This window comes from Sphingobium xenophagum (assembly GCF_002288285.1).
GTDB classification, from domain to species: Bacteria; Pseudomonadota; Alphaproteobacteria; order Sphingomonadales; family Sphingomonadaceae; genus Sphingobium; species Sphingobium xenophagum.
This window is the reverse complement of sequence record NZ_CP022746.1, coordinates 171774-227216: the sequence shown is the minus strand read 5'-3', so window position 1 is coordinate 227216 and position 55443 is coordinate 171774. Positions and strand designations below refer to the sequence as shown.

Sequence of the window (55443 nt, the reverse complement as noted above, 5' to 3'; positions counted from 1 at the left end):
CCTTTCGGACGGTGCCCAGGTTACCGGCATATTGGATGTGGAAATCGGTCATCTAGGCGATCCCATGCGCGATCTCGCGTGCTTCCGGGGGCGCCACCCGATTGAGAATATGGGCGACGTCGCCGCTCTGTTTCGTCACTATGAAACGGCGATTGGCGTACCGCTCTATTTTGACGCGATCGCCTATCACACCGTGTCCTTCCTCGCCGAAGCCATTTACGGCCCCTGTTCGGGATGCACGAAAAGGGGCGCGGCGGCGATTGGGTCGAGGCGGCGGTACAGGTGTCGATGATCGGACGGCGGTGCATGGAGGCGTTGGCCGAGATATTGGGCGTGACGCTCGACGACATTGCGCTTCCGCCGCCCGCCGCCGTCGACCAGAATGATCTGGCACTTGATAAATTGCAGGCGGAGATCGAACGTCTGCCGGAAAGCGGATCGCTACAGGGCTGGCAACGTAATATCCTTGCCTCGATCCCTCACTATCTGCGGAACCAGCTGCGCTATCGCGATTGGCTGCGGGAAGAGGATGGCAAGGACATCGAGGCGCTGCTGGGTACGGGCTATGCGGATGCCGCCGCGGGTGAGGCCGCATTGATGCGCTTCATCGAAAAGAGCACGCCTGCCGACTATGCCGCCCTGACGCGTTTCTTTCATCGGCGGATGCTGCGACAATGCCTAGTGATCGCAGGTCCCGATGCGCCTGCCGATCATCTTGTTCTGGTGCCCATGGAACCCTTGTCCCGGGGGGAAGTGCGTGGGCCTCTGGGTTAGGATACCTATCCGACGGTATGTGTCTTCTGCGTATGAAACGATAAAATTCAGAGGGTGGAATAACCGGTGACGGCCAAACAGGAAGTCACTTAACATACTGCCTGATATCGCACTGATCCTAGTTTTCAAGATCAGCTTTGCGGCCTTGGATCGGTGATGTAATATAATTATATAATATTTCTTTCTTGTTGCCTTAATATAAATGCATAAAAATAATAATAAATACCGTAATTGAATCCCGTTATTTAATAATATTAATAGTGGAGGGGATGAAATGGTTAAAATGTTCCGCGCAATTCTGATGGCCGGCACGGTTATGGGTGTGGGTGGTGCAGGCGTGAGCCACGCGGCAGAAGTGGTCGAGCAAAGTGCGAGCGGTGATGACAATAGCGGTGTGCGCGACATCATCGTGACGGCTCGCCGCACGTCGGAAAATCTTCAGACAGTTCCCGTTGCCGTCACGGCGCTCGATCCGACTGCGCTGCTTGAACGGCAGATTGTTGAAGTGGCGGATGTGGGCCGGGCGGCGCCGGGTTTGTCGGTGCAATCCGGTGGCACCGGCAACGCATCGCTCATATATCTCGCCATCCGTGGCAACGCGCAGAATAGCCCTAACTCATTTTCCGATCCGGCGGTCGGCATCTATGTCGATGGCGTCTATTATGGGCGGCCAATCGCCGGGAATCTCGGGCTTCTTGACCTGGCTTCGGTCGAAGTCTTGCGCGGAACCCAGGGAACCTTGTTCGGACGCAACACGACGGGTGGCGCCCTCAACATGACAACTGTGCAGCCGGACGGAAATTTTGGCGGCTACGTCACCGGACGTATCGGTAACTATGAAAGCTGGTCCATTGAATCCGCGCTGACCTTGCCGATTTCGGGCGATGAATTGTCCTTGCGCCTGGCTGGCCGCTATGGCGAGAGGGGCAAGGGTTTTGGGAACAACCCGATAAGAGGGGTCGATGCGGCCCGTATCGATCACGACATCGCGGGCCGTGCCACGCTGAACTGGGAACCGGCTGCGATCCCGATGACCGTCTCTCTGTCGGCCGACTATGCCAATATCAGGGATACGTACAATAATGTCGCTCTGCGCGGTATCAACCCGACCGGACCGGCGCTGGCGCTATATTCCCGCCAGTTCGACATTGCCAGCTTCCTCCAGACCAAGAGTCAATTCTACAGAACATATAATGATCCAAACACGGGCAACGCCAACATCGATACGCCATATAATTATAACAAGACGTGGGGTGTCCGTGCGACCATCGAATATGATCTGGGCGACGTTAAGATCAAATCGATAACGGCCTATCGCGCGGCCGATACCGGGGATGGTACTGATCTTGACGGTACGCCTGCCAAGATCGCATCTTATGCGAGCGACTATTCGCAAAAGCAGCGTAGCCAGGAACTGCAATTTTCCGGTAACCTGGGGAAACTGGAATTCATTCTCGGCGCTTTCTATTTTAAGGAAACGGGCGATGAGCAGTCCCAGTCGCTCGTGTTCCAGGATACCGACTTCGGTTTCAACCTGGCCCCGGCCAATACCAACCTTGCCACATACAAGTCGGAATCGAAGGCCTTGTTTGCCCAAGTCAACTACAGCCTGACCGAACGGCTGCGCGTGACCGGCGGTTTCCGCTATACCTGGGACAAGCGTTCGATTAATCGCATGGGCTATATTGGAGGGATCCCGGGCTTTTCCGGTTCGTTCGTCTCCAACGGCCGGCTGATCACGCTGCCCCCTACGGGGCTATGCGCCGTGGGTGCCAATGCAAATCTGGTCGCCCCCGGTCCGGATTGCACGGATCCGGTGACGGCCAAATTTGATTATCCCGCCTGGCTCGCCAGCATCGACTACGAGCTGGGAGACGGTAAGCTCATCTATGTAAAGACCGGGGGCGCCGCACTGGCGGGCGGTCTCAATTCGCGTCCGACCCCGCCCGATGCGAGTTCCTTTGCTCCGGAAAAGGTGAAGGATGCCGAGATCGGCTTCAAGGGCGACTTTTTCGATCGGCATCTGCGGACTAATTTCGCTGGATTCTACATTTGGCGCAACGGCGCCCAGAATGTCGTCAATGCCTTGGTCGGCGGTAATCTGACCCAGTTCGTTCAGAACGCAGGCGATGTGAAAGCCTATGGTCTGGAATTTGAAGGCACGCTCATTCCGTGGCAGGGCATGGAATTAAGCGGCGCCCTGTCCTGGCTTAAGGCGAAATATGCTGCGGGATCATTCACTGCGGCGGGCCTGGGCGGTACGGTGGATCGTAGCGGGGAGGTCGTTCCGCGCGCGCCGCGCTGGACCTGGAACATCGGCGCGACGCAGCGCTTCCCGGTCAAAGGGGGCGAAATTGCGCTGCATGCCGACTATGCCTACACTTCCGCCGTTTACCAGGACTATGCCACTGCGGATTTGACGACACCGGCGCTCAATGATGGCGTGAACGATGCGGCGGAGCGTGCGGCGGCTATCAGCTTCATCAATACGCAGAACAGCTTCAGTCGGCTCAAGGCCTATGGGGTGCTGAACGGAAGCCTGAATTTCAAGCTCGACGGCGGAATGGAGTTCACCCTTTGGGGCCGCAACCTGACGCAGGCAAAATATTATAACGCCATATTCAACGGTTATGGCACCTTCGGCACCGCGATCGGCTTTACCGCAGCGCCGCGCACATGGGGCGCAACGGTTTCCTATCGCTTCTGACATAGGGGCATGGGTGATGTGGCGTCGTCCACTTCACCCATGGATCTGATCGGCCTGCGTGGCGCGACTGTGCCAAGCGGCGGCCCGCAGATCGACATGGCGGGCGCGCGGACTGCGATCATCGTAAATCCCCCTTTGCCTGTGTTTCGCGCAATATCCGGGGAACCGACGGGGAGCCATATGGGAAGGAATATGTCTCCGGCGCGACATCTGTCGTCCCGGCGATGGTCGTGGCGCAGGCATAGGGTGCGGTGTTGGCATAACCTTCATTACAGTCGATAAAGATGAAATAGGATGAGTGATGCGCAATCCGTCAATGGTGGATGCAGGTCCGCAACCGATGGCGGAAAACGCATCGCTTTCCGCCGGCAGGCGATCACTGTTATCGTGGACAATTGTGGCGCTGTTTCTGCTCAATTGCCTCAATTATATTGATCGACTGCTCTTCTCGGTCGCCCAGGAAATGATCAAGGTCGACCTCCATCTCAGCGATTTTCAGCTGGGCCTGATTGGCGGACCCGCCTTCGCCATACTCTACACGGTCTTCAGTTTCCCGATCGCGCGCGCGGCTGACCGCGGTCGCCGGGTCGGGATCATCGCCATGTCGCTGACATTCTGGAGTGCAATGACGGCCTTTTGCGGAATTGCGGCCAATTTCGTCCAGATGCTCGTCGGGCGCGCCGCCGTCAGCATTGGCGAAGCGGGATGCACGCCGACCTCGCATTCTCTGATCTCTGACGCATTCCCCGCGCAACGGCGAACGACCGCCATCGCCATCTTCGCGGTCGCTGGCCCCTTCGGCGCCATCGTCGCAGCGGTGGGCGGGGGCGCTCTGATCGCCGCTTATGGGTGGCGCACGGCTTTCCTCATCTGCGGGATGGCAGGCATCGTCATGGCTCTACTGTTCCGCGCCACCGTACCGGAACCGCCGCGGAGCGAGCCCCGACCGCACCATAGCGCGTCATTCATCGACACCGGCCGCCAGCTGCTGGCCCGGCGCAGCTTCGCCCTGGTGGCCGTCGCGGGGGGCGTCGCCGGGATCGGCAGCTATGCCAATCAACAATATATGGTATCCTTTCTGATGCGCGGACATGGTCTGTCCCTGGCCAATGCTTCGGCATTGATGGGGTTGGTGATCGGTGGCGTCGGCATCGTCTTCACGCTGCTGGGCGGTCCGATGATGGACCTGGGCGCGCGTCGCTACCCGCGAATCAAGGCCTGGCTGCCCTCCTTCGGCTTGCTCTGGTGTGGGGCGCTATATGCCTTCGCTTTTCAGATTCCGACAGTCGGCCTTGCGGTGGCGTTGATGGTGCTCGGATCCATGGGGCAGCATTTCTACATGCCTGCCATGTATGCGCACGGGCAGGATGTGGCGCCCCCGCATATGCGCGCCATGGCCTCCGCCGTGATTATCGCCACAAGTTCCCTATTAGGCTATGGATTGGGTCCGCCGCTGATCGGCCTTGCCAGCGACATATTTGGGGAAAGCGCGCGGGTGTCGGCAGGCATCAGCCTTGCCGAGTGCGCCAAGCAGGCAGTCGCGGCCTGCGAGGCGGCAAGCGCGCAGGGGCTGCGCCTGTCGCTCAGCCTGGGATCCTGCTTCTTCATACTGGCCGCCGGTCTGTTTGCATGGGCGAGCCGATGGGTAGTCGCGGACGTGCACGATCATGATCGGCACTGACTTGCCATTCGCGATCGACAGGGAAATAATGGTCCTGCGCTTCAGGATCGAGCCAAGATTTGATCGATGGCGAGGAGGTTGAGGATGCGACATGAAGCCGATCTTGGTCTGCCGCTTTGTGCCCCGCACACTGCGTCGCATTTCCATGTGGAACGGCGGTTCCATGCGAATGGCATTTTCGCCGATATCCGTCACTTCGGATGGACCCAGAGCAGCCGATCGGTTTTTCAACCCGATTCTTACTATCTGGATTTTTCCATCGGGCCGCGCTGCCCCACTGCTCGTTTCTTCAACAGCGAACGCGAACTGGCAGACCCGCCAGGCGATGTAGTCTTCCTGCCCAAGGGTGGCGCATTTGCGACCCTCAGCGAACCGGGCGAACACAGCCTGCTGTGTCTGACATTTGAAAACGACCGGGCGATGCAACTGTTCGAGGATGACAGCGTCGCCGATCTGGCTGCATGTCAGGATGTTAAGATCGGTCGGGTGCGTCAGGGGCTTGCCCGTTTGGTGGAGGAATTGCGCAACCCGGGCTTTGGGCAGGATATATTGCTCGAAAGTATGGCGCTGATGCTCGTCGTCGAACTGTGCCGGCATTTTGGCCAAGCCCCATATGATGATCGTAGCGCACATGGACAGATGCCCGGCTGGCGTTTGCGTCGCATCAAGGATAAGATAGAGGCCGATCTGGCCGAGATGCTTTCGGTAGCCGATCTGGCCGCCGAAATTCGTACCAGCCCGCGCCACTTGATTCGGACTTTCCGGGCCACCACCGGCATAACCCTGACCGATTATATCGCCAGCCGCCGGATCGCGCGTGCGCAAGACCTGCTTGTCCGCGACGAGGCGATGATCAAGGTAATCGCCGGCAAATGCGGCTTCCAGAGCGCCGCCGCTTTCTCGGCAGCCTTCCGCAAGGCGACCGGCATGACGCCACGCGAATATCGCGAAGACCGTGGCGCATCGCGTTGAGCCCGCCTCTCAACTAATACTCCATCCTCAACCCATCTGTTGCATCATGTCCCCTTGGCGATGTTTGGGCGCTCCGGCGGTAGGCATCGGCATTGCGGGGAGCGCCCCGCCGTCGCCACAATCCGTCCCCGACAGAAAGGCGGATTTTCTCCATGACCAGCTATCTCGATCGACTGATCGCCGATCCCACCAGTTTCCATGACGCGCCCTATGCGCAGGCTTTCACGCTCAGCCGCGAGGAGATCGACAGGCTGCATTTGGAAGGCGCGCGCAAGCGCTTTGCCGAATTGCGGCCGGGCCTGTCGGTGCTGGACAAGCTGGCGCGGGAGCAGGGCATCGAGACCATCGAGACGATCGACGATCTGGCGCCGCTTCTGTTTCCGCACACCGTCTACAAATCCTATCCGATCAGCTATCTGGAGCGCAGCCGCTTCGACAAGCTCACCAAATGGCTCGCTGGCCTGACGACCAGCGACATTTCTCATGTCGATGCCAGCGGTATCGAGACGATCGACGACTGGATCGACCTGCTCGACGCGGAAACAGACCTGACCATCCAGCATACGTCGGGCACCACAGGTAAGCTGAGCTTCGTCCCCCGCAGCAAGAAGCAGTGGCGCGAGACGATCGTCCATTCCGGGGTCATCATCCGCGACTGGTGGCCGGACCGGGGTCGGGACATTGTGAAGGACGGGATGCCGATCATCATTCCGGGCTATCGTTATGGCGCGGCCGCGATGCAGCGCGGCAACGGCATCCAGGTCGATCTCTATGCCAAGGGCGAGGAAAACACCTTGTTCCTCTATCCCAATGCCCGGTTCAGCGCCGACATCGCGTCACTGGGCGGCCGTCTTCGCGCGGCAGAGGCGCGGGGTGAGGCGGGCATGATCGACATTCCGCCGGTCCTGCTGGAACGGCGGGAGGCGCTGCTGGAGCTGGAGCGGCGTCGGCCCGACGATCTCAAGCATTTCTTCAGCGAGGCGCAGCGACGCTTCGGTGGGCGCGACGTCTATGTGACGGCGATGTGGGCGATCCTCTACGACTGGGCGGAGGAGGGGCTGAAGCGCGGCCTCAAGAACGTCTTCGGCAAGGGCAGCGTGCTCCTGACCGGCGGTGGCAAGAAGGGCAAGGAACTGCCCGACGACTGGCGCGAGCGCGTGCTCGAGTTTCTGGGTTTCGATACCATCTATGAAATGTACGCCACATCCGAACAGATGGGTCTGTCGATGATGTGCGAGCATGGCCATTATCACATCCCGCCGATCCAGATCCCGTTCCTCCTCGACCCGGCGACGGGCAAGCCCTTGCCCCGCAAGGACGGCCTGACCGGCCGCTTCGCCTCGTTCGACCTGATGCCCAACACCTATTGGGCCGGGCTGGTGACGGGGGATGAGATTACGCTGGCGGGCTGGGAAAAGCCCTGCGCCTGCGGCCGCACCGGGCCGCACGTCATTCCGCCGGTACGCCGCTACAGCGAGAAGGAAGGCGGCGACGACCGCATCGTCTGCGCCGGCGCTCCCGAAGCGCACGACCGCGCTATCGAATTTCTTGCCGAACTGTCGATGTGAGTAGAGCCATGACTGATCCATTCCGCGTGCCCCTGATCATCCGAGGCCAGATTATCGATGATGCCGACATCGATTATGGCGGCCGCCGGGGCGGTGTCAGCTTTTCGGCGCCGGACATCGCCAGGCATGTCGCGCACCTGCCCTTGCGCACGCCTTCGGCCATGGCCGATCTCTATGCACTGAGCTTTGAGGAGATACTCGATTTCCTCGTTGCTTTGGGACAGCGGCTCGATTTCGGTCAGAACCGGCATTTGCAGGAGGCGTTTCGCCTGTCCTGCCTGACCTCCGGTCTGTCGGAGAGCATATTGCGCGTCCATTTCCAACATATCGGCGCGGCTTTCGATCGGACCGAAATGCGGCGGATGATGGAACGCTCCTGCGGCGTCGAATATCTGGAAGGCTGGGTGGATCAGGGGGCTGGCAGATTTTCCGGCCTCACCGCCCGCACGCGCGCCTTCGGTGCGCGGACCGTGCATGTCATCGCCGGCAATGCACCGATCGTGTCGATCCTGACGGTGATCCGCAATGCGCTGACCCGGTCCGATGCGATCATCAAGCTGCCATCCAACGATCCGCTGACGGCCTCTGCGCTCGTGCGCACCATGGTCGAGATGGACCCCGACCATCCGCTGTCGAAACATGTCTCCGTCGCCTATTGGAAAGGCGGCGACGATCAGGTGGAGTCGGCGATCTACGATCCGCGCGGCGTCGAGAAGATCGTTGCCTGGGGCGGGTTCGATTCGGTCAAGCATATCACGCGCTATCTGCAACCAGGCATCGACCTCATCACCCAGGATCCCAAGCTGTCGGGAACGATCATTGGTCGCGAAGCCTTCGCCGATGAGGAGACGCTGGGGCAAGTGGCGCGCCGTCTGGCGCTCGACATCGGCGCGCAAAATCAGGAAGGCTGCGTGTCCGCGCGCGTCATCTATGTCGAATGCGGCACGGACGAGGCCGGGCTGGAGCGTGCCAATCGGCTGGGGCAAATGACCTTCGACGCGCTCCAGCGCCTGCCCGATCATCTGAGCACGCCGCACAAGGCGTTTGACGGTGCGCTCAAGGCCGAGATCGACGGCATCCGCCTCAACGACGAGGATTATCGCATCTTCGGCGGCCGCGCCAACGAAGGCGCGGTGATCGTGAGCCAGGAAGAATATCCGGTCGATTTTTCCCGCACGCTCGCATGCCGGGTGGGCAATATCGTGCCGATCGACAGCCGGGAAACGGCCGTCAGCGCGGTCAACGCCTATACCCAGACGATCGGCATCTTTCCCGAAAGTCTCAAGGACGAGCTGCGCGACCGCCTCGCCTTTCAGGGCGCGCAGCGGATCGTATCGCTGGGCGGGGCTGCGACTATGCAGCATAATATGGAAAGGCAGGACGCGATCGAGCCGGTCCGCCGCATGGTGAAGTGGGTCACGGAAGAGCAGGCATCGGGCGAGATGCTGGCTGCGCTGGCAGGCTGAGAGGAGCGACGGACATGGTGAAAGCTGATCTGGTGATCCGGGGCGGCACGATCGTCGACGGGCAGGGCGGCGATCCGTTCGAGGCGGACATCGCCATCGTTGATGGACGTATCGCGAGGATCGGCGTTGACGTCGGGCGGGGGCGAGAGGAGATCGACGCCCGCGGCCTCCTCGTCACGCCCGGCTTCGTCGATGTTCATACCCATTATGACGGACAGGTCACATGGACGGACAGTCTGGTGCCGTCCACCGACCATGGCGTCACCACCGTCGTTATCGGCAATTGCGGTGTCGGCTTCGCGCCGTGCCGGCCGGAGGACCGCGAGGCGCTGGTCAACGTCATGGAGGGGGTGGAGGACATTCCCGAAGCGGTGATGGCCAAGGGTCTGCCCTGTTGGGGTGGACGGCTCCCAACGGCATCGCAATGTGCCAGAGTGAGTGCGTTGCAAGACTCAATCAAGGGAGCCGCCCGTGGAGCAAATTACCCGCATAGGCATGGATACGTCAAAGAACGTTTTTCAACTGCATGGCGTCGATGCAGCGGAGAAGCCAGTGCTGCGCAAGAAGTTGACGCGCCGAGAGATGATTCGGTTTTTCGAAAAGCTGCCACCCACCCTCGTCGCTATCGAGGCATGCGGCAGTTCACATCATTGGGCTCGTCTTCTCGGATCGCTCGGGCATGATGTAAGGTTGATCGCGCCGCAATTAGCGAAGCCCTACGTCAAGCGCGGCAAGAACGACGCTGCGGATGCCGAAGCTCTCTGCGAAGCGGTGAGCCGCCCAACAATGCGCTTCGTTCCGGTAAAGACTGCAGAACAACAGGCCGCGCTCATGTTGGTCGGGGTGCGCGAAAGGCTTATTCAGAAGCGCACCCAGCTCGTCAACGCTATACGAGGGTATGGCGCGGAGTTCGGCATCACCGCGGCGACGGGTGCATGTCGCGTCGTACCGCTTCTCGAGTGCATCGCGGAAGATGAAACGATACCCGAATTGGCGCGCGAACTTTTTGCGCTGCAGGGAAAGGAATATGCGCAGCTCCAGTGCGAGATCGAACGGATCGACGCGAAGCTGATGGAATGGCATCGCAACGACGAATGTAGTCAGCGACTGGCCAAAATTCCCGGCGTTGGGCCTATCGGCGCGACCTTGCTCATGATGAAAACGCCCGATCCGCATCTATTCAAATCCGGTCGGGATTTTGCGGCATGGATGGGCCTGACCCCCAAAGATCACTCGACCGCCGGCAAGACAAGACACGGCGTTATCACTCGCGCTGGTGATGAGCTTCTCAGAAGCACGCTCGTGGTCGGAGCCACCGCAGTCGTTCAGCACGCCCGCAATGGGCGAGGCAGGAATCTAACACCGTGGCTTATCGGCTTGATTGCACGAAAATCGCCTAAGCTCGTTGCGGTTGCCGTTGCTAACAAAGCCGCACGTGTCGCGTGGAAACTCATGGTGAGCGGCGAGCGATACCAGTGCGTCGCGCCGCCCGCGCTAACTGCGGTAGCAGCATAAGAATTAGCCAGGGACGATGAGCAAAATATCAATGCTATCGTACTGAGCTGATCCGTGATCTTGCATGAAGAGAGCAGATGGTGCGATCGATCGATCCGAGGCGTGTGACACTCCGTCAGTTCCAATGGCCATCACAGGCCGCTGCCTTGTTGGGAACACACACCGCGGAAACCATCTTGGCCAGCGGTCACGTGCGACCGCACCGAAAGGCCGGACATATGGAAGCAAGCGATCCGATCAAATTTTCCGTTCAGCCCTTGCAAGAGGGAGCCGTCCACATATGGAACTGGGAGAGCTTCCCAGACTATCTGAAATCCCTGGAAGCGCGCGCATGGGACGCCGACGTCGGCGCCTATATTCCCCATTCCCCCCTGCGGGTCTATGCGATGGGCCAGCGCGGGCTGGATCGCGAGCCGGCGACGGCGGCGGATGTGGCGCGGATGGCGCAACTGGTGGCGGAGGGGATGGCGGCCGGGGCGCTTGGCTTTGCCACATCCCGTTCGCTGGTGCACCGGCGCGGTGACGGGGCGTTCATCCCGTCCTTTCAAGCGGACAGCGACGAACTGGTGGCGATCGCCCGATCGGTCGGGGATGCGGGGCGCGGCGTGCTGCAGATGATCCCCAATCTCGATACCGCCGACTGGGCCAGCGATCTCGACCTCATGAAGCGCATGACCAGCACGTCGGGGCGTCCGCTGACCTATTCGCTCGCCCAATGGTCGACCGATCCGCAGGGCTGGCGGCGCACCATGGATGCGCTGGCCGAACATAATCGCAGCGGCGCGGCGCCAGTGCTGGCGCAGGTTTTCCCCCGGCCGATGGGCGCGATGTGCGGGTTGTCGACGTCGGCCAACGCGTTCAGCCATTGTGCAAGCTATCGTGCGATCGCCGACCGGCCGCTGGCGGAAAAGGTCGCCATCATGCGCGATCCCGCCTTCCGCGCCCGGCTGATCGCGGAGGAGCCCGACGAGACGCCGACGCCGCTGCATCGCTTGCTGCGGACATGGGACAATATCTATCCGCTGGGAGCCGAGCCCGATTATGAGCCGTCACCCGACCAGAGCATCGCCGCGCTGGCCGGACAGCGCGGCGTCAGCCCGGTCGAACTGGTCTATGATCTGATGCTGGAGCAGGATGGCCATGCGCTGATCCTGATGCCCTTTTCCAACTATGCGGAAAGGTCGCTCAACCCTGCCCTGGCCATGATGCGCGATCCCTACAGCATCGTGGGACTGGGCGACGGCGGCGCGCATTATGGCATCATCTGCGATGCCAGCTATCCGACCACGATGCTGGCCTATTGGACCCGCGATCGGGCTGGCGAGCAACTAACGATCCCGGCGGCGGTCAAGGCGCTGAGCGCGGACAATGCCGACTTCCTGGGATTGCGGGACCGGGGGCGGCTGAAGCCGGGATTGAAGGCCGACATCAACCTGATCGATCATGGCGCGCTGCACTTGCATGCCCCCCATGTCGTGCATGATCTGCCCGGCGGCGGGCGCCGTCTGGCGCAGCAGGCCACCGGTTATCGCGCCACGATGGTCAGCGGGGTCATCACCCGGCGGGACGGCGCCGATACCGGCGCGCGTCCCGGAAGGCTCATCCGCGCCGCCTGATCAAGCGCGCGGCCGGATGTTTGTGCCGCCCGTCAGCCCATGGCGGATGAAGGGTGAGGCGAGGAAATCATGCGGAAAGCCGAGCGGCGTGCGACTTACCGCGTCCAGCCGTTCCAGCTGCGCGGGCTCCAGCCTGACGCCAAGCGCGGCGACATTGTCTTCATATTGCCGCATCGTCCGCGCGCCCAGCAGCGGAGAGACGACTGCCGGATTGGCAAGGGTCCAGGCGATCGCCACTTGCGCCGAGGTGACGCCCATCTCGTCGGCGACGGCCTTCACCGCGTCCGCAATGGCCACCACGCGCGCATCGAGGCGGCCTGCCGCTTCGAGCAGGGAGCCACGGCCGCCAGCCTCGCCGGCATGGGCGCTGCCACCCGTCGCATATTTGCCCGACAACATGCCGCTCGCCAGCGGTGACCAGGGCATGACGCCGATACCCAGCGCCTTGGCGGCGGGGATAAGGTCGCGCTCGGCCGTGCGCTCAACCAGATTATATTCGGACTGCAAGGCCACCAGCTGGCTCCAGCCACGCAATTCCGCCAGGGTCTGCAACCGGGCCATCTGCCAGGCGGGAGTGTCCGACAGGCCAAGATAGAGGATTTTGCCCTGCCGCACCAAGTCGTCGAACGCGCGCAAAATCTCGTCCGCAGGCGTCATATCGTCCCAGACATGCAGGAAGAACAGGTCGATCCGATCCGTCTTCAGCCGCTTGAGGCTCGTTTCCACCGTCTGCACCATGTTTCGGCGGCTGTTGCCAGCGGCATTGGGATCGCCGACTGAGCGGGTCAGCGAATATTTGGTGGAAAGAACCAGCCGTTCGCGCTTCGCCTCCGCGAACTTGCCCGTCAATATCTCCGATGCGCCGTCGGCATAATAGCCAGCCGTGTCGATGAAGTTGCCGCCCTGGTCGACATAGCTGTCGAAGATAAGGCGGGATTCCTGCTCGTCGGCGCCCCATTCTTCGCCAAAGGTCATGGTTCCGAGCGTCAGCGGAGAAACGCGCAGGCCCGAGCGGCCGAGCAGGCGATAGCTGTCGAGCGACAGCGCCTGAAGAATCGTCTGTGTCATGATCTGGTTCAATCTTTCGCTGCTTCCGTGACGACCCAGTGCATCATCTTGTGCACGGGCCATCCCCCATCGTGCGGCAGGCCGCCGAATTTTCCGGTGTTGATGTTGCCGAGGCCGACGATGCGCTGGGCGCCCGCCGAGGCAAGCCCGTCGCGCACCTCGGCGATGCGGGAGGGGGGATAGACGCCGACCGACTGGGTCGCGACGGTGACATGCTGGATCGCGTCCGCAAGCCGATCGACGGTGACGACATTGACGAGCTTGCCGCCCGGATTGAACGACACCGGTTCGCTGGAGCGGATAACCATGCCCCGGCCGTCGGGCCGCCCGAACAGGCGATAGATGGGCTCCAGATTGCCCAGCATGTTCAGTTCCTCGATCAGCATGGCGGGGGGCAGCGGGCCGTCGGGTCCCGCGCCATAGCGGATGTCCTGGCCCATCGCCTCCACCAGCGCTTCGCAATAGCGGTCGACCTGATCGTCCGATCCCTCGATGAACTGGAAGCGAGCGCAACTGCACGCATCCTGGTTGAAGGCGATGATGTCGGCCGCGCTTCTTTCGGCGACGGTCGCGAGGGGGATGCCGTCAAAGGCTTCGCGACCGATCAGCGAGATGGACACCTTCGGATCGAAGGACATGATCTCGAAGCCCGGCGCGGCATATTGCATGGCATGGCGCACCGCCGCCTCGCCGCCCCAGACGGCGAGCTTGTCGAAATATTGCGAGCGCAGGATGTGATTTTCGATGCTGGCATCCCCGCCGCGCCAGTAAGCGGCGGAAAAGGACCGCGTCACCGGATGGTTGGGGCCGACATCGGCCATAGTCCGCAAAAGGGCGGTCGCGGTGAACATGTCGTTGGACGGCATTTTCAGCAGGTGGACGCCCTTGCTGATCGCCCCTCGGACGATCGTGACCGGCGGCACGATCGGGGCGTTGCCGGCCAGAACATGCACCATGCGCGGCGGGAAGGCGCGGATGTCGAAGGCCGTGCCCTGAATGTCGCGTCGCCCCCATCCATCCAGCAGGTCAAGCGATCCCAGCGACTGTTCAGCCTCCGCCTCGACCGCGTCGCGGGCGAAGAACCAGGCGATGTCGCGGTAGCAATTCTCAAGGATGCGCGCTCCCAGGCTGTTACAGCGCAGATTATAGGCGGCGGCCTCCTGAAGATGGATATTCCGGTCGAAATCGAGCGCCTTGCCGACCTCGACGAGAAAATCCACGATCTCCGCAAGCGGCGTGTCGAAGGCGGGACCGGGCTGACTTCGCGGCCAGATCAGCGAGTCCAGATCGATCGACGGGGTCATGACCGTCGAGCCGCTGGCCCGCGACCGGTGCTCCACGGCGGCGTCGAGTTGAACCGCGCCCTTGATCACATGGGGAACGAGCAGCCGATCATTGTCGGCGATGATTTCATGCAGCATGTCTGCCTCCTGTCGTTCAGGCCGCGACCGGCTGCGGTGCGGTGATCGATCCGCGCACATAGGAATCGATCGATCCAGCGCAGCTGAGCTTGTCCTCCCCCTCTTCCAGATCGGCGTAGCGGGCGATGGCATGGACGACCGGCGTCTTCACGCCTTCCAGGCCGGACCCGAATTCCACCTGCACCTTGTCGCCGGAGATGATGCCGCCCCACCGGCCGTCCGCCAATATGTCGAAGAACGCCATGCGGCCTTCGACCCGGCCCGCATCCTTGGTCGTGCCCAGCAGCGTTTCGCCCGGCTTGTCGAGGATGAGGGGAATGATCCAGGGCGGCACCGCATAGGATTCGGTCGGCTGGATCTTGGCGCAGAAGCCGCTCATTTCGACCATCGCATAGGAACTGGTTATGCGGTCCGGCGTGACGCCGAAAAATCCCATAATCTGTTCCTTATAGTCGGCTGGGACCGCTGCCCCCTTGGTGCCGCCGCCAAAGCTCATCAGCGTGTCGGGGTGGAAATCGCCATCCTTAATCCCGCGCGCGCGCAGGGCGTGCACGATCTGCCAGGCGACGCCATACATGACGCCGATATAGAGCGGGCGATCCCGGCGGCTGACAAGCAGGTCCATCCATGCGTCGAACTCGCCTGCCCGCGCCTGCTGGCGGGCTTCGACCTCCGCCTCGTAGGCGGCGACCTCGCCGGGACCGACCCTGCCGGCCGCGAGCAGGCGGCGCAGCTGCGCGGGACGCATGGCGTCGAAGGCGCGCATCGGATAGTCGCTCAGGCGATGAAATTCGCCCGGCGCCGCCCAGCGCGGGAAATGGACGTTGCAGAAGTCGATCATCTTGTGGGTGCCGCGCGGCGGCATCATGGTGAAGACCGAACGGCTATGATCGGGGACATAGGCCGGCGTCGACAGGTCGGCCGCCGCCAGACAAGCGGCGAGCAACAGGTCGCGGTCCTGCGTCGACTGGTTGAGGAAGGAGGATTTGCCCGACGTCCCACTCGACGCGAAGACATGGTGGCCCGCTGCCCTGGCGCGATCCAGCCATTCGTCGATGTCGCGCACGTCCGCAACGTCGATATTGTCGGTGGCATGGCTGCTCAGCGTACCGAGCCATATGTTCATATGCTTCCACTGGCCGTTGTCGACGAACGCTTCGGGATAGCTCTTATAGTTGGTGTGGGCGAACAGGAGCGGGACGAGGTCGGCCAGGCTGTCGATGCTGTCGACGCCAGCTTCCTTCGCCCGCTTGTCGAGCACCCTGATCTGCTGGCGGCGCTCCGCGAAGCGCTCCCGCGCCGCTTCCAGTTGCAGTTCGGCCAGATTGTCCGGGGCATTCCGGAACGGATCCGGTGATCGGGCAAGGGCTATCAGTTCGTCGACGGCGCTCATCAATGAAAACTCCTCTCAGCTTTGCCGCGAAGTATAGGCGACGCCCGATATTTGGCCGCTCGATTCACTGTTATGGGGAGGACATACTATTCTCAGAATGACCTTTCCGCCCGATGGCGTGCCGATCCCTCCATCAAAATCCAATGGCTATCTTTCGGCAGGGCAGAAGGGGACCGCCCCGCGCCATGATGCCCGCGCAACAGAGAAGCAGGGGGGTGACATGCCCGGTCCACTGGACGAAGCATTGGCGTTTTTTCGGGAAAGCGGCGGCTCGCGCGACGACATGCTGTCCGCCATGGAGCGCCGGTTTACGGCGGATACGCGTTGGGAAAATGTCGGCGTGGCGACGACTGTCGGGTTCGATGAGGCGAAGCAGTTCGTCGAGGGCTTTCTGGGCCGGATTCCTTTCGAACGCTGCGAGGTCGTGATCCATCATGCAGCGGCCGCGGGCCATGTCGTCCTGACCGAGCGCAGCGATATTTTCTACGGGCCGGACGGGCAGGAAATGCTCTCGCTGCGGCTGATGGGCGCGCTGGAAATGGACGGCCCCCATATCGTCGCCTGGCGCGACTATTTCGACACAAGCGGCTTTTGAAGGGGAATGGGGATGACCGATCGCAAGGCTGTCTGGGCGCAGATCGTCCCGATGCCGGGCGCCGATCTGTCGGCGCTGGCGCAGAGCTACGAAGCGGCGGGCGTGGAAGGGGTGTGGGCGCCCCAGATGTTCGGCGCGCCCTTCACGACATTGGCCGCCGTCGCCCCGGCCACGCAGCGCATCAAGCTGGGGATCGGCATCGCGCTGGCGTTCGTGCGCAGCCCGCTGGAAACCGCGTGCAGCGCCATCGACCTGGACCTCATCAGCAACGGCCGGGTGGTGCTGGGGCTGGGATCCAGCGCGCAGAGCCAGATCGAGGGATCGTTCGGCAGCGCCTATGGCAAGCCGCTCGCCCATATGCGCGAGATCGTGGGCATGATCCGCGCCATTGTCGCGCGCGGGCATACGGGGGAGCTCACAGAACTGGCGGGCGACTATCACCGCCTCGACCTCTCGCACTTCCGCCTGCTGCATAAGCCGGTGCGCGGCGACATTCCCATCGTCCTGCCGGCGGTGTTCCAGAAGGCCTGCGCGCAGGCGGCGGAAATTGCCGACGGGCTGCTCGGGCACCCGCTGTGGAACGATGCCTGGATCGAGCGGGAAGTGGCCGCCCAGATCAAGGCCGGGCTGGATCGGGTCGGGCGGGCACGCAAGGACTTCTCGCTCAACATTTCGATATTTACGGCGATTTCCGACGACAAGCGCGAGGCGATTGAGGATTGCCGAGGGACCGTGGCCTATTACAGCCAGTCACCCCAATATCTGCGCTATTTCGAGGAAATCGGTTTCGGCCGCGAGGCATCGGCGATCCAGGCCGCCTTCGCGCAGGGCGACATGGCGGGTATGGCGGCGGCATGCTCCGACGAGATGGTGGAAAGCATCGCCGTGGTTGGAACGGTTGATGAGGTGCGCAGCCGGGTCGCGCGGCGCGCCGCCCTGGCCGACGCGATTACGCCGGTGATCCCCCATTATGGCCTGTCGCCCGAAAAAAGCGCGATCTACACGCAGCGCATCGCGGAGACATTCTATGGCTGATCCCGCTGCTGTCGCGGCCATGGCGGGGGACGGGCTATACAACCGCCATTCGGGCCTGCAACAGGCCAATCTGCAATCCGCGCTTCCACTGCTGGAGGCGGCGGCGCGGGCCATTGGGGTCGGTTCTGTCGGTCCCGTCAGCATTGTCGATTATGGCGCGTCGCAAGGACGCAATTCGATGGCGCCGATGGCGACAGCTATCGATCTGGTTCGCGCGCACGACGCGCAGAGACCGGTGCAGGTCGTGCATACGGATCTGCCCTCGAATGATTTCACCTCGCTGTTCGGCCTGCTGGACCGGGATCCGGCGAGCTATCTGAACGGCCGACAGGGTGTCTTTCCATCCGCGATCGGCCGATCCTATTTCGATGCGATATTGCCGCCCGGCAGCGTCGACCTGGGCTGGTCCTCCAACGCGCTGCACTGGATGAGCTGCAATCCGGTCGATGTCGCGGATCATGGCTGGGCGATTTTCAGTCGGTCCGCACAGGCGCGTGCCGCCGTCGAGGCCGTGCTGGCGAAGGATTGGTTGGCCTTCCTGAAGGCGCGCGCTGTCGAATTGCGGCCGGGAGGACGCCTGATCTGTCAGTTCATGGGCAGGGGGCCCGACAGCCACGGCTTCGAATGGATGGCCGGAAATTTCTGGCAATCGATCGTCGACATGGAGGGCGAAGGACTACTCAGCGCCGATGAGACGCTAAGGATGACTGCGCCGTCGGCGGGGCGTTCACTCGATCAGATACGAGCGCCTTTCGATGCCGGCCTGGTGCCCGAACTGGAACTGGAGCATCTCGCCGCGATCCCGTCCCCTGATCCCTATTGGGATGCTTATCAGCGATCTGGCGATGCGGCCGAACTGGGGCGGCTGTGGGCAGCCATGATGGGCGCGGCCAACGGCCCCAACTTCCTGACGCGGGTCGATGCGTCCCGCGACCGGGACGCGTTGTTGGCCAGTCTGGTGCAGCGGGTCGCGACCCGTGTCGAGGCCGATCCTCAGCGCAGCCGTGCCTTTATCCTGATCCTGTCGATCAGGAAGCGTGATCTGCGCTGATGCCAACGTGCAGCAGCCGATCATGAATTAACAAGCGAGAGGAAGCAGAATGACCCGCCTTGCCAACAAGATTTGCATCATCACCGGCAGCGGGAGCGGCATCGGACGCGCCAGCGCGTTGATGTTCGCGCGGGAAGGCGCGACGGTGATCGTCGCGGACATTCGCGCCGAAGCTGCCGAGGCAACCGCGCAGGCCGTCGTCGACGCCGGCGGATCCGCGCGCGCGATGACCGTCGATGTCGGCGAACAGGGCGATCTGGAAAAGATGGTCAGCCAGACGATCGCGGATTTCGGCCGCATCGACGTGCTCTTCAACAACGCCTTGTACGTCAATCAGGACCACGCCATTCGCGACATGGATTTCCTGGCCTTCGATCCCGACATCTTCCTCGCCAATTTGAGGGTGAATGTATTGGGTGCCGTTCTGGCGAGCAAACTCGCGATTCCGCACATGCTGGAGCGCGGCGCGGGGTCGATCATCTCCACTTCATCGGGCAGTTCCATGGGCGGGGATATCACAGCCTATAGCTATGGATCGTCCAAAGCTGCGCTCAACTGGTTCGTGCAGGCGATCGCCGCCACCTACGGCAAACGGGGCATCCGCAGCAATGCGATACTACCCGGTCCGACGCAGACGCCTGCCAAGCTGCAATGGTCCACGCCCGAGATGGATCGGCTGTTTCTGGAGGTGCTCAACACGCCATTTATTGGGGAGCCGGAAGACATTGCCGCCATGGCGCTGTTCCTCGCGTCCGACGAGTCCCGCTACGTCAACGGCATGCTGTATCCGGTGGATGGCGGTCAGAGCTGCACCGTGCCGTTCATCAGCGTCACGCGGGCCTTGTCCCACGGATGAACGGCAAAATGAGCCAGGATGAAATCAGAAAATGGAGAGGATGATGAGCGCGGAACTGGAACGGAAGGTACGGGAATTTTGCGATGCCTGGGGCGATGGCAGCGATGCCAGCAGGCCCGACGTCGAGAAGATCCTGTCAATGATGGCGGAAGATGCCGATTGGCAGCTCTGGGTTCCCGGCGGTCCCGTGGTGAAGGGCAAGACGGCATTGCGCGCCGAGATCGAGCGGCAAATGGCCTTCGCCACGAACAACAAGTGCAATGAGGTGAACATCCTCTCCAACGACCGGATGGTGATGCAGGAGCGGTCCGATACCGCCATCATCATGGGACGGCCCTGTCCGCACCAAATGGTCGCCATCTATGAGTTTGACGACGCCGGGCTGATTTCGCGTTGGCGCGAATATCTCGATATGGCTGACCTCACGCGCAAGATGGGCATTGACGAGGCCGCGGCAGGCGGGACGGAAGTGCCGGCCTGATCGCGTCAGGTGCGAAACAGGGCGATCAGGACCAGGCAGGTCAGGATCGCCCAGCTCTGGAATCCCCAGAGCAGCCAGCGCGGCGCGTGCCGCAACTCCATAAACTCGCGGCCGACGAGCAGAACTTTCGTGAAGGCGATGACGAGGATGACGGAGCGAAGCAGAAAGGCATTGCCCAACGCCATCGTTTCGAATGACAGAAAGGTTGCGGCGATCAGCATCGCCCAGACCCATGTGATGCGGCTACGCCAGATCATGGCCATGAAACAGCTTTCCTAGAGCAGGTAGAGGAGGGCGAAGAGGATGATCCAGAGCAGGTCCACCAGATGCCAGAAGGCGCCGCTCCCCTCGATCAGGGCGACGCCCCCCTGCATCCGCCCGGCCCGGTCGAAGCGCGCCAAGGTGAAGCACAGCACGCCCAGCCCGATCAGCACATGCACTAGATGGATGCCGGTAAACATATAATAATAGATCGAAAAACTGTTGCTGTTGAGCGTGAAGCCCTGCGCGATCTTGGCCGAATATTCGAAGGCCTTGACGATCACGAAGCCGCTGCCGAGCAGGATCGCGCCCAGCAGCAACCGGCGCGCCCTGCCGTCGCCCCGGCGGACGGCCGCGACGGCCTGTGCTACGAACAGGCTGCTGGTCAACAACAGCAGCGTGTTGAGCAGGCCGAGGCGCCGGTCGAGCAGCGCCTGCGCACTTTCGAATAGCGCCAGTTCCTGCTGCCGGGCGAGCGCATAGGTGACGAAGAAGACGGCAAAGACGATGAGGTCGCCGCCGATGAACACCCATACGCCTTCCTCGCCCGGCACATGGCCGCGCGGAGACGAGGCAACCGCTTGCGATGCCGCCATTATTCGCCACCCAGCGCGTCGCGCTTGATCGCGCCGAGCATGGCGACAATCATCAGGTTGAACCAGATGCCGAACACGACGGCGGGCAACCAGAAGGCCAGGGCGCCATTCCAGGCGAAAGGTCCGGTCTTGAACAGGCCGATCGCCAGTCCGGGCAGCAGCAGCACGCCGGTCCACAGGTTCATATAGCCTAGCCAGCGCGGCAGGATGGGTTGCGCGCGGCGATCCCCCAGAATGACAAAGCCGGTCAGCAGCTTCTGCACGAAGGCAGGTACGGCGGGCATAACGAACAGCAGGAAGGCGATATCGCTCAGCGCGCTGACGACGGCGTCCGGCCGGTCGAGCCGATAGGCGGCCGCCGTGAAGATCAACCCGGCGAAGAACAGGGTAACGAAGCCGAAGGCCACGACCATCACGAAGGCCCAGGTCAAGGGCGCAATCGGCCCTTCGATCTTCTTCATGAAGGTGGCGATCGCGGCGAGGAAGGGGAAAAAGAGCACGGAAGAAGAGGCGATCAGGATGGCCCCGCCAATATGCCGATCTGGTGGCTGCGATAATAAGCTGCCGCCTCTGCGGCCGGCATGGACGGGTCGAGCGGCGGGAACATGTGCGCGACCGGCCATATGCCAACAAACATCATCGTCCCGGCTATTGCGCCCATATAGGTACATAGCTTCATCGTCATGCTCTTGGTCGTCATGCGCTCTCCCCCTCCACTTTCTTGTACGAGCGGAGAGTGTGGAGCGATCGCGCCAGGGCCACCCGCCCATGGATAGGGTTCCTGACGGCGGTTGCGCCTGCACAAGAGCAATAGTCCGCGACGACCGTCGGCGAATTCGGCGGCATAGAAGCATCGGAGAGGGTGATGAGCGATATCGAAGCGAACAAGGCAGTGGCCCGCAGCTACATGCGGGCAGTGGAGGAGGGCGATGTCGAGACGATCGAGGCCCTTCAGCATCCCGATTGCCAGTGGTGGATATTGGGTCATGGCGACATGAGCCGGGCCGACTTCATCGCCAGCGTGAAGGGCGGACTGCTAAGCGCGCAGAAGCGCACGGCCGAGGTGATCGCGATCACCGCTGAGGGGGATCGGGTGGCTGTGGAAGTGCGGGGCGAAATGGTCTTTCCGGACCGGGTCTATCGCAACGACTATCATAATCTGCTGATCATCCGGAACGGGCAGATCGTATCCGGCAAGGAATATATGGACACCCGGGCCGTGGCCGAGGCCTTTTCCGCCGGGGAGGGTGGGCAGTGACGACGGCCGCGCCGCTCAACAATTATGACGATGCCGCGGTCGGCCGAATCACCGCCTTTGTCGAGCAACTGACCGGCGGCAAGGTCGTCGGGCTTGAACGCCTCGTCCGCTGGCGCCCCTCCTGGTTCGTCGACGTCGAAAGGGAAGGGACGGTCCGCCGCCTGCACCTGCGTGGCGATCGGGGCGGCGACGTATCGATCTTCCCTGACCTCAAGCGCGAGGCGGATGTTATCGCCGTGCTGCACGGCCAGGGGCTGCCGGTGCCGGAGATCTACGGCTATCTCGCCGATCCGCCCTGCATTGTGATGGAGGCGATCGAAGGAACGCGCGATTTTTCGGCGCTTGATGCTGCGACGAAAAGCGTTATCGGCCGCGTTTATATGCAGGCCGTCGCCGCGATGCACCGGTTGCCGGTCGAACCCTTCATGGCCGCGGGCGTGCATCGGCCCGAGGGCGCAGAGGCGATCGCGCTGGTCGGCCTGGATGCCTATATGCCGCATTATCGGCGGACGAAGAGTCGACCCGAGCCGTTGCTGGAATTCGTCATCGGCTGGCTGCGCCGCAATGTACCGCGGCACCGCGATCGCGCCAGCTTCATCCAGTTCGATTCGGGCCAATATCTGGTCGATCAGGGGGCGATGACCAAGCTCTACGATTTCGAATTTTCGATGATCGGCGATCCGCTGGTCGACATCGCCACCATGGGGATGCGCAACAGCTATGAGCCGCTGGGTGCGCCGCTGCCGGAACTGGTCCGCTATTATGAGGAAGCGACGGGCGAGCCGGTCAATCATGACGCGGTGGTTTTCCACGTTCTGCAATTCTCGCTGCTCGGCACGATGCAGTTCACCGGGACGGTCGGCAAGCCATGCCCCGGCGATCCGCATTCGGTCTATCTCATGTTCGATCTCGCGCTGCGCCGCTCCATCTTGCTGGCGCTGTCGCACCTGACCGGCGATGCGCTGCCCGAACTGCGGCCGCTGGAACAGCGCACGGGCGACAATGCGCCGCTTCTGGCCAAACTGGTCGATACGCTCGGGACGTTGCCGGTGACGGGGGAGGCGGCGGAAACGCACAAGGCGCAGGTCGCCGAACTGATCGAATGGGTACAGCGCGCCGACGATCATGGGGCGGACATGGTCGCGCGCAACATCGCCGATGTGTCCGCGCTTCTCGGCCGCGGCTTCGAGCGCTGGATCGACGCCGCCGAGGCGCTGGAAGCATATATCCTCAAAGCCGGGCCGGAGGAGGACGCCGCGCTCATCGCTGTGCTCGCGACCATCGAGGGACGGCGGCTGCAACTGTTCGGACCGACCGCGCTGGGCGAGGCCGCCCGCCATGTCGTCCTGCCGGCGACGCGCTTCGACTGAAGGGCGGTCACCCTCTGCCATGGGACAGGTCAGGCCCTGTCCCTAGTGGCGATGTCAATATTAAGGACAGGAGCAGGATATGAGCGAAAAGATAGTACTGGTGACAGGCGCGACGCGCGGGCTGGGGCGCGGCATGGCGCGGGGCCTGGCTTCGCGCGGTCATGTGGTGGCGATCACCGGACGCGACGAGGCGCAGCTTGACGCGGTCGTGGGAGAAATCGAACAGTCGGGCGGCAAGGGCATCCCGCTGTTATGCGAGCACCGGGATGATGATGCGGTCGAAAGAGCGTTCGCGCAACTGGCCGAGCGGACGGATGGCAGGCTGGACCTGCTCGTCAACAATGCCGCCGCCGTTTACGGCCTCGACCTGGTCGCGCCGGGCGGCTTCTGGGAAAAGCCGCTCAGGTTGGCGGACATGATCACCATCGGCCTGCGTTCCAGCTATGTCGCGGCGTATCATGCGGCGCCGTTGATGGTGGCGGCGGGCAGGGGGCTGATCGCCAGCATTTCCTTCTATGGCGCGGTATCCTATTTTCACGGGCCGGCCTATGGCGCGGCCAAGGCGGGAACGGACAAGATGACCGCCGACATGGCGGTCGATCTCGCGCCGCACGGCGTGTCCGTCGTGTCCTTCTGGCCGGGCTTCATCCTCACCGACGCGGTGAAAGCCATGCCGCCTGAAATGATCCCCGAAGACCTGCGCGCCGCCATGCCCCATTGGGAAACGCCGGAATTTTCGGGCCTGGTCCTGGATCGCCTGGCGCAGGACCCGGACCTTGCCGCCCTTTCGGGCCAGGCGCTGATCGGCGCGGAACTGGCGGAGCGGTACGGCATCAGGGACACGGACGGAAAGCAGCCCCTGTCCTATCGGGCGACGATGGGCGCGCCGACGTCTTTCGTGCCGCCCGTCCGGCAGGGCTGAGAGAACAAAAATCAGGAGAGGAAAGGCAAAAGCGATGATCGATGCCGTGCTGGTCGTGCTGACCAAAGCCGTTCCGGGCCGGGAGGCCGATATGGAGGATCAGTACAGCAACATCCATATTCGCGATGCGCTGCGCTTCCGGGGATCGGTCACGGCACGGCGTTTCCGACTTGCCGGAGAGCAACCCTGTCCGCCCGACGGCTTCGACTGGCAATATCTCGCCCTCTACGACGTATTCGATCCGGTGCGCTTCAGTCGCGAGCATCTGGACAATGCGCTGACGTCGCGGATGCAGGTATCGGGCGCCATTGATGACAGCCTGCTCTATGACTTTCATTATTATCCGCTGCTCTTTCAGGACAATGATCCGGACGTCGGGCATTCCGGCGGCGTCATCCTGGAGGAACTGAACCCGCGGACGACGACGATTTCAGACGATTTTATGCGGAAAACTATTTTCGTGAAGCGGCCGCTCGACCCGGCGTCAAATCGGCTGCTTTCCTGACCTTTCGCACCTTTGGCCAGATGATCCCGATGACGCCCGACCATCGCTATGTCGCGATCTACAGAATCAACGATCCGGCGGCGGCCCTGGAAGCGTGGCGAGGCGCCGACACCCTGCTGGCGACCAGCGGCCTGTCCCAGCCTGATGGGATACGCATCACTCAATGGGATCCTGCGACACCCCGCCTTACCAAGGACGATGTTCAGCATCCGACCGCCGTCGGCCTGGCGGAGGAGGAGCGCGCCCGCGCGCATATGGGAGATCGGGTACGCACGGGCGGCGCGGAAAAGCTGGCGATGCGCTGATCTGTCAGGCGATCGGGGGATGATCGACAATGGCGCGCATCCGGCAATAGGCCGGACGCGCCGTCATCCGCCCGACATAGGCGGCGATGCTCTTATGTCCTTCCACGTCGACGGACATGAACAATCGCGTGGTGGTGAAGGGAAAGGTCATCATGATGTCGGCCGCCGTGAACCGGTCGCCCGCCATATAGGGGGCATGCGTTAGCCGGTCGTCGACAAGTTTCAGAAGGCGCAATGAATGAGCCCGACCTGCGACGCGGGAGGGATGATCCTGCGCGATGCCTGCCCGTTCGGCCATGATCTCCGTCACCAGCGCAGGCATCAGGGAGGATTCGGCGAAATGGAACCAGAAAAGATAGTCAGCATAGTCCGGAGCGCCGGGATTGGCGCGGAGCGCACCGTTCCCCTGTGTCGTGGCGAGATAGTCCATGACCGCCCCGCTTTCGGCGATGCGTTGTCCGTCGGCCTCGATCACTGGCGAAGAACCCAGCGGATGCAAAGCCTTGTAGGCCGGCTCCGCCGCGAGTGTTTCCAGACGCGCATAGAAGTGAATATCATAGGGACACTCTACTTCCTCCATCAGCCAGACCGCACGTTCAGAGCGGGACCGGTCGAGTTGAAAGATGGTGACGCTCATGAAGGGCTCTCCGCTTGAGGAGCGCCATAGATGCGCGGTTTATCAATTCCGCCAAACCTATCTTTGTCTAGGTATCGCCGGGCACCTGCCGTGGCAGCGTCCCGCTGCGGCGGAAGCCCGATGGTGCCGCGCCCATGACAGACAGGAGAGAAGATGCCCATGACGGATTTATCGGGACGGGTCGCTATCGTCACCGGATCGGGGGCCAATATCGGGGAGGCCTGCGCACGGGCCTTGGCAAAGGCTGGCGCGACGGTGATCCTGGCGGATATTGCGGCTGAACGGGCAGAAGCCGTCGCCCGGTCTATTCAAGCGTCGGGCGGGCAGGCGCAGGGGATGGCGCTCGACCTCGCGCAGGAGGACAGCATCACGGCGCTGGTAGCAGATGTGATGCGGCAGCATCAGGGCATCGACATCCTCCACAACAATGCCGCCGACACGCGGCTGGAGCAGATGGCGGCCGATGGTTCGCTTCTCGATCTCGACGCCGCGACCTGGGATCGCGCCTTTCATGTCAATGCGCGGGGCACGATGCTGATGATCAAGGCGGTCGCGCCACACATGATTGCGGGCGGCGGCGGCTCAATCATCAACACCTCGACCGGGGTGGCGCTGACCGGCGACATCAACAATCCGTCCTATTCCGCGTCCAAGGCAGCCGTGAACGCGCTGACCCGCAATGCGGCGGTGCAGTTCGGCCGATTTAACGTCCGGGTCAACGCGGTCGCGCCGGGCCTCGTGCTCTCCCCGCTGGCCCGGGAGATGATGACCCCTGAGCAGATCGCCATGATCCAGCGGCATGTCCTGCTCCCGCGCGAGAGCGTGCCGGAGGATATTGCCGGTGCGGTGCTGTTCCTGGCGTCGGATAGCGCGGCCTTCATCACCGGGCAGGTGATCGGCGTGGATGGCGGGATCGTTCATCATACGCCCTATGTCGCCGATATGCTGGAAGGCATGAGCCGGGCGCACTGAGCAGATAGAGGGCAGGATGGGCATCTTCACGCATGTCTGCCTTGGCAGCAACGATCTGGAGCGGTCCGCCCATTTCTACGATGCGGTGCTTGCGCCGCTGGGGATCGTCAATCTCGGTCCGTTTCTGGATCAGGGCGTCGGCTATGGGCGACGGCTGCCCGAATTGCTGATCCTGCGCCCGCTGCACGGTCGGGCGACATGCAGCAATGGTGCGACCTTGGGATTGAAGGCGCCGGATCGCCGCGCGGTCGATGACTTTCATCGCGCGGGTCTGGCTTCGGGCGGCAAGGATGCCGGGCAGCCGGGGCCCCGCGGCGCCGTGCCCCACGCCTATGGCGCCTATCTGCTGGACCCCGACGGCAACAAGATCTGCGCCTATTGTTTCGATCCGTCCTAGGCGGTTAGGTATCGCTGGTTGGCGCTCAGCGTTTGTCACGTGGATATAAGGAAGCGAAATGGTGGGATCCTTGGTTGGTCGCGTAGCGATCGTGACGGGCGCGGCGCAGGGCATCGGCCTGGAGGTGGCGACCGTGCTGGCCGAGAGGGGGGCGACCGTGATCCTTTCCGACATATTGGCGGATCGGGTGGAAGCGGCGGCGCATTCGTTACGCGGCAAGAATCTCCGTGCCGAAGCGGAGACGTTCGACCTGACCGGCGAGGACAGCATTTCCGCTGCGGTTGCGCGGATCGCCGGCCGGCACGGGCGGATCGACATCCTCCACAATAATGCCGCCTATCAGACGACCGAGCAGCGCGGGCTCGATCGTGATGTTGTCCATCTCGACACCGGCGCCTGGGACAGGGCCTTTGCCGTCAATGCGCGAGGGCCGATGCTGCTGTGCAAACATGCGCTGCCCATTATGATCGCCGGGGGCGGCGGGTCGCTCATCCATTCCGCGTCCGGTTTCGGCCTGTTGGGGGAAATGACGCTGACGGCCTATGGCGCGTCCAAGGCGGCGCTCATCAACCTCAGCCGCTTCCTCGCGACCCAATATGGCAAGCAGGGCATCCGCTCCAATGTCATCGCCATCGGCTTCGTCCTCAGCGAGACGGCAGTCGAAACGACGCCGCAAGCGGTCAAGGATGTGCTGCTCGACCATCATCTCAACCCCGAGTTGGGCAGCCCGCGCGACATCGCCCATGTCGTCGCCTTCCTGGCGTCGGACGAGTCCCGCTTCATCAACGGCGCGCTGATCCCGGTGGACGGCGGCTTTACCGCCCACCAGCCTACGATGGTCGATTTCCAGCGGCTGTTCGCCGCATCGGGGAGCAATCAGTTGTAGTCGGTCAGCGCGCCGTCAAAGCAGCGCGTCGACAAGCTTTGCGGTTTCGAGATCCTCATAGGCGGTGGTCAGCCGCAGATGATTCATGACGTTGATCTCCCAGCCATAATTGACAACGGGGGTCGTCAGCCAGCCGATATAGACGCCCCATATCAGGGTTCGCCGATATTCGGCCCAGGCATCGTCGAAGGCAGAAGGGCGTGCGACGCCTTCCTGCCCCAAGCGATCCAGATAATAGCCCAGAAGATCGCGCTCATGCGCCCGCCGGTCCGCAATGGAAAGGCCCGTGGTCACGATATAGTTGACGTCGTGCATCGCGTAGCCGCGCACCATGAGCTGCCAGTCGAGCAGGCCTGCCGTTCCGTCGGGCAGGCGGTAGCTGTTGCCGAGATGCGTGTCGCCATGCAGCAGCGTCTGGGGCAGGGTCGATTGATGTCGCTGAACCGCTTGCACACCCGCAAGCAGTTTGTCGGGCGTGGTGCGGAGCCGCTGCACCATTTCCCGTTTGAAATTTTCGGTCTCGACCTCATGCGCGATATAGGCGGGCGCGAGTTCGTTCATCATCGTTGCGACCGCGCCTTGGACATGGGTTTCGACCCAGGCCAGATCCGCGCCGAAGCGGGGTGATTCCCAGAAGCGCGCGTGCAGCCGGGCCAGCTGATCCAGCAAGGCCCGCACATCGTCCGGCCCGGTCCGCATGGTCGTGTTGGGGAAGGTCGCGCCCCGCACGCCCAGATCTTCGAGCAACAGCCCGAAATGCGTGGTGGAGGCACTGAAGTCGCCACCGAAACAGCGCGGCGCCTCGATCGCGAGTTCCGGCCGAATGCCCCGGTAGAAGCCCACTTCATTGGCGTAGAAGGGGGCCATGATCTCATCGACCGCCCGGGTCAGCTTGAGCACCAGGCGGTTGGGCAGGTCAGGGGCCGTGTCATCGCTATAGTCGACCTCAATCGCCACGCGCCCCGCCGTCGACACCATCTGCTCGCCATAGGTTTTGGCGTCGATGATGCGCATGTCGGTGACGGTTGCGCCCGTGCCCGCCGTGGCCAGTAGCTGATTGATATAATCGACGGTGATTCCGTCCGTGGATGTAGGATGTTTCAAGGCCATAAGCATACTCATCGGAACCGAAGGCTATCAGCTTGCCGGGACTATGACAGTGATGACCCTATCCAATTGCAGGTTCCTTGAACTGTGATGTGGCCAGTCTGATTGAAAAGGAGCCTGCGGGCTTTGATTCAGGAGAGAGCTATGCGTGAAGCTGCGTTGGAATTGCTCAACCGGACAATGGACGAGCAGTTGAAGCGATCCGAGCATCCCAGCGATTTTCCGGCCCTTCCTCCGATTCCAGCCGGGCGCTACACCGACCCGCATTTCGAAGCGCTGGAAAAGGACAGGCTTTGGAATCGCACCTGGCTGCTGGCCGGCATTGCATCCGACCTTCCCGCGCCCGGTTCCTACCGCCTGTTCCAGCACCTGGACCGGTCGGTCATTCTCACCCACGGCAAGGACGGTCAAATCCGCGCCTTTCACAATGCCTGCCGGCACCGCGGTTCCCCGCTTCTGCTTGAGTCACAGGGGCGCGCCATGCGCTTCATCTGCCCCTATCACGCCTGGGGCTACGACCTTGAAGGCACCCTCAAATCGGTTCCCAGCCAGCATGATTTCGCTTGTCTCGACAAGGCGGAAAACGGTCTGATCGAAGTGAAGTGCGATACCTATCGCGGCTTCATCTTCATCAATTTCGAGGACGACGCTGAGCCGTTGCAGAATTTCCTAGGGGAATTCGTGGCGCTGACGGAAGGATATCCGCTGGAGCGCATGGTGGTGAAGGATCATTTCTTCGTCGAAATGGCGTGCAACTGGAAAATCGCCTATCATAATTTCCTTGAGATCTATCATGTCAACACGGTCCATCCCACGACGCTGGCGCCGCATCTGGATTCGCGCAGTTTCGTGATCGCGCTTTATGAAGGCGGTCATATGCGGTTCGGAACGCGGAAGAAGGGCGGGGAGTCGCTGTTCAAGACCCCACCGGTCAAACCGGACGACATCGCGCCGGTATTTCTGGAAAATACGGTTGCGCTGCCGACCTTTCCCAACACATTTTTCTCGCTCGATCCGGTGGGGTTCAACCTGCAATGCTTTTGGCCGATGGGATCCGATCGGTCTGTCATGGAAGTGCGCCAGATGGGATGGGCGACAGACAGCGAGGAGGACAAGCTCTACTGGCAGGGGATGCGCACGGCGACCGAGCATATCCTGTCCGAGGATTTGTGCCTGTTCGAAAATATCCAGCAATCGCTGCGCAACGGGACGATCCCTTCGATCTGGGCCGGCTATCAGGAGCGCGCGCTTTACTGGTTTGAGGAGGAAATCGATCGGCGCATTGGGCCGGACCATGTGCCGGCCGACTTGCGCGTTCAGCCGCGCATCGCGTCCTTCATGGCGCCGCGCAGCGCCTGACAGCGCCTAAACGCCGCCGTTAAATCGATGCCCGTGCCGCGGTTCGAGCGCGGCACGGGCATGATCGTCATTCGCCCAACAATTTCCAGCTGCCCAGATCTTCGCCGGCAGCGAAGAACCGCTCGTTCATCGGCAGGCCGTTCTGGCCCCAATAGTCCATGTTCGCCACCCAGGCCTGGATGCCGTACATCACCCAGCGCGGGACCTGTTCCTTCCAGATGGTGTCTAGGTCGATGACATTGGTCGCGCCCTCTTGGATCAGGCAGTCGCGGTAATGGGCGATCAGGTCGCGATGATTTTGGCGACGCTCCTCGATCGTCAGCGATCCGACGGTGAAATAGGTAAGGTCGCGCCATGGCCGCCCGCGCCGGCCCAGTTGCCAGTCAACCCACATGCGCTCGCCATTGGGCAGGATGTAAGTGTTGCCCTGATGGCAGTCGCCCAGGATGATGCAATAGGGCGCGTCGAAGGCGCGCTCGAAGGCGACCAGCCGGTCATAGGCGCGCTCAACCCTGCGCGCGTCGTCCAGATAATGTCGGGGTGCGATGGCGCGGAAATTGGGGTCTTTCAAATTTTCTTCGATCCACTGCCACATGATGCGGACCTGATCATAATCGACCGGCACCGCCATGGATGTCGGCAGCCAGGGCGCCGCTTCGGGCGTGATCAACGGGCTTTCCCACAGGCCCGCATGCAGCTTTGCCAAATCCGCCAGCGCGGTCGCGACCCCGTCGACACCGGCATGCTGGGTCGAGTGGCCGAACGTGCCGCCCCGGTCGATAAGGTCTTCCAGCACGATAACGCCTCGCGCCGAGCCGTCATCGTCCCAGTCGGCATAATAGCATGTGGCCGTATTGGCTGTGAGCTTGTCCGTCAGGAAATGATAGAAGCGCGCTTCGAGCGCATGGATGTCGACATCATCGAACATGCCCGACCAGTTCGATTTGATGCACAGATTGCGCGGCAAGCCGGCGGCCCGCCCGGCATCATTCCAGTCCACCGCGACGCGCAATTTTGTGGTGTGGCTGTCGAACAGCTGCACGACCTCCATCGATTGCGCGACGACGCCCGGATATTTGTTGGCCACCAACGATCCCAGCCATGCGGCGTCGGGCGTGAAGCGACCGTGGGGCAGGGACGCGGTGCGGGCGGGATAGGGGCGGGGGACAAGATGCCGATCGATGACGGCAGGGGGGGCGATGGCAGGCTCGCTCATGCATTATCCTCTCTCTTTTGGACCGCGCCGCCGCTTTGCATCGGTGCAGTCATCCGGCACGATCCCGATGCGGAGGCGATTTTGATCGACGGAGGACGAATCGAGCCTGCCGTGCGGTAGGGGGATTGCGGCAGGCGCTACCCTTGCATCGCGCCGAAGCAGGCCCGCAATTCTGCGACGAACAGCGCCGGCTGCTCGAAGGCCGCGAAATGGCCGCCGGCATCCAGCTCGTTCCAATGCATGAGGCGCGGGTAGCTGCGTTCGGCCCAGCGCCGTGATGGACGGAAAATCTCCTGCGCGAAGATGCTGACGCCGACCGGCAGGTCCAATTGACGCGCCTGAAACGCATTGGCGCTTTCCCAATAGAGCCGCGCGGACGACGCGCCGCTGTTGGTGAGCCAGTAGAGGCTGATCACGTCCAGCATTTCGTCCCGTGTCAGAGCATTCTCCGGCACGCCCCGATTGTCTGTCCATGCCTGGAACTTCTCATAAATCCAGGCGGCTTGCGCCACGGGCGAGTCCGCCAGCCCATAGCCGATCGTCTGCGGTCGGGTGCCCTGCAGCTTGGCGTAGCCGGAATCATGTTCCTGATAATATTGCATCCGCTCGACCGTTTTGGCCTCGGCCGGGGTCAGGTCGGCAAAGTCGCTTTCCTCCGGGAATACCAGCGGCATGTTGAGATGGACACCGATACATTCGGGCGGCGCGGCCATGGCGATGGCGGTTGTGATCGCCGCGCCCCAGTCGCCGCCCTGCGCGGCGAAGCGGTCATAACCGAGGCGGCGCATGAGCTGGATCCAGCTTTGCGCGATCCTCTCGACGCCCCAGCCTGCGGCCGTTGGCTTGTCCGAAAAGCCGTAGCCTGGCAGCGAGGGGATGACGACATGGAAGGCTGGCGCGTCCGGCGCGCCATGGGCGGCGGGATTGGTTAGCGGGCCGAGCACCTTCAGAAACTCCAGCACCAATCCCGGCCAGCCATGGGTCAGGATCAACGGCAGCGCGTCCGGCCGGGGACTGCGTACATGGATGAAATGGATCGAAAGATCATCGATCGCGGTGGTGAACTGGGGCAGGGCATTGAGCGCCCCTTCGCACCGCCGCCAGTCATAGCCGTCCGCCCAATAGGCGCACAGATCGCGCAGCGCCGCCAGCGGGACGCCCTGACCCCAGTCGCTGACCGTCTCCGCCTCGGGCCAGCGCGTACGGCGCAACCTGAGGCGCAGATCGTCCAGTGCCGCCTGCGGAACATCGGCGCGGAAAGCCGTGACGGCGTCGCTCATCCGGTCATCCCTGCGTCAAAATTGCACGCCGAGCGCGGCGACGGTGCCCAGATCCTCGCCCGCCACGAAGATGCGCTCGACGATGTGCATGCCCTTCTGCCCCCATTCGTCCATGTTCGCGATCCACGCCTGCATCGCATAGGGCGGCCAGCGGCGATAATATTCCCAGAGCGTGTCGTCATCCGGCACGCCCAACGCCCCCGTTTCGACCAGGCAGTTCCGGTAGTGGCGCAGCAATTCGCGGTCATGGGCGCGCCGCTCCTCGATCGTGAGCGCTCCCAGAATGAAATAGGTGAAGTCGCGGATCGGCCGTCCCTTGCGGACCAGCTGCCAGTCGAGCCACACGCGCTCGCCATCGGGGCGGACATAGCTGTTGCCCTGATGGCTGTCGCCATGGACCAGGCACCATGGGCCCTGTTCCTTGGTCTGCGCGAAATCGATCAGTGCGTTGTAGACGCCATGCAGGCGCGAGAGATCGCCCTTGATCCAGCCCGGCAGGAAAGCCTGATAGTCCGGCTTGGCATGGTTTTGCTCGGCAAAGCCGTACATCATGGTCAGCTGCTGCGTGTCCACAGGTGTCGCCATGGAGACAGGCAGCCAATCGGCCGCGTGAAGGACCGGACTGTCCCAGAAGGCGCCATGAATGCGCGCTAAGCTGGCGACGCCGCGCGCGGCTTCCTCCACGCCCATATGGTCGGTGCTGATGCCGAAATGACCGCCCTCAATGGACAGATCCTCCATCACGACCAGTCCCTGGCCGCTGTCGGGGCGCGGATCCCATGCCTCGAAGTAGGAGCGCGGGGCGGGGAAGGCGACGTGGCGGCGGAAATCCTCATAGAAACGTGCTTCGAGGCGGCAGATGCCCTGGCTGTCGAACTGCGCCCAATTAGCCTTGAGGCAGACATTTCCGGGGATGCCGGCCGCCTTGCCGACGTCGTTGAGGGTCAGTTTCACCTGATATTTGGTGGTGTGGCTGTTGCGGAGGAATACCTCCTCCATCCCCTCGACCACGATGCCGGGATAGCGCGGTTGCATGATCTGGGTCAGCCATTGCGCCGTCACATCGTCGAGATGGGCGGGGATGCCGACAGGATTAGGTTTGCTCGACATCGCTTATTTGATCTTCTTGAGTTCGCGCAGCGCGCGGTTGGCCGCGATCCGCCCGGCAATGCCGGATACGCCCCCGCCCGGATGCGCGCCGGCGCCGCCGATCAGGAAGCCAGGGAAGGGCGGCTTGGGACCGCCGAAACCAGTGGCCGGGCGATGGACGCCCGAACGCAGCGCGCCGAAATCGATATGGGTCACGCAGCCATTGGTGACGTTGAGCCGCTTCTCCCGCTCCCGCGCGGTCTCGACGAAGCGGCCCACTTCCGTGTCCAGGCCGTCGTAAAATTCACCCAGATGACTGATGACAGATGTCATGGTCCGATCTTTGAGCGCGGGCGACCAGCCCTCCCGCGCGTCCACGGCGACGCCCGGCAGATAGACATAGGCGAGCGACCCGCCGGGAGGCGCCTGCGTCGGATCGGAATTGGACAATGGGCTCAGCGACATGGCGTGCCGGTGAGGGATGTCGCCGCGCCGCGCCGTGGCGAAGGACTCGCGCACTTCTTCCGGCGTGCCGATCAGGCCGACCGCCTTGTTGAGATCGGCGTCGTCATGCCGCAAATCCTGATGCTTCTTCAGGCGGAGCGGCCCGGACATGGCGATATTGGCAAGGAAGGGCGCCGCGTTCGAGCGGTTCGCGGGGGCATGTTCGATCCGCTGGGTCAGCGCCCGCGGAACGCCGCCGGGCGTCGTGAGCCGCATGGCGGTCCGGGGATCGCAGGCGGCGATGACCATCTTCGCGCGGATGACCCGGCCGTCCTCCAGCCGCACACCCTTCGCCGCGCCGTCATCGACGATGATCTCCGCGACGGGCGCATTGAGCTCGATCGTTGCGCCCGACGCCTCGATGCTGCGCGCGAGCGCGTCGGAGAAGGATTGCAGGCTGCCGATCGGCTTGCCGGTGCCATATTTGTGGGTGACGGCGAAGATCATGTAGGCGGCGGCATTGCCGTCGTCATCGACCGGACCCGCCCCCGCCGCGATGCCCAGCAGCAGGGCGATCGTCGCCGGATGCTCGAACCGTTCGCAGGCGATCTGGTCCGCCGTCGCCTTCGACATGGCGACCAGCTCGTCCTTCAGGCGGACATTGCGGACCGCGCTGCCGATCATCTTCGACAGGTTCTTCACGTCCGGCCGCCCCGGCTCCGCCATCATTAGCGGAAAACCGATGTCCATCATGACGTTCAGCGTCTTCATGAACTCCAGATAGGCCTTGCCATCATTGCGGTTGATGCGGGCAATATCCTCCGCCGTGCGGTGATAGTCGTAGAAGAGCGCGATCGAGCTGCCGTCGGGATGAAGATAGGCGTAGGTCGGATCGGGATCGACCGTGCGCAGCCCATATTTGGGCAGGTCGAAATCCTCGATGATGCCCGATTTACGGGCGAACAGCAGCTCGACGGCGCAGGGCGTCACCAGATGGTCGGGGGCTTCGGGGATCATATAGCCCGAACTGGTCATGCCGCCGACCTTGGCCAGACGCTCGACCACGACGACCTTCTTGCCGGCCTTGGCCAGATATCCAGCGGCGGCCATGCCATTATGTCCTGCGCCGATGACGACGACGTCGACCTGATCCGTCATTATCTCTTCCCCTTTTTTTTGCCCGGTCAGCCGTTCGCTGCGGCGGTATAGGCCTTGCCCCATTCGGCCAGCGCGACGAGGCGGGTCTTGCGATCGGCCTGGATCTGTGGGATTTTCTCCTCGTCCGGGCCATCGGGAACGATCACCAACGGTTCCTTGCCCAGGCTGGCTAGGGCGAGCGCGCAGACATCGGCCGGATCATAGGCAATGGAATAATCCATCCCGAGCCCCTCGGTCGCGCGGCGCAGGGTCGGCGTATCCATGATCGGGGCGGCGACGCCGACGATATCGACATTCTGCCCTTCCAGTTCGGCCCAGAGCGATTCGACGAAATTGAGCTCGAACGCCTTGGTCGCGGAATACATGACCAGCCAGGGCTGCCCGCCAAGGCCGGCGCCGGACGACATGACGACGACGCCACCCTTGCCGCGCTTCAGGAAGCGATTGCCAAAGCCATGCACCGCTTCCAGCACATTGGCCGCGTTCATGGTGAGCAGCCGAAGCGAACGATCGACGGGTTCGCCGAAGAAACTGTTGCCTGCGCCGTCCGCGCCGGCATTGGAAATGTAGAGGCCGATGTCCAGATCGGCGGTCGCCTCTACCAGTCGGCTTCCGGCGCCCTGTTCGGTGAGGTTGGCGGTGATGGCACGATATTCGACGCCATGCTCGGTTGCCAGCCGCTGACCCAGCGCATCGAGCGCTTCCTGCCGACGCGAGACCAGCACCAGATGGATGCCCATGGCGGCCAGCTGTTCCGCATAGCAGGCGCCGGTGCCTTCGGACGCGCCCGCGATGATGGCCCAGGGACCATATTTGTCGGCGAAAGCAGCGCGGTCAAAGGGCGGAAGGTCGATTTTGCGCATCGGGTGCAAGTCCTCTCTTGGTGCCGGCCTTACCGGCGCGGTTTGCGATTGCGCAGACCCTAGAAGAGGAGCGTCTGCCAACAGCCTATCGGGAGGCAGGGCGCGTCGAAACGAAAAGGCAACGGTCCGCAGGATGGCGGGACGGCCAAGACCAGTCGGACCGCGCTTGCGGTATAATGACAATAACGTCATTATACAGGGGAACGGGAGAGGAGCGATGATTCTGATGCGATCTGAAACGGTGGAAGAACGTCCGGCGTACGTGCGGCCCGTGGCCTTCGTGGCGGACCCTGTAGTCGTCGCCGCGTCGCTGCGGCCCTTGCTGGAGAACCATGCCGCCGCCTGCGAGCGCGAGCGGCGGATCGTTCCGGCGGTGATGGAGGCGTTGCGCGCATCCGGCCTGTTCCATATCACGGCGCCTGAACGCGCCGGTGGGCCAGGCCACAGGCTGACCACCCATATCGAGACAGTTGCCGAACTGGCCAAAGGCTGCGTCGGCACTGCCTGGTCCTATGGGCTGCTGTCAGGAATTACCGGAACGGCGTTCGCGCTGCCGCCGGCCATGACGGAGCGGCTGTTCCAGACCGGCGAGGAACTGTTTTGCAGTGCCTCCGCGCCTTCGGGCAAAGCGGTTGCGGTGCCGGGTGGCTATCGCGTGTCGGGGCGCTGGGGTTATGGATCGGGGTGCCTGCACGCCGATTGGGCGCTGAACGGCGTCATGATCGAAACGGATGCGGGTGTTGAACCGGCTCTGGCATTTCTGGATCTGCGCGACCCTGCCTGTTCGATCGAGGACAATTGGCATGTCGCGGGCATGGCCGGTTCCGGCAGCAACATGATCGTCGCGCGGGATCTGTTCGTGCCGGACAACCTGATCCTCTGGTCGTCGCGCACGCCGCCGGCCGAGGCGATCCTGGCGATGGAGGGGCTGGAGCCGCGCGACCGATGGCCGATGGAGCCGCTATTCCCGCTGGGCGTGCTCGCGCCGATGCTGGGTGCGGCGACGGCATTGCTCGAAGGCGTAGCCCAGGCGATGCCCAGGCGGCAGATAGCGGGCTGGACCTATGCCGGGCAGAGCGGTTCGGAGGCTCTGGTCGGCATGACCGGCCGCGCGGCGATGGAGATCGATTCGGCCTGGTTGCATGTTCGCCGTGCCGCCGGGATGTTGGACGAAGCGGCGCAATGCCGCGGGCTCACCGGCTTCGACAAGGCGCGGATCCAGGCCGATTGCGGCTATGCGATGGAATTGCTGCGCGCGGCGGGCAACCGGTTGATGGATGTCGCCGGGCCGGGCGCCTTCGCCCTTTCCAACCCCTTGCAGCGGATCTGGCGCGACCTGAGCGTCGGCACCCGTCACAATGCGTTGAACGGACAGCTTTCCATCGAGCTATATGGCCGGGCGATCACCGGTCTGCCATCCAATATCGCCCTGCTGCCCGATATCACGCCGGCCCCGACCTGGGCGAGACCGAAATGACAGGAGAAGCACATATCATGACACAACCGACCGCACAGGAAATCGCGACATTCCTGAAGGCTCAGGCCGAGATGTTCAGCGAGGGCCGTATCGACGATTTCATGGCGGCCTTCCGCGCGATCGCGCCGGGCGGATTCAAGGTGCAGGACCCGGCCACCGGCCCGGTGCAGGAAGGATGGGACAAGCTGGAGGCTCTGTGCGCGCAATATGTCGGATGGAAGCTGTTCGTCGAGGATGTGAAGGTGAGCGGCAACGAGGCGGTCATATATGTCCGCAACGAAGGCGAATATGAGGGGCATCCTGTCTGCGTGCACAGCATCGAACATTATATATTCGGGGAGGATGGCAGCCTGCTTGCGCGCTATTTCCACCCGATGCAATAGGGCGGCGATGTCCGACGCCGCGCCTGCACCCGCTGATGTCGATCCGCGCACGGCGGCGGCTGCGATCAGGCGCGCCCGGATGCGCGAGCGGCTGCTCGACGCCGTGCTCGACCTGTATCAGCCGGGGCAGGGCAGCGGTAGTCTGGTGATCGAAGACGTGATCCGCGCAGCGGACGTATCGCGCGGCAGTTTCTACAAATATTTCGAGTCCCTCGACGCTGCGGTGAATGAACTGGGCGAGCGGATGACCGCGGACCTGATCGCCGATTTCCGCAGGCTGTTCGACGATGTGACGGACCCGCTGGTCCGGGCGGTCGGCGGCGCGGCGATGGCGATGGCGCGGGCCTGGCATGATCCGCGATGGGGCGGCTTTACCTGCCGCGTCGACTATGTCGATTATTTTGCGCGGGCGAGCATGTTCGACCTGCTGGTGCGCGATGCGCTGAAGGCCGCGCGGGATGGCGGGCGGATGCAGTTCCGGTCGATCGACGTGGCAGTGGACCTGATCGTCGGCATGACCATCGAGGCGCGGCGGCGCCTGATGCTCCGGTCGGTCGAGCCCCGCGCCTATATCGACGAGATGGTCGAACGCACCTTCGCCGGTCTGGGAGCGGAACCAGCCGCCATCGCAGCGGCGAGCGTGCTGGCATGGGATATGATGATGCGGGCCGCGCCCGGCCTTGGCTGGTGGCGGAGCGGGGAGGGGCTTGGCTGACCGGCCGACCCGGACTGCAACCAGAGAGCATCGACTCCAGAAAAGGCCGAGGCGCTAGAGCTGGGTCCAGCAGGGCGTGCCGGCCTTGTTCAGCGGACCGCAGCTCGCGATGCGCGTCGCGCCGTTGGACGCGATCAGGACCAGCCAGTCGCCGCTATCTTCGCAGCGCAGCGCCCAGGCCGCGTTGGGGCCGATATCTCCCCTGAACAGGGATTTGGACGTGCGCGAACATGTCTGCCCTGCATCATGCATGAGCTTGGCAAAGGCAGCGCTGCGGCCGCTCGCATTCTGGGTTTCGATGGCGTTACTGTAGCTGTTGCGGCTGCTGCCCTGCCGCGTGATTTCGGCATAGCCGATCCGCGCGAGCAATAGGGCCGCGATCATCGATGTGGGTATCAAAGTCCACAGCATCGCCCGGCGAACATTGCCGCCAGCATGGCCGCAAGCGCGGCACCACCCGCCATAACCGTTCTGCGGCGTTTTGCATTTCGGGCATTTCATGCAGTGGCCCTATAGCGGTTCGCTGTCCCGACACCCTATCCTTGGAGAGGAACGGACCGTGTCCCCGTGCTGCATTCTATAGAATATGGAATCGCAGGATACAGCCTCCATGGACTATTGGGCATCGGCCCTTGACCGGCTTGCGTCGCCCGAGATTTTGCAATCCCCGGCGACGCGGCGCCAGGCCGTAGCGGCGGTGTTGCGATCAAGGATCGTGGCGGGTGTCATTCCGCCCGGCGCGCTGCTGCGGGAAACGGCGCTGGCGCAGGATTTGAATGTCAGCGCGACGCCGGTCAGGGAAGCGCTGGGCACATTGGCGTCCGAAGGGCTGGTGGAAGTCGAAACCCACCGGTTGAAGCGGGCGACGCCGATCGACCCTGACGTGACCCGCGACCTGATCCGTGTGCAGGCCGAACTGTGGCGGCTGGGTTATGGCTGGGGCATGCCCCGCATCGGCGCAGCGGAGATCAAGGCGCTGAAAAGGGCGATCGCGCGCTATAGCGCGGCATTGGCGAGCGGCGAATATATGGCCGCGATCATGGCCGGGCTCGATTTCCACACGATCTTCATCAAGGCCTCGGAAAGCCGCGAACTGTTACGGTCGACGCTGGACCGGCGCGGGCTGATCGCTCGCTTCATTTTTCTGCATGGCATCACGACCCTACGCGAAAGCGGCCTTCGCGAGCATGAGGCGATACTACAGGCGTTTCTAGCGGGCGATCGGGATGCCGTGCTGGCCTGCCTCGACCGGATGGCGGCGCGCCTGATCGCCCTGTGCGATGCCGAGGCCATGGCGGGCGCCGATCTGGACCGACTCCAAAAGGATTGACAATGGATTTCGAACTGCCCGAAGAATATCGCTCTTTCCGCGACATGGTGCGCCGATGGGTGAACAGTGAAGTGCCCAAGGACTGGGCGCGCGCGCTAGAAAAGGACGAGCATCATTATCCCTTCGCGCTGTGGGACAAGTTCACCGAAGCGGGTTTCCACGGCATCGGCATAGCGGAGGATTATGACGGGCAGGGCGGCGATGTCGTCATGCAGATGCTGCTGGCGCGGGAACTGGCCCGGTCGCTCGGCGGGCTGGCGTGGATATGGGGCATCACCAGCTTTGCGGGGTCCAAATCCATCGGGCTTTACGGATCGGCCGAACAGAAAGCGAAATATCTCCCGCTGATTGCGACGGGCCAGCTGAAGGCCGCGATCGCCTTTACCGAGCCGGGCGGTGGCACGGACCTGCTCGGCGCGATGGCCACCACGGCGGACCGGGTCGATGGCGGGTGGAAACTCAATGGCGAGAAGATCTGGTCCTCCTCCGCGCACGTCGCCGATTATCTACTGGTGATCGCGCGCAGCAGCAGGAGCGTCGAGAAGAAGCATCAGGGGTTGACCCTCTTCTGGGTGCCGACGAAGACGCCGGGCGTGACGATCACGCCGCTGGCCAAGCTGGGTATGCGATCGATGGGCAGCTGCTCCGTTCACTTCGAGGACGCGTTTGTCGCGGAAGAGCATGTTCTGGGTGAACCCGACAAGGCCTGGTACATGCTGCTGCCCACGCTCAACAACGAGCGCATCATGGTCGGCGCCTTCTGCCTGGGCGTCATCGATGGCGTGCTGGAAGACGCGCTCGACTATATGAAACAGCGCAAGGCCTTTGGCGGGATCATCGGCCGGTTCCAGAGCTTGCAACATTATGTCGCCGACATCGCGACCATGCAGAAGACGACCGAACTGATGCTGCATTATTGCGCCGACAAGCAGAGCCGGGGCGAGAATGTCGGCGTCGAGGCCAATATGCTGAAGCTCATGGCGTCCGAAAACGCCAATGCCGCAGCGGACATGGGCATCCAGATATTGGGCGGCATGGGCTATTCGGCGGAGACCGACATGCAGCGTTACTGGCGAGACAGCCGCCTGTGGCGCATCGGTCCCATCACCAACGAAATGGTGCGCAACGGCATCGCGGAAAGCCTGGGGCTGCCGCGATCCTTCTGAAGGACAGGTGCCTTGCGGGTGGCGGGCGGCCCAATGTCCGCCCGAAATTTCCGGCAAAGACGACAAGGAGAGCAAGTGCGATGATGTTTCCCGAGCAACCGATCCCCGATCATGTTCCGCCCGAACTGGTGAGCCGGGATTTCCCCTTCATCTTCGGCATGACGACGACAGAGGATCCGTTCGACGATCTGGCGATGCAGGTGCATGAGGGGCCCGACATCATCTATGCCGCCCACGCCTATCCGGGGGGCACGCCCGCCTGGGTGCCGCGGCGCATGGCGCATTTGCGCGAGATATATCTCGACACCGATCATTTCTCCTCGACCGACTTTTCGCCTTACTCGAAGCTGGTGGGGGGGAACTGGATCAACTCGCCAGCGGAACTTGATCCGCCTGCCCACGGGCCTTTTCGCCAGATGGTCAACCCGGCCTTCACGCCCAAGGCGATGGCGGCGCTGGAAGACAAGATCCGGCACTATGCGGTGGAATATATCGACGCCTTCGCCCCGCGCGGCCAGTGCGAGTTCATGGGCGATTTTGCCTTTGAATTCCCCATCAAGGTGTTCATGGAACTGATGGGCCTGCCGCACGATCGGATGAGCGAGTTCATGGAGTGGGAAATGAACCTGCTCCACAATCACGACCTGTCCAAGATCGCGGAGGCGACGCGTAGCGTGCTTGCCTATCTGGGCGGAGAGATTGAGGACAGGCGGGCCAATCCGCGCAATGATCTCATCAGCTTCGGCGTGCAGGGGCGGATCGATGGTCGGGCGCTGACCGACGACGAACTGCTGGGCTTCATGTTCAATCTGTTCATTGGCGGGCTGGACACGGTTTCGACCAATATGGGCCTACACTTCCGGCATCTGGGCAGCCATCCGGAGGATCAGGCCCATCTGCGGGCCAATCCGTCGGAAATCCCGCACGCCATAGATGAGCTGATGCGGGCTTATGGCGCGGTGACCACCTTCAGAACCTGCAAGAAGGAAACCGAAGTGGCCGGCATCCGCTTCATGCCCGGCGACAAGGTGGCGATGTCAACCACGCTCGCCGGCCGCGATCCGGCCGAGTTCGACGCGCCTGCCGAGGTTCGGCTCGACCGGCGGCCACGGCATGTCGGTTTCGGCTTCGGCATCCATACCTGCGTTGGCATGCATCTGGCGCGGCGCGAGCTGCGGATCGCGATGGAGGAGTTTCTCGCCCGCATTCCCGACTTCCGCATCGCCCCCGGCCATCAGGTGGAATGCCATCTGGGGATGATCCAGCCGGTCGCGCTGCCGCTGGTGTGGACGCCAGCAAGCTGAACGGGGAGGAGGCGTTCGCCTTGCGGCGGACGCCTCGCCCGGCATCAGAGGTCCAGGCAGGCCTCTTCGAAATCCAGCCGGGGGTTGCGGGGAAAGAGCCCGTCCGGGTTGCCATAGCCGATATTGCACAGGAAATTGCTCTTCCACCGGCCGTCCGGGAAAAATTCCGCGTCGGTGCCGACCTGATCGAAGCCGGACATCGGGCCGCAATCCAGGCCTAACGCCCGCGCCGCCATGATCAGATAGGCGCCCTGGAGCGTCGAGGAGCGCGCCACCGTATCCGCAATCAGCGCTGCCTTGCCCTCGAACGTGCTGCGCATGTCGCGGGAGGGGAAAAGTTTGTCATAAAATTCGTAGAACCGGGTGTCGCCCGCGACGATCACGGTGCAGGGCGCCTGCATCACCTTGTCCACATTGCCCGCGCTTAGATGGGGTTTGAGGCGTTCTTTGGCGGCGGCGGAACGGACGAACACGAAACGGCCCGGATTGCTGTTTGCCGTCGTCGGCCCCCATTTGGCGAGATTGTACAGGCGCCGGACGGTCTCGTCCGTAACCGGCCGGGCGGTCCATTGATTATGGGTGCGAGCATCGCGGAACAGCAGGTCCAGCATGGCGTCTCTGGCAATATCGGTCGTGTCCGGCATGATCGCTCTCTTATCCTGTGGTGGCTTCGCCGATGCCCCGGTTATCCCAGCCTGCAGCTTCGCGTGCAAGAATGGCATCGGCTTCGCCACCCAGCTTCGCCATGTCGGCATGCTCCCAGATGCGATGGGCGCCTGTGGCATAAGCGCGCCCATTGTCCCGATAGAGCAAGGCATCGACGACGTTCGCGCGCAGCTTGTCGATGCGGCGGACAACACGGCCGGGCGTGCCCATGACAAGCGAATGGGGTGGGATCACGCTGTCGGGCGGCAGGAAACTGTGTCCGGCGACGATCGAGCCGTGCCCAACGACGCAGCGCTCCATGATGGTCGCGCCGATACCGATCAGGCAGGCAGGCTCTATGGTGCAGCCATGGACCACCGCGCGATGGCCGATGGTGCAATAATCGCCGATGATCGTGGGATCGTCCCAGCCGATATGGATCATCGCATGATCCTGTACGCTGGCGCAGCGCCCGATCGAGACATGCGCCCGTTCGGACCTGAGGACGGCATAGGGCCAGAGGCTGCAATCGTCGCCCAGCCGCACATCGCCGAAAATGCGGACGGTAGGGTCGATAAAGGCAGGCGCGTCCATGGGATCAGCGGGTGATGACGATCTTGCCATGGGGACTGCCGGCCTGCGCCGCCCAGGCCTCGGCGGCATCGGCAAAGGCGTAGCGGGTTGTGTCGACGGTCAGGCTCCGCGTCATCGCCATGGCGATCAGCCGGTCATAGGCGGCGCGGCGCTCGCTGGCGGGGCGTTGCCCGGTGCCGACGCCGATATGGCTGCGGAAGACGAGATCGCGTAGGGACAGCGTGACCGTCGGTCCGGCCTGCACGCCAATGCTCATCATGCGCGCGCCGGGCCGCGTGGCGCGCATCGCCGCTTCAGCCGGCGGACCATAGATGATGTCGAGCACGACGTCATAGCCACCTTCCGAGACCGCTTTCAGCGCCGCCTCGTCATCGCCCTCGCCCAACAGGGCGATCGCATCGGCATGACCGGCGGCCTGCATGGCCTCCAGCCGTTCGCGGCCGCGCGCCGCCGCCACGACGCGGCCCGCGCCCAGCAGCCGGGCGACCTGCGCGCCGATCTGCCCGACAGGGCCGGTCGCGCCGAGAATGAGGACGGACTCGCCCTTCGCGATCCGCGCCTCTTCCAGAGGGATCAGCGCGCCGGTGCCGGAGATGGCGAGGGCGATCAGCTGGTCGTCGGAAAGGCCGTCTGGAGCAGGCCAGATTTCCTCCTCGGCCACAAGCGTGCGTTCCGCGATCGCGCCGAAGGGCGGCCTGCTATGGCCGAAGTAGACGCGGCTTCCATCATCCAGATGCCCGACACCCTCGCCGCCGGGCACATAGGGCGCATCGACGGGACCGAAAAAGCCCTTCGCGCGCATGAGGTCCGTGGGCCCGATTCCGGCGGCCGCAACGTCGATGACGCGATGGCCGGGCTGCGCGGTCGGTTCGGGATGATCGGCCAGCGCGAAGCCGCCATCGCTGTCGATCAGGGCGGCCCGCATGGCATTCCCCTATGGTAGTGATGGATGCGGCCTGGCCGCGGAGAAGAGAAGGTCGCCCGTTGGGAAAGGGGCGACCCTTCTTTCGACCTCAATAGGCGCCCGGGGGAGAGATCGGATCGGCGCCGGTCAGGTTCCGGCCATAGATTTCATAGCCGATGGTCGGGATATTCTGGATGTGCCGCAGCGCCATCGAAATGTCCCGCCAGTAGCGGTTGATCGGCTTGTCCAGCGCAAAGCCGGAGGAGCCGGCCTGGAACATCAGCGACTCGCTGGCGCCATGAACCAGTTCGATCATCTGCGCGCCGCCTGCGCGCTGTTTCGCCTTTTCCGCCAGGGTGAATTCTTCGCCCAGACCGACGCGATCCAGCTTGGCAGTCAGGTCGAACAGGATCAGCTTTGCGGTGTCGATCATCGCCGCCGCTTCGCCCAGATCGCGCATATAGGCGCCTGACTTGGTGCGCGGGCCGATAATCGTCGTCAGCACCGGCTTTTTGGGAGCCTCGGCGGTGACGATCTCCAACATGGCCTCGACCGCGCCGATCAACTGAGCGATGCCCGTGGTGCGGACGACCGGGACGGCGGGCAGCAGATCGGAGGGCGCGCCGAAATGGCGCTTGGTCCGGTCGATCTGGCCGGCGCGTTCATCCATCAGCACCATCTGGGCTTCGGGAATGAATACATCCTTGGCGACCGCCGTGTCGGAGCCGGTCCCCTGCATGCCCGAAACGAACCATGTGTCCTGGATGGTCATGCTGTCCATCGGCAGATAGCACATGCTGATGCCCGGAACGACCGGGCCGTCATACCCCTCCAGCACGACGCCCTGCTGCGCCCATTTCGACTGCCGCGACCCGGACATATAGGGCCATGAGCCGTTGATGATCCAGCCGCCGTCAACCTTGCGGGCCTTGCCCGGCGGGTTGTAGGCGCCACAGACCGGCTGGGGACCGTCGCCGAACACAGCGTCCTGCACGCCGTCGGGCGCAAGGCTGGTGATCCAGCTTGTGCCGTTGATGATCTGGATCACCCAGCTGATCGCCGGATCGCCCTTGGCGATTTCCATCTGCACCCGGCAGAAATCTGTCGGGGAAAGGCCCATGCCGCCCAGCCGTTGCGGCAGCAGCATGCGCAGGAATCCCTCTTCCTTGAGCATCTTGTCGACGGCGGGCGTGGGGCTGCGCCGCTTTTCGCCCTCGGGCGCTTCGCCCTGCAGGAAAGCGCGCAAGCTGCGCGCCTTTTCCACCATCGCGTCAGCGACAGCCTTTTCGGCAAAACCGCACTGGATCTCATTATCCACCTTGGGGGCAGTAGCCATCAGTTCATCCTTTCTCATGTTCGCTATGGTGTCCGGCGATCTGCAATGCCCAGTCGCACAATCGATCGGGGGCGCTGTTCCAGATGGCCAGCCAATCCGGGGTGGCGGGAATGATGAGCGTGCTCAGTTGCAGGCGGACCATGGTGTCGCAGAAGGCGTCCCGGTTGACCCGCTGGCCGATCAGGCTGTCGAAATGGTCGAAGACGGGCGCTAGCGCACGCTGGACGGCGGCCTTGTGGCGGCCGAAATGACTGCGCAGGAAATTGAGATGGAAGGCAGGTTCGACCTCGAAAATGCCTTCGGGCGAACGCTCGATCGTAAAGCGGCCGTAAAAGCGCATCACCGCGCGAAAGCGCTCGATCGGTTCGGCGATGCCTTCCCCCGATTCCACAATGCCTTTTTCAAAGCTGCTGCAAACATATTCGCTAAAGGCCGCCAGCACTTCTTCCTTGGATGCGAAATAACGGTAGAGCGTGCCGCGCGAAACGCCGCTGCTTTCGCTGATGTCGCTCATCGACAGGCGCCGCGCGCCGATGGAGTTGATCGCGCGCAACGTGCCGTCCATGATCTTCTGGATGCTGCCGGACTGATCCGTCGCGACGATTTCACTCCAGTCGTTGTGCGGCATCAATTTCATGTTTGTGCTTCCATCTCGGCGAGGTTGTGCGGAACGCTGACATAGCCCGGCAGATGCTGGCCGCCATCCACATTGATCAGCTCGCCATTGACGAAGCGCGACATCTCGGACGCCAGGAACAGGACGACGGGGCCGATGTCCTTTTCGGGATCGCCCGCGCGTTTGAGCGGGTTGCTGGCGGTCGCCATCTCAAGGAAGCCGGGGACGTTTTGCGCCAGGTCTGCGAACACCTGCCCCATGCCGGTCGGCGCGATGGCGTTGGTGCGGATGTTGAAGCGGCCCCATTCGACCGCGGCGGTCCGGGTAAGCCCCAGGATCGCACCCTTGTTCATATTATAGTCGGCGTGGAGCCAGGCGCCGGTCTGGGCGTCGATCGAATAGAAGTTGATGATTGAACCGCCGCCGCGCGCTTTCATATGCGGGAAGGCGGCGCGCATGGCCCACCAACTGCCCCAGGTGCCGATCTCCAGCGTCCGCTGGAGCATCTCGTCCGTCTTCTGTTCGAGGAGGACGTTCGGCGAAAGCTGCGACGCATTGTTGACCAATATGTCCAGCCCGCCAAATTCGCCGACGGCGCGCTCGATCATCGCTTCTACTTCGGTCTTGACGCCCATGTCGGCGGACATGCCGACGGCGCGGACGCCGAAGCTTTGCGTGATGTCCGCGGCGACCGTTTCAGCGGCGGCGCCATCCCGGCCGGTGATCAGGAGATGCGCGCCCGCCTGTGCAAGGCAGCGGGAAATCCCGTAGCCCAGCCCCTTCGCGCCGCCCGTGACGATTGCGACCTTGTCCTTCACCAATCCCGTCACGCTGCCGCTCCTGTCATCTGCTCGCTCAGGGCACGGTCCATGTCCATGCGGTCCTGGCAATAATCTTTCGTGAAAACATAGCCGCGGATCGCTCCCTCCGCGTCGATATAATGATATTTCAGCCCGCGCTCGTCATTGGCGACTTCCTGCCATTGCCCGTCCACGCCGACAGGCGCGGGCAGCAGGACGACAGGATAGGCGGTGGTCTTGACCTGGACCGACAGCGGCGGAAAGCGGATCTCCGTCGGCGTGCCCAACGCACTGGGTGCGATGGCGCGGGCCGCCGCCATGATCGGGGTGACATAGGCCACCAGTCCCTGCGGATATTCGGCGCAATCGCCGATGGCATAGATGGCAGGATCGCTGGTGCGGCCGGTCTGATCGACCTTGATGCCGCGCGCGACCTCCAGCCCGGCCTCCTGCGCAAGCGCGATATGTGGGCGCAACCCGACGGCGGACAGGACCGCCGCCGCCTCGATCACCAGGCCGTCGTCCAGTTCAGCCCTGATCCCCTTTTCGCCCTTGTGGATGGCCAGAACCTTGCGGCCCAGATGCCATTCCACGCCCTTTTCGGACAGGGCGTCGCGGATCATCTGACCAACCCCCGGCGGCACGAGTTGGGCGAGAGGATGGCCGAGCATGTCGACGACCACCGGCTGATAGCCGCTCGCGGAAAGGTCGTTGGCAAATTCGGTGCCGACGAGGCCACCGCCCATCACCAGCACGCGCGCGCCGTCCGGCAATCTTTCGCGAAATTCGCGATAATTGTCGAGATTGTTGACCGCAAGCGCGCGGTGCGCGGCGTCCCCGTCGATCGGCGGGCGAACCGGATCGGCGCCCAGCGCCAGCACCAGCCGATCGTAGAAGATCGGCCCGCCGGTCGTCAGGACGGCCTTGTCCTGCCGGTCGATCGCTTCAACGATACGGCCGGCCCGAAGGTCGAGCTTCAACTGCGCGACCATCTTTTCCGCCGGCGTGGTGATCAGCGTATCGGCGACCTTGCCCTTGGCGAATGCGGTCGACAAAGCGGGCTTGGAGTAGAAATGCCCGTCATCCTGCGTGACCAGCGTCAGCCGGGCGTCCGGCGCGAGCTTACGAAGCTCACGCAGAACGCCATAACCGGCAAGGCCGCTGCCGACGACCACGATATGCGGGGTTCCCGTCACCTAAGCCGCTCCGGTCAAAGGAAGATGGCGAAGTTGGACATGCCCAGCGTCGACTGGTCGACGATGATTTCACGGCTGGCCAGCTTGTAAGCACCGTCGACCAGCCGCCAGATGTCGCGGCGTTCGGCGCTGATCGTCTCGTTATCCGGATTGTCCAGGCGGCTGCGCTCGACATAGAGGTAGCTCACCACCTCGTACTCGCCAGCCGTTTCGCTCTCGGCGACGCGGACATTGGTGACGAAGCGGCGCGTGCGCGATGGTGGATCTTCGGCCCAGGCGCTCTTCGCCAGGCGACCGGTCCGCATCAGGATGGAGCCGTAATTCTCGTCGAAATGCTTCATCGTGCGCACCACGTCGCGGTCCTTGTTCGGGCCGTTGCGGGTGAGGCGAAGGGGCGCGGTATAGCTCAGATCCTGCTCGAGATACGCCACCCAGTCGTCGAACCGGCGTTCGTCGAGCGCGGCGGCTTCGTCATAGAGGGTTTCGAGCAGGCGGTTATAGACTTCCGACCCGAGCGGCACCCGCTTGGTGGAGACAAGACCGCGCAGCACGCTGGTCTTGTCGATGGCGGCGGTCGCGTAGTTCACCATGATATCTGTCCTCTCTCGTCGCGACGGCTCACGCTTCGGCCATCAGATTATAATAGGCCATCCACCAGGCCCACTGCGTGTCGTCCTTGGTGAAGCCGGGATAGAGATCGCCGCCGCCGACCCAGCCTTCGGGACGCTCATGGCCGTGCAACGCCTGATATTTGAGCGTGACGGTCTTGCTCATATGACCACGCGAGTTGCGCATGATCTGCGGCCAGGTGTCGGCATCGTCCTGCTCGATCGTGCCCGATGTGCCGGTCGACCAGATGGCGTTCTGGAGCATGTCGCGCTTCACGTCTTCCGGTGCGTCCTTTTCCGCGAAGATGAAATTCACGAACTCCACCTTGTCCGGCCCCTTGGGCACATAGGTGTGCAGCGACAGGGCGCCCGACGCGCCGCCATCCGTGCGGGGGGCGAAGATGAAGGCGATCAGAATGTTCGGGAACATGCCGCCCACCTGGGGTGGGATGTTGGCCAACTGCTTGACCTGATCCTCCGACAGATTCTTGAACAGCTGCGGGATCAATTCCTTGGTGATGCCCGGCGGCGGCAGCAGGTGGAGCCGCTCCTCGGTCGACTTGCCTTCGAAGCTGACGTCGGCGAACATCTTGAAGGTCTGGGCCGCCTCCAGGCAACGCAGCGTATGGCCCTGCGGCACCGAAAGGTCGACGCCATACATGCCCGGCGCGGTGTCATAGATCGACTCGGCCGTGCCGCCCATGATGCCGCCTTCCATCAGCGAACGATGCAGGGTCAGGGTATGGAAGCCGTCCGATCCGGACTGTTCGCCGGGAATCTTCCAGTTGCACGGCAGCACGAAACGCTGCGGCGGGCCAAGCATCTCAAGGCCGTTGTCCGTACGGCAGAAAAGCTGATCAAGGTAGAATTTGGCGTCGCCCAGATAATCCTCGAACGACAGATCCTTGTTCCAGGTGGCGAAGATCAGGCCGCCATAGAGATGGACGCGGGCCTTCTTCAGTCCCAGTTCGTCCTTGGACCGCTTGTTGCCGTGCATCTGCTCCTTTTCGATCGGCGCGCCGATGAAGCTGCCGTCCGCGCGGAAGGCCCAGCCATGGTAAATGCAGCGATGGGCGTGGGCATTGCCCGCTTCGGCCGTGCAGACCTTCATGCCGCGATGGGGGCAGACGTTCAGCATGACGTGGATTTCGCCACTGCGGTCGCGCGAGACGATCACATTGTCTTCGGCCATGTCGCGCATGACATAGTCGCCGGCCTTGGGAATTTCCGACTCATGGCCAAGGAGCAGCCAGGTGCGGGCGAAAACCCGCTCCATCTCCAGCTCGTACAGCTCCTTGTCATTCATCACCCTTAGCGACACCTCGTTCATGTCGCGGTTGATGAGATCGTCAAGCGTTGTTCCGTCGCTCAGCGTCAGCCCGGCATTGTGCAGCATGTTGCTCTCCTGGAGGATTTCCTTGATTGAGTCGTGTTATACATATTGAACTAAATCTGTTCAAGGTGTAATGTTCGGCCAAGAAGGAGAGGCAGGATGAGCCAGAAACTGAAAGTGGCAATCGATAAGGCGGCATGCTGCGGTTATGGCGTGTGCGCCGAAATTTGCCCCCAAGTGTACAAGCTTGACGCCAATGGCATCGTGTATGTCGACGACGAAATCGTTCCTGAAGGACTAGAGGAGCAGGCCCGGGAAGGCGCGGAGGCCTGTCCGCAGTCCGCCCTTGCCGTCAAAGCCGCCTGAGTCGACCCGAGCATGCTCGGGTATTGGGCGCGGATGTCCTGTCAGAGGATAGGTTTTCGGGGCCCATCCGCGGATGCACGGTCTTTTGACAGGCAGAGGAGAGGATCGCTTTGATGGGGCAGGCCGAGATTTTATACACACCGTTCACGATGGGCTCGCTGCACCTGCGCAACCGGTTCGTGATGGCGCCGATGACGCGCAATTTCTCGCCGGGCGGCATCCCCTCGGACGGCGTGGCGGGCTATTATCGACGACGGGCCGAAGCCGATGTAGGCCTGATCATTACCGAAGGGGTGGGCGTGGATCATCCCGCCGCCGTGGGACGTGAAACCATGGGGGGTGGCGCTTCGCCCGTCCTGCATGGCGACGAAGCGCTCGCGCGCTGGCGCACCATCGTGGACGGCGTGCATGCGGCGGGCGGCCTCATCATCCCTCAGTTGTGGCATCAGGGCGTCATACGCGTGCCGGGCACAGGCTATCATCCCGACGCGCCCTCGGCGCGCCCCTCGGGTATTTGGGGGCCGACCGACAAGGCGATGGTCTCTCCCGACTATCTGGAACAGGTGCGCGTGCCCACCGCCCCGCTGACCGACAGCGAGATCGGCGACCTGATCGCCGCCTTCGCCCGCAGTGCGGCCAACGCGAAGGCGGTGGGTTTCGACGGCGCGGCCCTGCATGGCGCGCATGGCTATCTGATCGACAGTTTCCTGTGGCGCCATACCAATGTGCGGGAAGACCGCTGGGGCGGCGGGATCGCTGAGCGCGCGCGCTTTGCGGTCGAACTGGTGCGGGCGATCCGGGCCGTGACCGCCCCGGACTTTCCGGTCATCTTCCGCTTTTCCCAGTGGAAGCTCCAGGATTATGACGCCCGAAATGCTGAGACGCCTGCGGAACTGGAAGCGATGCTCGCCCCGCTCGTCGAGGCGGGGGTGGATATATTCGACGCCAGCACCCGCATTTTCACGGCGCCGGCCTTCGAGGGTTCCGACATGGGGCTGGCGGGTTGGATCAGGAAGCTGACTGGCAAGCCGACCATCGCGGTCGGCGGCGTGGGCCTCAGCAAGGATCTGCAATCCTCCTTCGCGCAGCCGACCGTCATGACCGACAATCTGGCGCTGGTGGCCGACAGGATGGCGCGCGGCGAATTCGACCTGATTGCGGTCGGCCGCGCCCTCCTGATGGACGCGCAATGGGTGGCGAAAATGCGCGATGGCGGCGCGGTCAATCCGTTCCGGCTGGACGCCTACGCCACGCTTGACTGATGGCAGGACGCTCCGGCACGGGCCGGGGCGTCAATGGCTGTCCGCTGCGGCATAGACCTGAATGCGCGCGATGTTGGTGCGTTCGGACTGTTGCGCAATGACGGCGACGGCTTCGGCAATGTCGCGGGGTTGCATCGGCGGGATGAAGCTGTCCCAGGACGGCTGCCCCCTGGCCTTCATATCCTCGAAAATCTCGGTGCTGGTCGTGCCCGGCGCGACGATCCCTACCTTGACGCCCGATCCGGCAAGCTCGACGCGAAGACAGTCGGTAAAGGCCTCCAGCGCGCGCTTGAGGCCGCCATAGACGCCCACGCCGGGTGCGGTGATGTTCGCCCCGATGCTGGATATGTTGATGATCTGGCCTTTGCCGGCCGCCTTCATTGTCCGCGCGAAAAGGGTGCTGGCGCGCACCACTGCCTCATAGTTGATCGCGATCATGGGGCGGAGCTGGTCGAGGTCGAATGCGTCGATCGGCGCGGCATGCAGCATACCGGCATTGTTGACCAATATGTCGGCCCGGCTGAATCGACCCAAGACGAAATCGTGCAGCCTTTGCGGCGCGTCCGGATCCGCCATATCGGCTGCGTACGCCGTGCTGCCACGGCCCAGTTCATCGGCCAGTGCGGTGAGGCGATCGGCGCGGCGTGCGACCAGCACCAGGGTTGCGCCCGCTTCAGCAAGCGCACGGGCGCTGGCCGCGCCGATGCCCGACGATGCGCCGGTGACGATGGCGATTTGCCCTTCCAGATTCTCCATGACGTGGTGTCCTCTTCCCAGATCAGACGAGACGGACGAGCCGCTTGCCGTCGTTTTCGCCGCGATAAAGACCGGCCAGCGCGGCCGGGCAGGCCTCGATCCCCTCCAATATGTCCTCGCGCCATGTGAGGCGGCCCTGCGAGATCCATGTCCGCAATTGGGCCGTCGCTTCGGCATAACGATCGAGATGGTCGAAGATGACGAAGCCCTCCATGCGGGCGCGCTTGACCAGCAGATGCCGTTCGACGCGCGGCCCCATCGGCCATGGATCCCAGCGGTCGATCGATGCCGTTCCGCACACTATGACGCGCGCGCGTTGGGCCAGATGCGGCAGAACCGAATCGCTGATCGCCCCTGCGACATTGTCGAAATAGATGTCGATGCCCTCCGGCGCGTGCTCGGCGATCGCTGCCTCCACATTCCCGGCATGATAATCGACGGCGTGGTCATAGCCATATTCCTCCACGCAGCGCCGCACCTTGGTCGGCCCGCCCGCGATTCCGATCGTGCGGCAACCCAGGATGCGGGCGATCTGGCCGACGGCCGAACCGACGGCGCCGGCCGCCGTCGATACCGCGATGGTCTCGCCCGCGCGGGGCTGGCCGACGAGTGTGAGCGCGAGATAGGCCGTCATGCCGTTGATGCCCAGAATGCCGAGCGATGCCCGCATCTCGGCCGCGGTGGTGCGCTGCACGACCTGATCGGCTGCGACGCAGGCATAGTCCTGCCAGCCGAACCAGCCGGATACATGCTCACCGACAGTATAGTCGGGATGTGCGGAGGCCACGACCTCGCCCGAGGCGAGGCTGCGCATGACCGACCCGATGGCGACGGGCGCGGCGTAATTGCCTGCATCGGCGATCCAGCCGCGCATGGCGGGTTCGATCGAGAGATAATGATTGCGCACCAGGATCTGGCCCGGCGCGGGCTGTTGGATCGGCGCATGCCCGATCGCGAAATTTTCGGCCTGCGCGATTCCCGCCGGACGCGACGTCAGCAGAACCTGACGGTTGAGTTCAGTCATCCAGCCCTGCCTTGACCATGGTGAATTTCCGACGGGAAATCTTCCAGCCGTCCGATGTGCGGACCAGGCAATCGTCATAATAGCCGGCCGCGCGATGGGTGACGCCGCCTTGGGCCGCCTCCGGCAGGATTGCGTCGACATAGCTGCGCGCGTGCACCTGGTCGTCGCGCTTCTCTATCACGATATTGGTGATGCGGTGCAGCGTCGGCCCCATGTGGCGGTGCGCTTCGGCCATATATTCGGCGATTTCGCGCGGCCCGCGCCAATGTCCGAAGCTGCCGTAATCGGTCTCGCAATCCTGGGCGAAGCAGGTCCGGAAAAGCGGCCAGTCCCGCGTGTCGATGCCGGTGGCGTAACGCAGCAGCACATGTTTGATCGCGCGTTCATCGTCGGCGCCGACGGGCAAGCGTCTCACCAGACTGCCATGTGCAGACATGTTTTTCTCCCCTTGTTTCTCGAAGAAACATAAATCCCCCTTGGCCAATCTTGCCCGCCAAAGGATAGGATTGGGCGGCATCTACCCGCGACTCGTCGCGTTTGCTTGGCTGGTGCCGGGGCGCCCGTTTCTCGCTCCCCGCTATGGCTTAGGCAGGGCATAGGCGATCAACGCGTCGCTCGCACCTGACAGCATGGCGCCGTGTCCGCCCGCTGCGATGACCACGAACTGTCGCCCGCTGGCATTTGACCAGTAGGTGGTGGGGGAGGCGTTGCCACCCGCCGGCAAGCGCGCCTTCCACAGCAGCCGCCCGGTGGTGGTTTCATAGGCGCGGAACATATGCTCCTGGGTCGCGCCGATGAAGGTGA

At 63.1% G+C, this 55443-nt stretch carries 59 protein-coding genes and 1 pseudogene (2 of these 60 running past the window's edge); 32 read left to right on the top strand and 28 right to left on the bottom strand.

The genetic code is table 11. The annotated features are described in order from the left end of the window. From CJD35_RS15930 to CJD35_RS15890, 10 genes and pseudogenes are all read left to right on the top strand, one after another. A protein-coding gene (locus CJD35_RS15930; RefSeq protein ID WP_244917295.1) for a phosphotransferase crosses the window boundary here: on the top strand, positions 1-292 show its end. Its footprint begins 641 nt before the window's first position; the window shows 292 of its 933 coding nt (coding positions 642-933); the start codon falls outside the window, past its left edge; its stop codon occupies positions 290-292. Beyond that, positions 235-774: a hypothetical protein gene (locus CJD35_RS23110; RefSeq protein ID WP_244917294.1), complete on the top strand. Its 540-nt coding sequence runs from the start codon at positions 235-237 to the stop codon at positions 772-774. The genes CJD35_RS15930 and CJD35_RS23110 overlap by 58 nt, the downstream gene beginning before the upstream one ends. Before the next feature lie 283 nt (positions 775-1057). Further along, positions 1058-3481, top strand: a complete 2424-nt coding sequence (locus tag CJD35_RS15925) for a TonB-dependent receptor (RefSeq protein WP_017183529.1) — start codon at positions 1058-1060, stop codon at positions 3479-3481. Positions 3482-3878: 397 nt separating this feature from the next. Then, on the top strand, positions 3879-5162 hold the full coding sequence (locus CJD35_RS15920) for a spinster family MFS transporter (RefSeq protein WP_026002467.1): 1284 nt from the start codon (positions 3879-3881) through the stop codon (positions 5160-5162). Between the two features lie 84 nt (positions 5163-5246). Further along, positions 5247-6134, top strand: a complete 888-nt coding sequence (locus CJD35_RS15915) for a helix-turn-helix domain-containing protein (RefSeq protein WP_017183531.1) — start codon at positions 5247-5249, stop codon at positions 6132-6134. 152 nt (positions 6135-6286) lie between these two features. After that, positions 6287-7702, top strand: coding sequence for a long-chain-fatty-acid--protein ligase (locus tag CJD35_RS15910; protein WP_017183532.1), 1416 nt, complete (start codon positions 6287-6289; stop codon positions 7700-7702). 8 nt (positions 7703-7710) lie between these two features. Then, positions 7711-9168, top strand: a complete 1458-nt coding sequence (locus tag CJD35_RS15905; RefSeq protein ID WP_017183533.1) for an acyl-CoA reductase — start codon at positions 7711-7713, stop codon at positions 9166-9168. A gap of 14 nt (positions 9169-9182) precedes the next feature. Then, positions 9183-9560: pseudogene (locus CJD35_RS15900) on the top strand (amidohydrolase family protein); the annotation flags it as partial. A 79-nt stretch (positions 9561-9639) separates the two neighbouring features. Next, the gene (locus tag CJD35_RS15895; protein ID WP_026150064.1) at positions 9640-10683 is read left to right on the top strand and encodes an IS110-like element ISShsp1 family transposase; all 1044 of its coding nucleotides are present in this window, start codon (positions 9640-9642) and stop codon (positions 10681-10683) included. Positions 10684-10901: 218 nt separating this feature from the next. Continuing rightward, positions 10902-12299 (top strand): N-acyl-D-amino-acid deacylase family protein, encoded by a 1398-nt coding sequence (locus tag CJD35_RS15890; protein WP_017183056.1) that lies wholly within the window; start codon positions 10902-10904, stop codon positions 12297-12299. On the opposite strand, the gene CJD35_RS15885 is transcribed toward CJD35_RS15890, so the two are convergent. Genes CJD35_RS15885 through CJD35_RS15875 form a run of 3 tightly spaced genes read right to left on the bottom strand, consistent with a single transcriptional unit; the run spans position 12300 to position 16181 of the window. After that, the gene (locus CJD35_RS15885) at positions 12300-13367 is read right to left on the bottom strand and encodes an aldo/keto reductase (protein WP_244917293.1); all 1068 of its coding nucleotides are present in this window, start codon (positions 13365-13367) and stop codon (positions 12300-12302) included. A gap of 8 nt (positions 13368-13375) precedes the next feature. Next, positions 13376-14788 carry an acyl-CoA reductase gene (locus CJD35_RS15880; protein WP_017183054.1) on the bottom strand — a complete coding sequence of 471 codons (1413 nt, stop codon included), beginning with the start codon at positions 14786-14788 and terminating at the stop codon, positions 13376-13378. Positions 14789-14804: 16 nt separating this feature from the next. After that, positions 14805-16181, bottom strand: coding sequence for a hypothetical protein (locus CJD35_RS15875; protein WP_017183053.1), 1377 nt, complete (start codon positions 16179-16181; stop codon positions 14805-14807). Between the two features lie 97 nt (positions 16182-16278). Between CJD35_RS15875 and CJD35_RS15870 the strand changes: the two genes are divergently transcribed. From CJD35_RS15870 to CJD35_RS15850, 5 genes are read left to right on the top strand one after another with little or no spacing between them, the layout of a single operon-like run. Further along, entirely contained in the window at positions 16279-16776 is a 498-nt protein-coding gene (locus CJD35_RS15870; RefSeq protein ID WP_017183052.1) for a limonene-1,2-epoxide hydrolase family protein, read from the top strand. 12 nt (positions 16777-16788) lie between these two features. After that, the gene (locus CJD35_RS15865) at positions 16789-17811 is read left to right on the top strand and encodes an LLM class flavin-dependent oxidoreductase (protein ID WP_095687307.1); all 1023 of its coding nucleotides are present in this window, start codon (positions 16789-16791) and stop codon (positions 17809-17811) included. Further along, entirely contained in the window at positions 17804-18862 is a 1059-nt protein-coding gene (locus CJD35_RS15860; RefSeq protein WP_017183050.1) for a class I SAM-dependent methyltransferase, read from the top strand. Before CJD35_RS15865 ends, CJD35_RS15860 begins: the two co-directional genes overlap by 8 nt. 49 nt (positions 18863-18911) lie before the next feature. Beyond that, positions 18912-19718, top strand: coding sequence for an SDR family NAD(P)-dependent oxidoreductase (locus tag CJD35_RS15855; protein WP_017183049.1), 807 nt, complete (start codon positions 18912-18914; stop codon positions 19716-19718). 43 nt (positions 19719-19761) lie between these two features. Then, positions 19762-20199: a nuclear transport factor 2 family protein gene (locus CJD35_RS15850; protein WP_017183048.1), complete on the top strand. Its 438-nt coding sequence runs from the start codon at positions 19762-19764 to the stop codon at positions 20197-20199. A 5-nt stretch (positions 20200-20204) separates the two neighbouring features. Here the strand turns inward: CJD35_RS15850 and CJD35_RS15845 are convergent, their stop codons facing one another. Genes CJD35_RS15845 through CJD35_RS23105 form a run of 4 tightly spaced genes read right to left on the bottom strand, consistent with a single transcriptional unit; the run spans position 20205 to position 21756 of the window. Then, positions 20205-20462, bottom strand: coding sequence for a cytochrome C oxidase subunit IV family protein (locus CJD35_RS15845; RefSeq protein ID WP_017183047.1), 258 nt, complete (start codon positions 20460-20462; stop codon positions 20205-20207). Positions 20463-20474: 12 nt separating this feature from the next. Next, positions 20475-21056: a cytochrome c oxidase subunit 3 gene (locus tag CJD35_RS15840; protein ID WP_017183046.1), complete on the bottom strand. Its 582-nt coding sequence runs from the start codon at positions 21054-21056 to the stop codon at positions 20475-20477. Beyond that, positions 21056-21556 (bottom strand): hypothetical protein, encoded by a 501-nt coding sequence (locus tag CJD35_RS15835; protein ID WP_244917292.1) that lies wholly within the window; start codon positions 21554-21556, stop codon positions 21056-21058. Before CJD35_RS15835 ends, CJD35_RS15840 begins: the two co-directional genes overlap by 1 nt. 14 nt (positions 21557-21570) lie before the next feature. Then, positions 21571-21756: a hypothetical protein gene (locus CJD35_RS23105; RefSeq protein WP_244917291.1), complete on the bottom strand. Its 186-nt coding sequence runs from the start codon at positions 21754-21756 to the stop codon at positions 21571-21573. Positions 21757-21921: 165 nt separating this feature from the next. Between CJD35_RS23105 and CJD35_RS15830 the strand changes: the two genes are divergently transcribed. The 5 genes from CJD35_RS15830 to CJD35_RS23095 all read left to right on the top strand — a co-directional run bounded on the left by CJD35_RS15830 (position 21922) and on the right by CJD35_RS23095 (position 25416). Then, complete coding sequence (locus CJD35_RS15830; RefSeq protein ID WP_017183044.1) at positions 21922-22314, top strand: nuclear transport factor 2 family protein; 393 nt, start codon at positions 21922-21924, stop codon at positions 22312-22314. Further along, the gene (locus CJD35_RS15825; protein ID WP_017183043.1) at positions 22311-23684 is read left to right on the top strand and encodes a phosphotransferase; all 1374 of its coding nucleotides are present in this window, start codon (positions 22311-22313) and stop codon (positions 23682-23684) included. The genes CJD35_RS15830 and CJD35_RS15825 overlap by 4 nt, the downstream gene beginning before the upstream one ends. Before the next feature lie 79 nt (positions 23685-23763). Then, positions 23764-24606, top strand: coding sequence for an SDR family NAD(P)-dependent oxidoreductase (locus tag CJD35_RS15820; protein ID WP_017183042.1), 843 nt, complete (start codon positions 23764-23766; stop codon positions 24604-24606). A gap of 34 nt (positions 24607-24640) precedes the next feature. Then, positions 24641-25111, top strand: a complete 471-nt coding sequence (locus CJD35_RS23100) for a hypothetical protein (RefSeq protein WP_017183041.1) — start codon at positions 24641-24643, stop codon at positions 25109-25111. Positions 25112-25140: 29 nt separating this feature from the next. Then, positions 25141-25416 carry a hypothetical protein gene (locus CJD35_RS23095; protein ID WP_241763639.1) on the top strand — a complete coding sequence of 92 codons (276 nt, stop codon included), beginning with the start codon at positions 25141-25143 and terminating at the stop codon, positions 25414-25416. A gap of 4 nt (positions 25417-25420) precedes the next feature. On the opposite strand, the gene CJD35_RS15810 is transcribed toward CJD35_RS23095, so the two are convergent. Further along, positions 25421-26053: a glutathione S-transferase family protein gene (locus CJD35_RS15810; RefSeq protein WP_017183039.1), complete on the bottom strand. Its 633-nt coding sequence runs from the start codon at positions 26051-26053 to the stop codon at positions 25421-25423. A 159-nt stretch (positions 26054-26212) separates the two neighbouring features. Here CJD35_RS15810 and CJD35_RS15805 point away from each other — a divergent pair, with 159 nt between their 5' ends. From CJD35_RS15805 to CJD35_RS15795, 3 genes are read left to right on the top strand one after another with little or no spacing between them, the layout of a single operon-like run. Beyond that, positions 26213-27025 carry an SDR family NAD(P)-dependent oxidoreductase gene (locus tag CJD35_RS15805; protein ID WP_241763638.1) on the top strand — a complete coding sequence of 271 codons (813 nt, stop codon included), beginning with the start codon at positions 26213-26215 and terminating at the stop codon, positions 27023-27025. A 16-nt stretch (positions 27026-27041) separates the two neighbouring features. Then, positions 27042-27422 carry a VOC family protein gene (locus CJD35_RS15800; RefSeq protein ID WP_017183037.1) on the top strand — a complete coding sequence of 127 codons (381 nt, stop codon included), beginning with the start codon at positions 27042-27044 and terminating at the stop codon, positions 27420-27422. Between the two features lie 58 nt (positions 27423-27480). After that, positions 27481-28308 (top strand): SDR family NAD(P)-dependent oxidoreductase, encoded by an 828-nt coding sequence (locus CJD35_RS15795; protein WP_017183036.1) that lies wholly within the window; start codon positions 27481-27483, stop codon positions 28306-28308. A gap of 15 nt (positions 28309-28323) precedes the next feature. On the opposite strand, the gene CJD35_RS15790 is transcribed toward CJD35_RS15795, so the two are convergent. After that, positions 28324-29418 (bottom strand): phosphotransferase, encoded by a 1095-nt coding sequence (locus CJD35_RS15790; protein WP_017183035.1) that lies wholly within the window; start codon positions 29416-29418, stop codon positions 28324-28326. A gap of 141 nt (positions 29419-29559) precedes the next feature. On the opposite strand from CJD35_RS15790, the gene CJD35_RS15785 reads away from it, so the two are divergent. Next, entirely contained in the window at positions 29560-30774 is a 1215-nt protein-coding gene (locus CJD35_RS15785; RefSeq protein WP_017183034.1) for an aromatic ring-hydroxylating oxygenase subunit alpha, read from the top strand. 67 nt (positions 30775-30841) lie between these two features. Here CJD35_RS15785 and CJD35_RS15780 read toward each other — a convergent pair whose 3' ends face one another. The 5 genes from CJD35_RS15780 to CJD35_RS15760 all read right to left on the bottom strand — a co-directional run bounded on the left by CJD35_RS15780 (position 30842) and on the right by CJD35_RS15760 (position 36824). Continuing rightward, complete coding sequence (locus CJD35_RS15780; protein ID WP_017183033.1) at positions 30842-31990, bottom strand: protein kinase family protein; 1149 nt, start codon at positions 31988-31990, stop codon at positions 30842-30844. A 137-nt stretch (positions 31991-32127) separates the two neighbouring features. Further along, positions 32128-33270: an epoxide hydrolase family protein gene (locus CJD35_RS15775; RefSeq protein ID WP_017183032.1), complete on the bottom strand. Its 1143-nt coding sequence runs from the start codon at positions 33268-33270 to the stop codon at positions 32128-32130. 15 nt (positions 33271-33285) lie between these two features. Beyond that, positions 33286-34380, bottom strand: a complete 1095-nt coding sequence (locus CJD35_RS15770; protein WP_017183031.1) for a phosphotransferase — start codon at positions 34378-34380, stop codon at positions 33286-33288. Positions 34381-34383: 3 nt separating this feature from the next. Beyond that, positions 34384-35961 carry a phytoene desaturase family protein gene (locus CJD35_RS15765; RefSeq protein ID WP_019052456.1) on the bottom strand — a complete coding sequence of 526 codons (1578 nt, stop codon included), beginning with the start codon at positions 35959-35961 and terminating at the stop codon, positions 34384-34386. 26 nt (positions 35962-35987) lie between these two features. After that, positions 35988-36824: an SDR family NAD(P)-dependent oxidoreductase gene (locus CJD35_RS15760; RefSeq protein WP_017183029.1), complete on the bottom strand. Its 837-nt coding sequence runs from the start codon at positions 36822-36824 to the stop codon at positions 35988-35990. Between the two features lie 226 nt (positions 36825-37050). Between CJD35_RS15760 and CJD35_RS15755 the strand changes: the two genes are divergently transcribed. From CJD35_RS15755 to CJD35_RS15745, 3 genes are read left to right on the top strand one after another with little or no spacing between them, the layout of a single operon-like run. Next, complete coding sequence (locus CJD35_RS15755; protein WP_241763637.1) at positions 37051-38301, top strand: acyl-CoA dehydrogenase family protein; 1251 nt, start codon at positions 37051-37053, stop codon at positions 38299-38301. Between the two features lie 17 nt (positions 38302-38318). After that, positions 38319-38684 carry a nuclear transport factor 2 family protein gene (locus CJD35_RS15750; RefSeq protein ID WP_017183027.1) on the top strand — a complete coding sequence of 122 codons (366 nt, stop codon included), beginning with the start codon at positions 38319-38321 and terminating at the stop codon, positions 38682-38684. 7 nt (positions 38685-38691) lie between these two features. Continuing rightward, positions 38692-39399, top strand: a complete 708-nt coding sequence (locus CJD35_RS15745) for a TetR/AcrR family transcriptional regulator (RefSeq protein ID WP_017183026.1) — start codon at positions 38692-38694, stop codon at positions 39397-39399. A gap of 54 nt (positions 39400-39453) precedes the next feature. Here the strand turns inward: CJD35_RS15745 and CJD35_RS15740 are convergent, their stop codons facing one another. Next, the gene (locus tag CJD35_RS15740; protein WP_244917290.1) at positions 39454-39900 is read right to left on the bottom strand and encodes a hypothetical protein; all 447 of its coding nucleotides are present in this window, start codon (positions 39898-39900) and stop codon (positions 39454-39456) included. 109 nt (positions 39901-40009) lie between these two features. Between CJD35_RS15740 and CJD35_RS15735 the strand changes: the two genes are divergently transcribed. The 3 genes from CJD35_RS15735 to CJD35_RS15725 all read left to right on the top strand — a co-directional run bounded on the left by CJD35_RS15735 (position 40010) and on the right by CJD35_RS15725 (position 43199). After that, complete coding sequence (locus CJD35_RS15735) at positions 40010-40729, top strand: GntR family transcriptional regulator (protein WP_241763636.1); 720 nt, start codon at positions 40010-40012, stop codon at positions 40727-40729. A gap of 2 nt (positions 40730-40731) precedes the next feature. Further along, positions 40732-41895, top strand: a complete 1164-nt coding sequence (locus CJD35_RS15730) for an acyl-CoA dehydrogenase family protein (protein WP_017183023.1) — start codon at positions 40732-40734, stop codon at positions 41893-41895. Between the two features lie 80 nt (positions 41896-41975). Continuing rightward, entirely contained in the window at positions 41976-43199 is a 1224-nt protein-coding gene (locus CJD35_RS15725) for a cytochrome P450 (protein WP_019052452.1), read from the top strand. Between the two features lie 44 nt (positions 43200-43243). Here CJD35_RS15725 and CJD35_RS15720 read toward each other — a convergent pair whose 3' ends face one another. The 9 genes from CJD35_RS15720 to CJD35_RS15680 form a co-directional block, all read right to left on the bottom strand. Then, positions 43244-43843, bottom strand: coding sequence for a malonic semialdehyde reductase (locus CJD35_RS15720; RefSeq protein ID WP_019052451.1), 600 nt, complete (start codon positions 43841-43843; stop codon positions 43244-43246). Between the two features lie 10 nt (positions 43844-43853). Continuing rightward, positions 43854-44438, bottom strand: a complete 585-nt coding sequence (locus tag CJD35_RS15715) for a gamma carbonic anhydrase family protein (RefSeq protein ID WP_017183020.1) — start codon at positions 44436-44438, stop codon at positions 43854-43856. Between the two features lie 4 nt (positions 44439-44442). After that, positions 44443-45363, bottom strand: coding sequence for a quinone oxidoreductase family protein (locus tag CJD35_RS15710; protein ID WP_019052450.1), 921 nt, complete (start codon positions 45361-45363; stop codon positions 44443-44445). Positions 45364-45451: 88 nt separating this feature from the next. Next, positions 45452-46678: an acyl-CoA dehydrogenase family protein gene (locus CJD35_RS15705; RefSeq protein ID WP_017183018.1), complete on the bottom strand. Its 1227-nt coding sequence runs from the start codon at positions 46676-46678 to the stop codon at positions 45452-45454. A gap of 4 nt (positions 46679-46682) precedes the next feature. Further along, on the bottom strand, positions 46683-47315 hold the full coding sequence (locus CJD35_RS15700; protein ID WP_017183017.1) for a TetR/AcrR family transcriptional regulator: 633 nt from the start codon (positions 47313-47315) through the stop codon (positions 46683-46685). Then, on the bottom strand, positions 47312-48124 hold the full coding sequence (locus tag CJD35_RS15695) for an SDR family NAD(P)-dependent oxidoreductase (protein WP_017183016.1): 813 nt from the start codon (positions 48122-48124) through the stop codon (positions 47312-47314). Before CJD35_RS15695 ends, CJD35_RS15700 begins: the two co-directional genes overlap by 4 nt. Then, entirely contained in the window at positions 48121-49290 is a 1170-nt protein-coding gene (locus tag CJD35_RS15690; RefSeq protein ID WP_086486354.1) for an NAD(P)/FAD-dependent oxidoreductase, read from the bottom strand. Before CJD35_RS15690 ends, CJD35_RS15695 begins: the two co-directional genes overlap by 4 nt. Positions 49291-49304: 14 nt before the next feature. Beyond that, the gene (locus tag CJD35_RS15685) at positions 49305-49880 is read right to left on the bottom strand and encodes an aromatic-ring-hydroxylating dioxygenase subunit beta (protein WP_017180899.1); all 576 of its coding nucleotides are present in this window, start codon (positions 49878-49880) and stop codon (positions 49305-49307) included. Positions 49881-49908: 28 nt separating this feature from the next. Further along, positions 49909-51294 carry an aromatic ring-hydroxylating dioxygenase subunit alpha gene (locus tag CJD35_RS15680; protein WP_017180900.1) on the bottom strand — a complete coding sequence of 462 codons (1386 nt, stop codon included), beginning with the start codon at positions 51292-51294 and terminating at the stop codon, positions 49909-49911. A 96-nt stretch (positions 51295-51390) separates the two neighbouring features. Here CJD35_RS15680 and CJD35_RS15675 point away from each other — a divergent pair, with 96 nt between their 5' ends. Further along, complete coding sequence (locus CJD35_RS15675; protein ID WP_017180901.1) at positions 51391-51597, top strand: ferredoxin; 207 nt, start codon at positions 51391-51393, stop codon at positions 51595-51597. A gap of 149 nt (positions 51598-51746) precedes the next feature. Further along, positions 51747-52859, top strand: a complete 1113-nt coding sequence (locus CJD35_RS15670) for an oxidoreductase (RefSeq protein WP_017180902.1) — start codon at positions 51747-51749, stop codon at positions 52857-52859. Positions 52860-52889: 30 nt separating this feature from the next. On the opposite strand, the gene CJD35_RS15665 is transcribed toward CJD35_RS15670, so the two are convergent. The 4 genes from CJD35_RS15665 to CJD35_RS15650 all read right to left on the bottom strand — a co-directional run. Beyond that, entirely contained in the window at positions 52890-53615 is a 726-nt protein-coding gene (locus CJD35_RS15665; protein WP_017180903.1) for an SDR family oxidoreductase, read from the bottom strand. Between the two features lie 22 nt (positions 53616-53637). Continuing rightward, positions 53638-54639 carry an NADP-dependent oxidoreductase gene (locus CJD35_RS15660; RefSeq protein ID WP_017180904.1) on the bottom strand — a complete coding sequence of 334 codons (1002 nt, stop codon included), beginning with the start codon at positions 54637-54639 and terminating at the stop codon, positions 53638-53640. Then, on the bottom strand, positions 54632-55075 hold the full coding sequence (locus CJD35_RS15655) for a nuclear transport factor 2 family protein (RefSeq protein WP_174302225.1): 444 nt from the start codon (positions 55073-55075) through the stop codon (positions 54632-54634). The genes CJD35_RS15660 and CJD35_RS15655 overlap by 8 nt, the downstream gene beginning before the upstream one ends. A 141-nt stretch (positions 55076-55216) precedes the next feature. Beyond that, a protein-coding gene (locus tag CJD35_RS15650; RefSeq protein WP_017180906.1) for a membrane-bound PQQ-dependent dehydrogenase, glucose/quinate/shikimate family crosses the window boundary here: on the bottom strand, positions 55217-55443 show its end. 2110 nt of this gene lie beyond the right edge of the window; only the last 227 of its 2337 coding nucleotides appear in the window; the start codon falls outside the window, past its right edge; the stop codon is at positions 55217-55219.

What these genes read in the sequence shown, in the direction of transcription:
- CJD35_RS23110 (WP_244917294.1), top strand. Translation starts at nt 235, where the DNA reads ATGCACGAAAAGGGGCGCGGCGGCGATTGGGTCGAGGCGGCGGTACAG.
- CJD35_RS15925 (WP_017183529.1), top strand. Translation starts at nt 1,058, where the DNA reads ATGTTCCGCGCAATTCTGATGGCCGGCACGGTTATGGGTGTGGGTGGT.
- CJD35_RS15915 (WP_017183531.1), top strand. Translation starts at nt 5,247, where the DNA reads ATGCGACATGAAGCCGATCTTGGTCTGCCGCTTTGTGCCCCGCACACT.
- CJD35_RS15910 (WP_017183532.1), top strand. Translation starts at nt 6,287, where the DNA reads ATGACCAGCTATCTCGATCGACTGATCGCCGATCCCACCAGTTTCCAT.
- CJD35_RS15905 (WP_017183533.1), top strand. Translation starts at nt 7,711, where the DNA reads ATGACTGATCCATTCCGCGTGCCCCTGATCATCCGAGGCCAGATTATC.
- CJD35_RS15890 (WP_017183056.1), top strand. Translation starts at nt 10,902, where the DNA reads ATGGAAGCAAGCGATCCGATCAAATTTTCCGTTCAGCCCTTGCAAGAG.
- CJD35_RS15885 (WP_244917293.1), bottom strand. Translation starts at nt 13,367, where the DNA reads ATGACACAGACGATTCTTCAGGCGCTGTCGCTCGACAGCTATCGCCTG.
- CJD35_RS15880 (WP_017183054.1), bottom strand. Translation starts at nt 14,788, where the DNA reads ATGCTGCATGAAATCATCGCCGACAATGATCGGCTGCTCGTTCCCCAT.
- CJD35_RS15875 (WP_017183053.1), bottom strand. Translation starts at nt 16,181, where the DNA reads ATGAGCGCCGTCGACGAACTGATAGCCCTTGCCCGATCACCGGATCCG.
- CJD35_RS15870 (WP_017183052.1), top strand. Translation starts at nt 16,279, where the DNA reads ATGACCTTTCCGCCCGATGGCGTGCCGATCCCTCCATCAAAATCCAAT.
- CJD35_RS15865 (WP_095687307.1), top strand. Translation starts at nt 16,789, where the DNA reads ATGACCGATCGCAAGGCTGTCTGGGCGCAGATCGTCCCGATGCCGGGC.
- CJD35_RS15860 (WP_017183050.1), top strand. Translation starts at nt 17,804, where the DNA reads ATGGCTGATCCCGCTGCTGTCGCGGCCATGGCGGGGGACGGGCTATAC.
- CJD35_RS15855 (WP_017183049.1), top strand. Translation starts at nt 18,912, where the DNA reads ATGACCCGCCTTGCCAACAAGATTTGCATCATCACCGGCAGCGGGAGC.
- CJD35_RS15850 (WP_017183048.1), top strand. Translation starts at nt 19,762, where the DNA reads ATGAGCGCGGAACTGGAACGGAAGGTACGGGAATTTTGCGATGCCTGG.
- CJD35_RS15845 (WP_017183047.1), bottom strand. Translation starts at nt 20,462, where the DNA reads ATGGCCATGATCTGGCGTAGCCGCATCACATGGGTCTGGGCGATGCTG.
- CJD35_RS15840 (WP_017183046.1), bottom strand. Translation starts at nt 21,056, where the DNA reads ATGGCGGCATCGCAAGCGGTTGCCTCGTCTCCGCGCGGCCATGTGCCG.
- CJD35_RS23105 (WP_244917291.1), bottom strand. Translation starts at nt 21,756, where the DNA reads ATGACGACCAAGAGCATGACGATGAAGCTATGTACCTATATGGGCGCA.
- CJD35_RS15830 (WP_017183044.1), top strand. Translation starts at nt 21,922, where the DNA reads ATGAGCGATATCGAAGCGAACAAGGCAGTGGCCCGCAGCTACATGCGG.
- CJD35_RS15820 (WP_017183042.1), top strand. Translation starts at nt 23,764, where the DNA reads ATGAGCGAAAAGATAGTACTGGTGACAGGCGCGACGCGCGGGCTGGGG.
- CJD35_RS23100 (WP_017183041.1), top strand. Translation starts at nt 24,641, where the DNA reads ATGATCGATGCCGTGCTGGTCGTGCTGACCAAAGCCGTTCCGGGCCGG.
- CJD35_RS23095 (WP_241763639.1), top strand. Translation starts at nt 25,141, where the DNA reads ATGACGCCCGACCATCGCTATGTCGCGATCTACAGAATCAACGATCCG.
- CJD35_RS15810 (WP_017183039.1), bottom strand. Translation starts at nt 26,053, where the DNA reads ATGAGCGTCACCATCTTTCAACTCGACCGGTCCCGCTCTGAACGTGCG.
- CJD35_RS15805 (WP_241763638.1), top strand. Translation starts at nt 26,213, where the DNA reads ATGACGGATTTATCGGGACGGGTCGCTATCGTCACCGGATCGGGGGCC.
- CJD35_RS15800 (WP_017183037.1), top strand. Translation starts at nt 27,042, where the DNA reads ATGGGCATCTTCACGCATGTCTGCCTTGGCAGCAACGATCTGGAGCGG.
- CJD35_RS15795 (WP_017183036.1), top strand. Translation starts at nt 27,481, where the DNA reads ATGGTGGGATCCTTGGTTGGTCGCGTAGCGATCGTGACGGGCGCGGCG.
- CJD35_RS15790 (WP_017183035.1), bottom strand. Translation starts at nt 29,418, where the DNA reads ATGGCCTTGAAACATCCTACATCCACGGACGGAATCACCGTCGATTAT.
- CJD35_RS15785 (WP_017183034.1), top strand. Translation starts at nt 29,560, where the DNA reads ATGCGTGAAGCTGCGTTGGAATTGCTCAACCGGACAATGGACGAGCAG.
- CJD35_RS15780 (WP_017183033.1), bottom strand. Translation starts at nt 31,990, where the DNA reads ATGAGCGAGCCTGCCATCGCCCCCCCTGCCGTCATCGATCGGCATCTT.
- CJD35_RS15775 (WP_017183032.1), bottom strand. Translation starts at nt 33,270, where the DNA reads ATGAGCGACGCCGTCACGGCTTTCCGCGCCGATGTTCCGCAGGCGGCA.
- CJD35_RS15770 (WP_017183031.1), bottom strand. Translation starts at nt 34,380, where the DNA reads ATGTCGAGCAAACCTAATCCTGTCGGCATCCCCGCCCATCTCGACGAT.
- CJD35_RS15765 (WP_019052456.1), bottom strand. Translation starts at nt 35,961, where the DNA reads ATGACGGATCAGGTCGACGTCGTCGTCATCGGCGCAGGACATAATGGC.
- CJD35_RS15760 (WP_017183029.1), bottom strand. Translation starts at nt 36,824, where the DNA reads ATGCGCAAAATCGACCTTCCGCCCTTTGACCGCGCTGCTTTCGCCGAC.
- CJD35_RS15755 (WP_241763637.1), top strand. Translation starts at nt 37,051, where the DNA reads ATGCGATCTGAAACGGTGGAAGAACGTCCGGCGTACGTGCGGCCCGTG.
- CJD35_RS15750 (WP_017183027.1), top strand. Translation starts at nt 38,319, where the DNA reads ATGACACAACCGACCGCACAGGAAATCGCGACATTCCTGAAGGCTCAG.
- CJD35_RS15745 (WP_017183026.1), top strand. Translation starts at nt 38,692, where the DNA reads ATGTCCGACGCCGCGCCTGCACCCGCTGATGTCGATCCGCGCACGGCG.
- CJD35_RS15740 (WP_244917290.1), bottom strand. Translation starts at nt 39,900, where the DNA reads ATGAAATGCCCGAAATGCAAAACGCCGCAGAACGGTTATGGCGGGTGG.
- CJD35_RS15735 (WP_241763636.1), top strand. Translation starts at nt 40,010, where the DNA reads ATGGACTATTGGGCATCGGCCCTTGACCGGCTTGCGTCGCCCGAGATT.
- CJD35_RS15730 (WP_017183023.1), top strand. Translation starts at nt 40,732, where the DNA reads ATGGATTTCGAACTGCCCGAAGAATATCGCTCTTTCCGCGACATGGTG.
- CJD35_RS15725 (WP_019052452.1), top strand. Translation starts at nt 41,976, where the DNA reads ATGATGTTTCCCGAGCAACCGATCCCCGATCATGTTCCGCCCGAACTG.
- CJD35_RS15720 (WP_019052451.1), bottom strand. Translation starts at nt 43,843, where the DNA reads ATGCCGGACACGACCGATATTGCCAGAGACGCCATGCTGGACCTGCTG.
- CJD35_RS15715 (WP_017183020.1), bottom strand. Translation starts at nt 44,438, where the DNA reads ATGGACGCGCCTGCCTTTATCGACCCTACCGTCCGCATTTTCGGCGAT.
- CJD35_RS15710 (WP_019052450.1), bottom strand. Translation starts at nt 45,363, where the DNA reads ATGCGGGCCGCCCTGATCGACAGCGATGGCGGCTTCGCGCTGGCCGAT.
- CJD35_RS15705 (WP_017183018.1), bottom strand. Translation starts at nt 46,678, where the DNA reads ATGGCTACTGCCCCCAAGGTGGATAATGAGATCCAGTGCGGTTTTGCC.
- CJD35_RS15700 (WP_017183017.1), bottom strand. Translation starts at nt 47,315, where the DNA reads ATGAAATTGATGCCGCACAACGACTGGAGTGAAATCGTCGCGACGGAT.
- CJD35_RS15685 (WP_017180899.1), bottom strand. Translation starts at nt 49,880, where the DNA reads ATGGTGAACTACGCGACCGCCGCCATCGACAAGACCAGCGTGCTGCGC.
- CJD35_RS15680 (WP_017180900.1), bottom strand. Translation starts at nt 51,294, where the DNA reads ATGCTGCACAATGCCGGGCTGACGCTGAGCGACGGAACAACGCTTGAC.
- CJD35_RS15675 (WP_017180901.1), top strand. Translation starts at nt 51,391, where the DNA reads ATGAGCCAGAAACTGAAAGTGGCAATCGATAAGGCGGCATGCTGCGGT.
- CJD35_RS15670 (WP_017180902.1), top strand. Translation starts at nt 51,747, where the DNA reads ATGGGCTCGCTGCACCTGCGCAACCGGTTCGTGATGGCGCCGATGACG.
- CJD35_RS15665 (WP_017180903.1), bottom strand. Translation starts at nt 53,615, where the DNA reads ATGGAGAATCTGGAAGGGCAAATCGCCATCGTCACCGGCGCATCGTCG.
- CJD35_RS15660 (WP_017180904.1), bottom strand. Translation starts at nt 54,639, where the DNA reads ATGACTGAACTCAACCGTCAGGTTCTGCTGACGTCGCGTCCGGCGGGA.
- CJD35_RS15655 (WP_174302225.1), bottom strand. Translation starts at nt 55,075, where the DNA reads ATGTCTGCACATGGCAGTCTGGTGAGACGCTTGCCCGTCGGCGCCGAC.